The following is a 45,357-nucleotide window of genomic DNA, read 5'->3' as shown; positions in this document are numbered from 1 at the left end:
TACCTCCTATCCCCCACCTCGTGGGGGCCCCCCGCCCTGGCCTGCGCGCCGAGGGGGGGCCGCCCCCCGGGGGGCGGCCCCGGTGGCCCGGCCGGGCCCGGCCGGACCACGGCCTGCGACGATGGGCCCGTCGAACCATCGAGCAGGGGGACCGCATGGAGCTACGGCAGCTGCGCTGCTTCGTCGCCGTCGCCGAGGAACTGCACTTCGGCCGGGCCGCCGAGCGGCTGCTGCTCGGGCAACCGGCGGTGAGCCAGCAGGTCCGGCGGCTGGAGCGGGAGTTGAAGGTCGAGCTGTTCGACCGCTCGCCCCGGTACGTCCGGCTGACCCCGGCCGGGGAGCGCTTCCTGCCCGCCGCCCGCAACGTCCTGGCGGCCGAGGACGCGGCCCGCGCGCTCGCCGCCGACCTGGCCGCTCCCGCCGTACTGCGACTGGGCACCGTCACCGGGCTCGCCGAGCGGCTCGACCTGATCCTGGAGACCTACCAGCAACGGGCTCCCGGCGTACGCGTCGAACTGCACTCCGCCCCGGTGCGGGAGCGGCTGGCCCGACTCTCGGACGGCCGCCTGGACGCCGCCTTCGTCCGCGGTGCGATCGCCGAGCACAGCCCGGACCTGCGCTTCCTGCCGGTCTGGGAGGACGAGTTGGTGCTCGCCCTGCCCGCCCGGCACCCGCTGGCCACCCGGCCCGAGCTCGATCTCGCCGAACTCGCCGACCTGCCGCTGCGGTTGACCGAACACGGCAACCACCCGGCGCTGGTGGACCTGGTACTGGACGCCTGCGCGCAGGCCGGCTTCCGGCCCGTCCTCGGCCCGCCGCACGGCGCCCTGCAGGACACCCTGGCGTCGATCGGCACCGGCACCCCGATGTGGACGGTGGTGTACGCCGCCAACGCCCGGCTGGTGAACACCCACCGGGTGGCCTTCCGCCGCTGCCGCACCCCGCTGGCCCTGGCCACCTCGGTCGCCGTACGGCGCTCCACCCCACCGCCCCGACTGCTCCTGGAGGCCTGCCGCACCCCCCTGGCCCGGGACGATCAGGATTCGTGATCGCTGCCAGAGCGATTCGGGTCTGGGTGCGGGCGGGCCCGATCCGGTGGACTGTTCCCAGCCGGAGAACCCGGCGGAGGAGCCCGGCGGACCAGCCGGGCAGGACACCCGGTCAGGAGCCGAAGATGCCGATCGTCACCATCCAGCAGGGCCCGCGCAGCGTCGAGCAGAAGCGCGAGCTGGTCGAGAAGGTCACCCAGGCCTTCGTGGACACCCTCGGCGTCCCCGCCGAGAGCGTGTTCGTGTTCGTCAACGAGTACCAGCCGGACAACTGGGGCACGGCCGGCAAGCTCACCGCGGACCGCTAGCCCCAACAGGACCGATGGGCCCGGCGATCCGCCGGGCCCGCCGGCCCCGACGAGTGCTGGGGGCCGCTCAGCGAGCTGGTCCTTCGTCTACCGACGATGTTCTGACCGGGCATGGCCAAAACTCGCCGGTAGGGAACGGGGGGTGGAGTTAGCCTGGCGACATGGTTGCAAACTACAAGGACGCAGTCGCCATGAGTGACCAGGAGTTCGTCAGCGCACCCGCCCTGATCCTCCGTTCGCTCGCCTCCCACCCGCACCGGCGTGCCATCACCACCGCCGACCGGGTCGAGATCACCGCCGGCGACTTCGCCGCCGCCACCTACCGCCTCGCCCACGAGCTGCTCGCCCGCGGCATCACCCGCGGCTCGACCGTCACCCTGCTCACCGGCAACACCGCCGAGGCCCTCAGCGCCCGCTACGCCGCGGGCCTGGCCGGCGCCCGGGTGGTCAGCCTCTACGACGGGATGAGCGCCCCGGTCCTGGCCGAGATCGTCGCCAGCGTGGACACCACCGTGCTCCTCGTCGACGCCGAACGCCACGCCGACGCACCCGCGTTGCTGCCGCTGATCGACGTCCCCGCCGTCCTCACCCTCGGCCCCGGCCCCGACGGAACCGGCAGCGCCCACACCATCGGCGAGGACGTCATCGCCGCCTCCGCCACCCGCCCCGCCGCGGAACCCGCCGTCCCCGTCGGCCCCGAGGACGACCTCGGCATCCGCCACACCGGCGGCACCACCGGCATCCCCAAGGGCATCCTCAGCCTCCACGGGCCCCTCCGCCGGATGTTCGACACCCCCCTCCACGACCGCCCGGGCGCCGAACCGCCCCGTCTGCTCGCCGCCACCTCGATCGCCCACCTCGCCGGTGTGCTCGCCGACCTGACGCTCCACGAGGGCGGATCCGTCGTCCTCCAGCGCTCCTTCGAGCCCGGCGACGTCCTCGCCGCGATCGAACGCGAACGCATCACCGACCTGTGGGTGCTGCCCCCGCTGCTCTACCGGCTGCTCGACCACCCGGCGATCGGCCGCACCGACGTGTCCAGCCTGCAGCGGATCGACTACGGCGGCTGCGCCTCCTCCCCGACCCGGATCCGGGAGGCCCTCAAGGTCTTCGGCCCCGTCCTGGTCAGCCTGTACGGCATGTCGGAGGCGCAGAAGATCGCCGTCCTCACCCCGGGCGAGCACGCGCGGTTCGGCGAGGACGGTCCGCTCCCGGTCGGCAGGCCCTTCCCCGAGGTGGAGGTGGAGATCCGCGCCGCCGACGGCACCGTGCTGCCGCCCGGTGAGCAGGGCGAGGTGCACGTCCGCTCGGCGATGCTGATGGCCGGGTACTGGAAGCTGCCCGACCTCACCGCCCGGGTCCTGCGCGACGGCTGGCTGGACACCGGCGACATCGGGTACTTCGACACCGACGGCTACCTCTACCTGGCCGACCGCCTCAAGGACCTCATCATCGTCGTCGGCGGCCACGTCTACCCGACCGAGGTCGAGGAGCTCCTGCTCACCCACCCGACCATCGCCCAGTGCGCCGTCTTCGGCGTGCGCGACGACCAGGAGGCCGAGCACGTCCACGCCGCCGTCGTCCCCGCCGCCGGGCAGCGGCCGACCCTGGACGAGGTCCACGCCTTCGTCACCGCCCACAAGGGCCGCATCTACGCCCCGGAAGCCCTCCACGTCCTCGACGCCATCCCGCTGACCTCCGTCGGCAAGCCCGACAAGAAGCGCCTCCGCGAGTCCCTCCCCCGCTGAGCCCGCCGGGGGACGCGCACCGAAACCCCACCGAACCCCGCACGGATCCCCACCCGCTTTCACCCCCAGGCGGGGTTTGGCTCAATGAACCACCGCCCCGGTGCCGAGAAGCCAACGGGGGGTGGCGGCGCTGAGGGCCGCCACCCCTCCCCCGGCCCGAGGGCCACCGCCGCGCGCTCACTCCTCGTCGGCGGCCGCCTCCAGGCAGCAGTCCACGAACGCCCGCACCACCGGGTCACGGTCGTCCGCCGGGGACCACGCGACCGCGATCCGGCTCGGGCTCACCCCGCCGACCGGCCGGTAGGCGATCCCCGGGCGGGCGTAGAAGCGGGCGGTGGAAGCGGGGGCGAGCGCGACCCCGTAGCCGTTGGCGATCGCGCTCAGCCAGTCGTCCGGGTGCTCCACCACCGCGCCGAAGCGCACCGGACGGCCCTCCCGCTCGTCGGCGGCCACCCAGTAGTCCCGCCAGCGGCCGGTCTCGGCCGGGGCCGCCACGAACGGCTCGTCCCACAGCTCGCGGAACGGCACCACCTCCAGCGCGGCCAGCCGGTGCCCGGCCGGCAGCGCGACCCAGCGCGGCTCGGTGAACAACTCGGCCACCCGCAGCCGCTCCTGACCGGGGAACGGCAACCGCAGCAGCGCCGCGTCCACCTCGCCCGCCGCCAGGCCCGCCGTCGGATCCGACCAGGCGGCGTGCCGCATCTCGACCCGCCAGCCCGGCTGCCGGGCGGAGAACCCGGCGACGATGCCCGGGGTCGCCTCGTTCGCCGCGCTCGCCAGGAAGCCGACCCGCAGCACCCGCACCGCCCGGCTCGCCGCGCCCCTGGTCTCCCGCAGCGCCGCGTCCCAGTCCGCCAGCAGTCCCGGGACCCGAGCCGCCAGGCTCCGGCCGGCCACCGTCAGCGCCATCCCGGCCCGGGACCGGACGAACAGCGGCACCCCGAGCAGCTTCTCCAACTGCCGGACCTGCTTGGTCAACGCGGGCTGGGAGACGTACAGCCGCTCCGCCGCGCGGGTCAGGCTGCCCTCCTCCGCAACGGCGGCGAAGGTGCGCAGCAGCCGGGTGTCCACATCCATTCCACCAGGTTATGGAAGCGGGTATTGGACGCGACGGGAGCACCCTGACGAGGCTGGAGCCATGTCCATCGCCTGTCTGATCGTCACCGTCCTCGCCATCGCCGCCAATGCCGGGATCGCCGCCGCCGACTTCGCCGGGGCCCCGTTCGTCCTGGCCAACTCCGCCGAGGTGCGGGTGAAACCGGAGTGGGTCCCCTGGCTGGCCGCCCTCAAGGCGGCCGGGGCCGCCGGGCTGCTGATCGGCCTGGTCGGCTACCCGCCACTGGGTGTCGCGGCCGCGATCGGACTGGTGCTCTTCTACCTCGGCGCGGTGGCCACCCACGTCCGCACCGGCGTGCTGCACAACCTGTACTTCCCGGCCGGCTACCTCGCCCTGGCCGTGGCCACCCTGGCGCTCGTCCTCACCCGCTGAGGCCGCGCCGGCCGGCATCCGCGCGAGCGGCTCCGCCCGGGGACCGGCCCCGAACCGGGCCCGTTCAGCCGGACGGCGTCCCGCCCACCGCCCGCACGGCGAAGGGCAGCAGCCGGTCGGCGGTCTGCCGGGCGCTGGCCTCGTCGACGTCCTCGGGCAGCCGGGGGGTGAGCAGGAAGTGGGTCATCACCGGGCCGACCACCACCTCGCCGACCAGTTCCACGCCGTCGAGCGGCGGGATCTCGCCCCGCTCGACCGCCCGCCGGACGACCTCCGCGACCCTTCCGTACAGCGGCCGGAGGAAGGCCGTGACCAGCGCCTCGGCCAGCGCGGTGTTGTGGGCGGCCTCGCCGATCAGGGCACGGATCACCCGGCCGGGCTCGCCGGTCATGCTGGCGGCCTTGTCCCGCAGGACGACCCGCAGGTCAGTCTCCAGGCCGCCGGTGTCGGGCTGCTCGTACGAGCTCTCGCCGTGGAGTGCGGCGGCGGCGATCACCAGGTCCTCCTTGGATGACCAGCGGCGGTAGAGGGTCGCCGTGGAGACTCCGGCCCGGGCGGCCACGGCGGCGGTGGTCAGCCCGCCGTAGCCGTTCTCCGCGAGGACGGCGAGGGTGGCGTCCAGCAGTGCCCGGTCCCGGGCGGCGTCGCGCGGGCGGCCCCGGCGCGGCGGCGGGGCGGACGGGGACGGGGTGGTGCTGGGGATCATGCCGGAAGTCTACCGAAAACCAGAAACGAAATCGTTTCGTTTCGTTTATGCTCGACGGCATGAGCCTCTCCGCCGAAGCCACGTCCACCGGCAGCGACGAAGCCGCCGCCACCGTCTCCCGCCTGCACGCCGCCTTCGCCGCCGGCCGCACCAAGCCGCTCGCCTGGCGCAAGGCCCAACTCCGGGCCCTGCGCCGCCTGCTGGTCGAGCAGGAGGCCATCTTCACCGCCGCCCTGCACGCCGACCTCGGCAAGAACGCCGCCGAGGCCTACACCACCGAGATCGGCTTCACCCTCAACGAGATCGACCACACCCTGCGCCACCTCGACGGCTGGCTGCGCCCGCGCCGCATCCCGGTGCCGCTCGCCCTGCAGCCCGCCCGGGCCCGTACGGTCCGCGAACCGCTGGGCACCGTGCTGATCATCAGCCCGTGGAACTACCCGCTACAGCTCGCCCTCTCCCCGCTGGTCGGCGCGCTCGCCGCCGGAAACTGCGCGGTGGTCAAGCCCAGCGAACTCGCCCCCGCCACCGCCACCGCCATCGCCCACTGGCTGCCCCGCACCCTGGACCGGCAGGCCGTCGCCGTCGTCGAGGGCGGCGTGCCGGAGACCACCGCCCTGCTGGACCAGCGCTTCGACCACGTCTTCTACACCGGCAACGGCACCGTCGCCCGCATCGTCATGACCGCCGCCGCCCGTCATCTCACCCCCGTCACCCTGGAGTTGGGCGGCAAGAGCCCGGTCGTCGTCGAGCCCGGCACCGACCTCGCCACGGCCGCCCGCCGGATCGCCTGGGGCAAGTTCATGAACGCCGGCCAGACCTGCGTCGCCCCCGACTACGTCCTGGCGATCGGCGACACCGCGCCCACCCTCGAAACGGAACTGACCGCCGCGATCCGGGAGATGTACGGCGCCGAGCCGGCGCACAGCCCCGACTACGGCCGGATCGTCAACGAGCGGCACTTCGACCGCCTCACCGCCCTGCTCGCCGACGGCCGGCTGGTCACCGGCGGCGACCACCGCCGCGCCGACCGCTACCTCGCCCCCACCGTCCTCGCCGACGTCGACCCGGACGCCCCGGTGATGCGAGAGGAGATCTTCGGCCCCGTCCTGCCGATCCTCCGCGTCCCCGACCTGGACGCAGCGATCGCCTTCATCACCGCCCGCGACAAGCCGCTCGCCCTCTACGCCTTCACCGCCTCGGCCGCCACCAAGCGCCGCCTGACCACCGAAACCTCCTCCGGCGCCCTGGCGTTCGGCGTCCCCAACGCCCACATCGCCGTCCCCGGCCTGCCGTTCGGCGGCGTCGGCGAGAGCGGCCTCGGCCGCTACCACGGCAGCCACTCCATCGACACCTTCAGCCACACCAAGTCCGTGCTCGACAAGCCCCTCCTCGCCGACCCGCTCCGCCCCGCCTACCCGCCCTTCACCCCGCTCAAGTCCCGCCTCCTGCGCCGCCTGCTCTGAGATCCTCCGACACCCTCCGACACCCTCCGAGTCCTCCGAGTCCTCCGACCCGCCGGACCGGCCGCCCTACGCCCGGAACAGCGGCTCGTACGCGTTCCCCTCCACCGCGTTGAGCAGCACGTACGACGGCCCGAGGCCGAAGGCGACCTCCCGCAGCCGCGCCAGGGCCTCGGCCACGGTGGGCACGTGGAGCCCGATCGCGGCGGCGGCCGCGTCCCGGTCGGCGAGCAGTTCGGGCTCGTCCGCCAGGTAGTCCTCGGCCGCCGCCGCGCTCTCCTCCTCGGTCAGCCGCCGGCAGTCCCGCCACCACGGCACCGCCAGCAGCAGCCGGACCATCTCCTCCAGCCCGACGGCCAGCAGCGCCGCGCCGCCCTCGGAGTCGGCGTAGAGGACGGGCCGCTCGTCGCCGCCGTCACCGCACAGGAAGAAGGTGCCGCCCCCGCTGCACTTGGCGACCTCCTCCAGGGCCTCCCCCGAGGCGAGCACGACCTCCTCCACGTGCGAGTAGGCGTCGAGGGAGAAGTCCCCGGGCCAGAGCAGGTAGTCGACGGTGGCGGGGGTGGCCCGGAGGCGCGTGAGGAACGACATGGCGGCCACCCTACGAGGCCCCCACGACAACTCCGCCCGCCGGGAGTTGATCTCCGCGCCGCCCCGCTGTTGGCTGGCTTCCGCTGCCCTGACCCGAGACCGGCCCCGAGGCCGACCCGAGGCGACGAAGGAAGTTGACACGGTGGACGACAGATCTGCCCGGACCGCGCTCTTCGAGGAGCACCGCCCGCACCTGCGCGCGGTCGCGTACCGGATGCTCGGCTCGATCAGCGAGGCCGACGACGCGCTCCAGGAGGCCTGGCTGCGGTACGACCGCGCCGACACCGCCGAGGTGGCCAACCTCGGCGGCTGGCTGACCACGGTGGTCTCCCGGGTCTGCCTGAACCTGCTGCGCGACCGCGCCGCCCGCCGCGAGGAGCCGCTGCAGCCGACCGGTCCTGGCGGCGAGGACGGCCCCGAGCGCATTCCGGACCCGCTGCTGCGCCGTGAGGGGGTGGTCGACCCGGAGCAGGAGGTGATGCTCGCGGACTCGGTCGGCCTGGCGCTGATGGTGGTGCTGGAGTCGCTGTCGCCCGCCGAGCGGGTCGCCTTCGTGCTGCACGACCTGTTCGCGGTGCCCTTCGAGGAGATCGCCCCGCTGATCGAGAAGACCTCGGCCGCCACCCGCCAACTGGCCAGCCGGGCCCGCCGCAAGGTGCAGGGACGGCCCGTGCCGGATCCGGACCTGGGCCGCCAGCGGGTGGCCGTGGACGCCTTCTTCGCCGCCGCCCGCTCCGGCGACCTGGCGGCGCTGCTCGCCGTGCTCGACCCGGACGTGGTGCTGCGCTCGGACGGCGGGGCCGGGCAGGCCCGGCACACCGTGGTGCTCGCCGGCGCCGCGACGGTGGCCGGGCAGGCCGTGCTGTGGGGCAGGCTGTCGCCGTTCGCCCGTCCCGCGCTGGTCAACGGCACCGTTGGCGCGGTGGTCATCGGCGACAACGGACGGGCGCTGTCGATCATGGCGTTCACCGTGGTGGCCGGCGCGATCGCGGAGATCGAGGTGCTCCTCGACCAGGAACGGCTGGCGGCCTTCGACCTGTCGGCGTTCCGGGACTGACGACCGGCCCGCTGTGGGCGGGGGGCGGGCCGCCCACAGCGGCCCACCCCCGCCCACGGGCGTCAGCGCCCGCAGGCCTCAGCGCCCGGGGAGCACGCTCAGCGCCCGACGGCCCCGTCCAGCTGCTCGCGGATGATGTCCGCGTGCCCGGCGTGCCGTCCGGTCTCCTCGATCATGTGCACCAGCACCCAGCGCAGCGACGGCCCTTCGGCGGCGTCGGGCCGCAGCGAGCGCGCGCCCGGCCGGTCCAGGTCGGGGGCGGCCGCGGCCACCGCGTTGGCCCGGGCGATCGCCTCCCGGTAGTCGGCGACCGCCGCCTCCACCGTCAGTTCGGCCGACCGGAAGTCGTCGCTGTCCAGCGGCGCGTCCCCCTGCCCGCCGTACGCGTACTCGAGCCAGTTGAGCTCGACCACGGTCAGGTGCCGGACCAGCCAGAGCAGGCTGGTGCCGGAGGCGACGCCGGGGCGCCGGGCGTCCTCGTCGCCGAGGCCGTCCAGCTTGCCGATCACGCCCTCCCGCAGATAGTCGAGGAAGGCCAGCAGGGTGGTCCGCTCGTCGGCGTTGAGCGTCGGCGGGCGGTTGTCGGAGAGCTTGCTCGGCGCGGCGCCCCGGGGCGCGGTGTTGTCGGTCACCGCGCCACCGTAACCAGCGGAACCGGCCGGACGCACCCGACTAAGGCCCGTCACCAGCCCTGTGCGCGCACCCAGTCCGCGAGGTGCCGGGCGCAGTCGTCCACCGACTCCCGCCAGCTGTGGGCCGCGCCGTCCCCGGCCTCGTCGCTGACGTACTTGACCAGCCGCACCGGCACCCCGGCCCGGTGGGCGACGGCGGCGACGGCGTAGCCCTCCATGTCGACCAGGTCGGCGTGCTCGGCCAGCCGGGCCTTGGCGGACGGGTCCTCGACGAACAGGTCGCCGGTGGCCAGCACCGGGCCGTCTCCCCGGCCGACCACCAGCGGGGCACCGTAGCTGCGGCCGGTGAGCTGCTGCAGGGCCGTGGTGTTCAGGTCGTGCTGGATCACCTGGACGACGTGGTGCATGCCCTCCCAGCCGGGGCGCAGCGCGCCGGCCGTGCCGAGGTTGATCACCTCGGAGGGCCGCTCGCCCCGGGCGAGCACGGTGGCCAGGGCCGCCGTGGCGTTGACCTTCCCTATCCCGGTGAGCAGCACGGGCAGCCGGTCGTCGAGGTGGGCGGCCTCCTCGCGGACCGCGACGACGAGCAGCGGGCGGTCGGGCGAGATCGTTCCAAGCAGTCGCATGGGGCCCATGGTACGGAGCGCAGGGGTGCCGGGCCCGGGATCAGCGCGGCGCGGAACCGCTCGGGGCGCCGCCGGCGTCGCACGGATCGCCACCTCTCCGTCGGCCCGGCAGGACCGGTACAAGCCGTACGAGAGCGTGCGGAAACCGTGCACGACATGCTCAAGATCGGCGCAAGTCAGGTGTGGCCGGAGGAAGTCACGGCCATACTGCTGCCATCGGTCGGGCCCCGGGTGTCGGGCCGGCCCCAGGGGAGGATGAGGCGGGTGGCAACACCAGTAGGCAACGGCGCACCGGGCGCACCGGTCCCGGCCCGGCCGGGCACGCCGCCGGCCGGGCCGGCGGCAGCGCCGTACGGGGGTGCGGCGGCACCGTACGGCGTTCCGCCGGCCCCGGGGGCGCCGCCCCGCGGGGTGCCCGCGGCGAGGCCCGGCTCCGGACCGCCCGCGCGGCGCCCCCGGGCCGGGGCGCCGGAGCGGGGCGTGCGCGCCCGGCTGGCGCAGGCCACCCGTACGCCCCCGGGCCGGCTGCGGCTGGCCGGGGTGGTGCTCGCGGTGCTCACCGTGGCCTTCGGCGGGCTCACCGCCTGGCAGTTGGAGACCAGGGCGCAGGCCGCCGACCGGGTGGTCTCGTACAGCCAGCCGCTCAGCCGGGACGCCGCCGAGATCCACCGCTCGCTGGCCGACGCCGCCACCACCGCGGCCTCCGGCTTCCTGCTGGCCGGCGCCGAGCCCAAGGACGTCCGGGCCCGCTACGAGCAGGACCTCGCCCAGGCCGCCAAGCTGATCTCCCAGGCCGCCGCCCGCACCACCGCGACCTCCCCGGCGCAGGACTCACTCAGCCGACTGAACCAGCAACTCCCGGTGTACGCCGGTCTGGTGGAATCCGCGCGGGCCGACAACCGGCAGGGCGTCCCGCTCGGCGGCGCCTACCTGCGGTACGCCTCCGAGCAGATGCAGACCGTGCTGCTGCCGGCCGCCGCCGAGCTGAACACCATCGAGAACCACGAGCTGGTGAACGACTACGCCGCGGCGCGGTCGACGCCCTGGGGCGCGTACGGCCTGGCGGTGCTCACCCTGGCCGCGCTGGGCTGGGTGCAGCTGACCCTGTTCCGCCGCACCAACCGGGTGTTCAACATCGGTCTGGTGGGCGCCACCGCCGCCGTCCTGGCCGGCACGCTCTGGCTCACCGTGGCCGGGCTGACCACCGGCTCGGCACTGGAGAAGAGCGACCGCGAAGGGGCCAACCCGCTGCGGGCGCTCAACTCGGCCCGGGTGGACGTGCTGACGGCCCGGCTGGCGGAGAACCTGAACCTGGTCGCGCGCGGTTCCACCGCCACCTACGCCACCCAGTACACGGACCTCACCAAGCGGCTGGCCGGAACGGCCGAGAAGAGCACCCCGATGCGCGACCGCGCCGGCACGCTCTCCAACGCCCTGATCCTCGCCCCCGCCGCCGCGAGCCGGTCGCTGGCCACCGCCGCCGACCAGTACGACGTCTGGCAGGACCGGTACCGCGCCGCGCGCACCGCCGAGGTCGACAACGCCGACTACCAGGGCGCCCTGAACGCGACGGTGTCGGCCACCGACACCACCAACACCGCCGACGCCGCCTTCAACGCCACCGACCGGGCGCTCGCCCAGGCCGCCGACGCCGAGCAGGCCCGGTTCGACGCCGCCGCCGACGGCACCGCCGGGGACCTCCGCCTCGCGGCCGGCGCGGCCGCGGTGCTGGGCCTGGTGGCCGCGGCGGCCGCGCTGCGGGGCCTGGGCCGACGACTCGCCGAGTACCGGTAGAGGGGGAACACGACGATGCGCACGAGGACCGTACCGACCAGGAGCGCCGCGGCGCTGGCAGTGCTGGCGGCCTGCGCGGCCGTGCTCGGCGGGGGCGGACCGTCCGGCGCCGCGCCGGCCGCCGCGACCGCCGCGCCGCAGAACGCGCCGCAGGCCGTCCAGCAGACCCAGGACCAGTCCGACACCTGCGACATCTACAGCAGCGTGCCGCCGAGTTCGGCCGACGGCCCGGCGGTGAAGGCCATCAAGGCCAAGCGCAGCCTGGTGATCGGCGTGGACCAGAACAGCTACCGCTGGGGCGCACGCAACCCGAACACCGGCCAGATCGAGGGCTTCGACATCGATCTCGCCCGGGCCATCGGCACCGCCATCATGGGCGACCCGGACAAGGTGGTGCTCAAGCCGGTCGCCACCGCCGACCGGGTCGACGCGGTGCAGAAGGGCCGGGTCGACCTGATCGTCCGCACCATGACCGTCAACTGCAAGCGGATGCAGGACGTCGCCTTCTCCAAGCCGTACTTCAGCATCTCCCAGCGGGTGCTGGTGCCGAAGACCTCCCAGGCGAAGAACCTGGACGAGGCGATCGCCGGCAGGAACGTCTGCGTCGCCAAGGGGTCCACGGCCGCCGATGTGATGGACCCGGCCAAGGGCGCCAAGAAGGACGCCAAGGCGCAACTGACGGTCGTCGAGAACCAGTTGGACTGCCTGGTCCTGATGCAGCTCGGCAAGGTCGACGCCACCATGACCGACGACGGTCTGGCGGCCGGCCAGGCCGCCCAGGACCAGACCGTGCGGATCGTGGACGGCGACGTGCAGCCGGAGGTGATCGGCGTCGCCATGCTCAAGAGCAGCCCGGACCTCACCGCCCGGGTCAACCAGGTGCTGGCCGACTACCACGGCAGCGGCGACTGGGGCCGCAGCTACGACCGCTGGCTGAAGCCGTACATGCTGAACGACGCCGAGCACTACTGGCCCGTTCCGCACTGAGCGCCGCATCGCGCACGGAGCACCACGGACGCGGGGCGTTGACGCCGTCTTGACGCCCCGCGCCCGCACCGCCCGGACGGCCACCGGCTAGGGTTCGGGACGATCACCACGGGGAGACCGGTGGTGGGCACGGGGGTTGTCGTGGGCCGCACGTCGTACGCGACGGCGTCGCACGCGAGGGAAGGAAGGACACCGCGGTGGCGGCATCGGCTGGCCCGGTACTGAGCCGGGAGGAGGTGGACCGCGCGCTCGCGCGCCTCGGCGCGGAGCGGGACGCGGTCGAGTCGGCGCTGCTCGCCCTGCAGGACCACCCGGGCCTGCGGCTGCTGGAGGGCGCCGGGCTGTCCGGCCGCACCCTGGAGCGCTGGTCGGTCGCCGGCAAGGGCCTGCCGCTGCTCTGGGCGCTGTTCGACCGCTACTCCGAGGCGCTCGCCTCGGCCCGCGCCGTCCGGGCCCGCAAGGCCAAGCCCGGCGGTCCCGAACTCGCCGAGCTGAGCGAGCTGCTGACCGGCGACGCGGTGACCGTCCCCGGCGGCGCGCTGCCGGACGGGCCGCAACTGCTGGGCGCGCCCGCCAAGCTGGTCGAGCGGATCAGCCTGGACGCGCTGATGGCCCGGATGAACTCCTGGTACGCCACCGTGCTGGAGGTGGTCAGCGCCGCCGACGCGGTCTGGTCGGCGCTGCCGGCCCGGATCGACCTGCTGCTCGCCGAACTGCACCGGGTGCAGACCCTGGCCGCCTCGCTCGGCGTGCGCACCGGCAGCCACCCGCTGGGCGACGACCTGACCGGGCTCGGACGCGACCTCACCGAGCTGCGCACCGAGGTCCGGGAGGACCCGCTGGCGCTGTGGCGCCCGGCCCGGGTGCCCGCCCAACGCGGCACCGTGCCCGACGGCGAGGCCTTCGCCTCGGCCGCCGGGGTGGTCGACACCGAGCGCTTCGACCGGGCCGGGCGGGCGCTGGACGGCGTCCGGCTGGAGCTGGAGAACCTGCTGCGGCTGCGCGACGACGCCGAGGAGCGCCTCCAGGGCGTCGGCGACCTGCTCCAGCGGGCCGACGCCACCCTGGCCGAGGCCCGCCGGGCCCGCGGCGAGGTGCTGGCGAAGATAGCGGCCAGCGACGTCCCCGCGGTGCCCGGCCCGGCCTCGGCGCTGCGCGAACGGATCGTCACCGCCCTGGACCTGCGCCAGGCCGGGCAGTGGGGCCGGCTGGCTCCGCTGCTGGACGCCCTGGAGGACGCCGCCGCCAAGGAGCTGGCCCGGGCCCGGCACTCGCTCACCGAGGTCACCCAGCCACTGGCCGTCCGGGCCGAACTGCGCGGCCGGCTGGACGCCTACAAGGCGATGGCGGCCCGGATGCGGGTCGCCGAGGACCCGGAAGTGATCGAACGGTACGAGAAGGCGCGCTGGCTGCTGTGGAGCGCGCCCTGCGACCTGCGGGCGGCGGCCACCGCGGTGGCCCGCTTCCAGCAGTCGCTGCGCCCGGCCCAGAGCGAGGCCGCGGAGGGCGCACCGGCACACGGGACGACCGGACAGACGCCGGTCGACGGACAGGTACAGGGGGGCTGAGGTTGATGGGCGAGACGTGCGTACGGCCGGGGTGCTCCGGCAGCGGCAGGATCGACGCGGACGGCTACTGCGACGAGTGCGGGCTGACCCCGGTGGGGGCCGCGGCGGTCGCCCCGGCGTCCTCGGGCGCGGCGGCCCCGCCGCCGACCGCCGCCGGTCCCGGCTCGCCCTGCCCGCGGGACTGCTCCGGCAGCATCGACGCGGACGGCTACTGCGACGAGTGCGGGCTCACCCCGCCCGGCGCGGACACCGGCATCACCCAGCCCCACGTGCCGTCCGCGCGGGTCGCCCCGGACTCCGCCCGCAGCGGCTCGATCCGCTCGCTGTCGGCCCGCACCGGCTCCTCCCGCTCGATGTCCGGCCGCTCCCGCTCGCACCGCTCGACCCGCACCGGCAGCAGCCGCTCGGTCTCGGTGCGCTCCACCCGGGGCAGCGTCAGCGCCGGCACCCGCAACCGGCTGGGCGCCGGGCTGGTCACCGTGCCGACCGTGGCGACGGCCGACCCGGCGCAGGCGGTGCTGGCCAACCCGGAGGTGCCCGAGCGCAAGCGGTACTGCTCCAAGTGCGAGGCCCCGGTGGGCCGGGAGAAGAACGGCCAGCCGGGCCGCCCGGACGGCTTCTGCACCAAGTGCGGCACGCCGTACTCCTTCACGCCCAAGCTGCGCCGCGGTGACCTGGTCGGCGGGCAGTACGAGGTGGTGGGCTGCCTGGCGCACGGCGGGCTCGGCTGGATCTACCTGGCCATAGACCGCCGGGTCAACGACAAGTGGGTCGTCCTCAAGGGCCTGTTGAACACCGGGGACGAGGACGCGCTCGCCGCGGCCGTCGCCGAGCGGCGCTTCCTGGCCGAGGTGGACCACCCGAACATCGTCCGGATCATCAACTTCGCCGAGCACCTGGACATCGGCTCCGGCTCCACCGACGGCTACATCGTCATGGAGTACGTCGGCGGCAAGTCGCTCAAGGACATCGCCAACGACCGCCGCACCCCGGACGGGCGGCGCGAGCCGCTGCCGGTGGAGGTGGCGATCGCGTACGCGCTGGAGGCGCTGCCCGCGCTCGGGTACCTGCACAGCCGGGGCCTGATCTACTGCGACTTCAAGATCGACAACGTGATCCAGAGCGGCGACGCGCTCAAGATCATCGACATGGGCGCGGTCTGCCGCCTCGACCACGACGGCGCGATCTACGGCACCGTCGGCTACCAGGCCCCGGAGATCGCCACCCACGGCCCCTCCCCCGCCTCCGACCTCTACACCGTGGCCCGCACCCTCGCGGTGCTCACCTTCGACTTCCAGGGCTACAGCACCACCTACCGCGAAACCCTGCCCGGGCCCGAGGACGTCGAGGTCTTCGCGAAGTACGAGTCGTACTACCGCTTCCTGGTCCGCGCCACCGACCCGGACCCGGCCCGCCGGTTCTCCTCCGCCGAGGAGATGGCCGACCAGCTCACCGGCGTGCTGCGGGAGATCCTGGCCCTCCAGGACGAGCGGCCCCGGCCCGCGCCGTCCACCCTGTTCGGCCCCGAACTGCGCGTCGTGGACACCGACTTGGTGCTGCCCACCGACCACCCCGGACAGCTCCGGGTGGCCGCCCTGTCCCCCTCCGCCGCCGCCCTGGCGCTGCCCGTCCCCCGGGTCGACCCGGGCGACCCCAACGCCGGCTTCCTCGCCACCCTGCTCGCCACCGACCCCGAGGAGGCGCTCGCCGCCCTCGGCGGCGCCCCCGCCGTCTCGGTCGAGAGCCGGCTGCGCGAACTGCGCGCCCTGCTCGAACTCGGCCGCCACGACACGGCCGTGAACGCGCTCGCCGCGCTGGAACAGGACCACCCGGACGACTGGCGGGTGGTCTGGTACCGCGGGCTGGTCGCCCTGGTCGCGGCCGCCGACGACTCCGGCACGCCCCGAGCACCGGGTCAGGAGCACCCGGAGGCGAGCGGGCGAATCACAGCCCTTCGAGCGGCTGCCGAGGCCTTCGACGCGGTCTACGACGCCTTCCCCGGCGAGGCCGCGCCCAAGCTCGCCCTCGCCATCTGCGCCGAACTGCTCGACGACGGCGGCGACGCGGCCGAGTTCTACCGGCTCGTCTGGACCACCGACCACTCCTACCTGAGCGCCGCCTTCGGCCTGGCCCGGGTCCGCCTCGCCGGGGACGACCGGCCCGGCGCCGTGCGGGTGCTGGAGTCCGTCCCGGCCACCTCCAGCCAGTACACCGCCGCCCGGATCGCCGCCGTCCGCGCCCGGCTGCGCGAACGGGCCGCCACCGAGCCGCTCGCCGCCGACCTCGCCGCCGGCTCCGACCAGCTGACCGCGCTGCGGCTGGACGACCGCCGCCGCGAGGAGCTCTCCGTGGAGGTGCTCGGCGCGGCCCTCGGCTGGGTCGGCGCCGGCTCGGCCGGTGCCCCGCAGGGCGCCGACCTGGTGGTACTGGGACGTCCCGCCGTCGAGCGGGAACTGCGCTTCGCCCTGGAACAGTCCTACCGGGTACTCGCCCGGTTGGCCGACCGGGCCGAGACCAGGATCGAGATGGTGGAACGGGCCAACCGGGCCCGCCCCAGGACGTGGGTGTAACCGATGCCGCAGCAGACCGAGTGCCCGAGCTGTTCCGAGCCGATGGACCGTGAGGACGCCTACTGCGGGCGCTGCGGGGCCGGCCGGGACGGTCGGGCGGCCCCGGGCGCGATGCCCGCCAGCTGGGCCGCCGCCCGTGGTGAGGCCGTCCCGCCGCAGCGCGGGCCGGTCTGCGTGCACTGCGGGCAGCCGCAGGTCACCGAGGACGGCTACTGCGAGGGCTGCGGCAGCGCCCAGCCGCGCCCGCGCGACCACATGGAGAAGGCCCTCGGGGGCGTCGCCGGGGTCAGCGACCGCGGCGTGCGCCACCACCGCAACGAGGACTCCTTCACCGTCGCCGCCACCTCGCTGCCCGGCGGGGAGCCCGTCGTGGTCGCCGTGGTGTGCGACGGCGTCTCCTCCTCCGACCGCCCCGACGAGGCTTCCGAGACCGCCGTCGACGCCGCCTCGGAGTCCCTGCTCACCTCCCTGGAGGCCGGACGGGACCCGGAGGAGGCGATGCGCGCGGCGATCGCCGACGCCGCCAAGGCCGTCGCCGACCTCGCCACCGACGGCGCCGGCCCGACCCGCCCCGACCTCAACGCACCCGCCTGCACCTACGTCAGCGCCATAGCGGCGGGCGGCCGGGTCACCATCGGCTGGGTGGGCGACACCCGGGCGTACTGGATCCCGGACGACCGCACCGGCGCCGAACCCTTCCGGCTCACCCAGGACGACTCCTGGGCGGCCCGGATGGTCGAGGCCGGGCTGATGGGCGAGGCCGAGGCCTACTCCGACCCGCGTGCCCACGCCATCACCGGCTGGCTCGGCGCCGACGCCGAGGAGGTCGTGCCGCACACCCTCGACTTCACCCCGCACGTCCCCGGAGTGCTGCTGATCTGCACCGACGGGCTGTGGAACTACGCCGAGGCGGCCACCGACCTGGCCTACTACGTCCGGCCGGACGCCCGCACCGAACCGCTCGCCACGGCGCAGACCCTGGTGAAGTTCGCGGTCGCGGCCGGCGGGCACGACAACATCACCGTCGCGGTGCTGCCGATCGAGCCGTCCGCCGCCGCGCTGGCGGAGATCGAGGAGACGCCCACCGCGCTGGACCTCAGGGTGATCACCCCGGCGGAGGCCCAGGCCGTCCGGACAGGCGCCCCGGCCGGTACCCCCACCGGTATCCCGGCCACTGCCCCCGGGGACGACGAGGACCACGACCCGACCCTGCCGGACCTCCCGGTGATCGGCTCCCCCGCCGCCCCGCTGCCCCCGGCCCCGCCGGTCCCGGCCACCGCGCCGCCCGCCCCGCCGGCCCCACCCGCACCCCCGGCCGTCCCGCCCGCACCGCCCGTGGCGCCGCCCGTCCCGCCGCAGCCGCCGCACCCGCCGACGGCCTGACCGGCCCGACGCGAACGGCCCGACGGCCCCCGTCCGCCGGACCGCCCCGAGACCCGATCGCATCCACCCCTGACCCGACGGGAGCCACCGCCCCATGGCAACACTGGCGAAGCCGAACCTGCCCAGGTTCGACGTGGAGATCTTCCAGAACGAGTACCTGGCCGACGGCGCCCGCGAGGTCAACGCCATCGTCACCGTCACCTCCACCGGCGGCGGCACGTCCGGCGGCCGTCCGCTCGGGATCGCCGACGCCGGCCGGCCGGGCGGCGACGCCAATGCCGCCGTGGTGATCCTGGTCGACTGCTCGGGCTCGATGGACTACCCCAAGACCAAGATCAACGGCGCCCGCGAGGCCACCGCCGCCGCCATCGACGCCCTGCGCGACGGCACCGCCTTCGCGGTGGTGGCCGGCACCCACGAGGCCCGCGACATCTACCCCGGCGACGGCACCCTGGCGACCGCCTCGGCGAGCACCCGGGAGCAGGCCAAGGAGTCGCTGCGCCGCCTCACCGCGGCCGGCGGCACCGCGATGGGCACCTGGCTGGCCAAGGCCGACAAGCTCTTCCTCACCCGCCGCGACATCGCCATCCGGCACGCCATCCTGCTCACCGACGGCAACAACGAGCACGAGTCGGCGGAGGACCTCGCCCGCAACATCGAGCGGGTCACCGGCCACTTCACCGCCGACTGCCGCGGCGTCGGCACCGACTGGCGGATCGACGAGCTGCGCAAGATCTCCTCCGCGCTGCTCGGCACCACCGACATCGTCGCCGAGCCCTCCGGCCTGGCCGAGGACTTCCGCTCGATGATGACCGGCGCGATGGGCAAGCAGGTCGCCGACGTCGCCCTGCGGATCTGGACCCCGGCCAACGCCGCGGTCAAGTTCGTCAAGCAGGTCGCCCCCGCGGTCGAGGACCTCACCGGCCGCCGCACCGAGTCCGGCCCCCGGGCCGGCGACTACCCGACCGGCTCCTGGGGCGACGAGAGCCGCGACTACCACGTCTGCGTCGAGGTCCCGGCCGCCTCGGTCGGCAACGAGATGCTCGCCGCCCGGATCAGCCTGGTGCTGCCCCCGCAGGTCGGCGGCGGCACCCCCGAGGTGCTCGGCCAGGGCCTGGTCAAGGCCGTCTGGACGGACGACCTGGCCTCCTCCACCCGGATCAGCCCGCAGGTCGCCCATTACACCGGGCAGGCCGAACTCGCCTCCTCCATCCAGGAGGGCCTGGAGGCCCACCGCGCCGGGGACGTCGACACCGCCACCGCCAAGCTGGGCGCCGCCGTCCGGATCGCCCACGCGACCGGCAACGACGGCACCTTCAAGCTGCTGCAGAAGGTGGTGGACGTGGTGGACCCGAAGGAGGGTACGGTTCGGTTCCGTAAGAACGTGAGCGAGGCCGACTCGATGACCCTTGAGACCCGGTCGACCAAGACGGTACGTGTGAAGAAGTGACCGCTGAAAACGTGATCGGGCCGGCCGCCCGGCGCCACGCCGCACCGCACCGGCCCGAAACGAGGGGGACCTGATGCCGATCTGCCCGAGGGGCCACGAGTCGCAGGCCGAGGACTGGTGCGACTTCTGCGGCTTCCCGATGACTCCACCGGTCCCGGCACCCGGCGCCCACGGGGGGTACCCGGGCACGCCCGGGGCCGACCCCGCGCCCGGCGCACCCGCCGGGTACCCGCAGCACGGCGGTGCCGCCTTCGGCGCGCAGCCCGGGCCGCCGACCCACCCGGGGGCCGTCCCACCGCCTCCGCCCGGAGCGTTCCCCCCGCCCGGCGGCTACCCGCCGCCCGGGGCGCCGCACGGCCTCACCGAGGGCCTGGCCGTCTGCCCGATCTGCCGCAGCCCGCAGACCGGCCGGTTCTGCGAGGAGTGCGGCTACGACTACGAGCTGTCCACCCCCTCGCGCCGCCAGGTGCCGGCCGGCGGCGGCGCCGCGCCCGCGCCCGGCCCGGCCCAGCCCCCGCCGCTGAACATCCCGGCGGCCTACGGCGGCCCGGCGCAGCCGCCGCAGGCCCCGCCCGGTCCGCCCGGGGCGCCGCAGCCCCACCACCCGCAGCAGCCGCAGCAGCCGCAGCAGCCGGGGTACCCGCAGCAGCCGGAGTACCCCCACACCTACGGCTACCCGCCGCCGGAGGGCGCCTTCCCGGAGGCCCCGGTCCGCGAGGACTCCGGCCCGGTGTACGCCCAGCCGGCCGGCCCCGGCCCGAACAACCGGGGCGGCGACTTCGGCACCTCCTTCCACCTGGCCCCGCCGCAGCCCCAGCCGGGTGCCCAGCCGGAGGGCGTCCCGGCCGAGCCGGTCCGGGCCAACTGGATCGCGGTGGTCTCGGCCGACCGCGACTACTTCACCGACATGATGGCCCGCAGCGGCCCCGAGGCGGCCGGCCTGTTCTTCCCGCCGTACTGCCCCGAGCGCCGCATCCCGCTGACCGGCCGCGGCCAGCTGCGGATCGGCCGGCGTAGCCAGCACCGGGGCACCGTCCCGGAGATCGACCTGTCGGTGCCGCCGGAGGATCCGGGCGCCTCGCACCAGCACGCGCTGCTCGCCGAACAGGCGGACGGCAGCTGGGTCCTGGTCGACCAGGACTCGACCAACGGAACCACCGTGAACGGCGGCGCGGACCCGATCTCCCCGCACACCGCCGTACCGCTGAACGACGGCGACCGGATCCACATCGGCGCCTGGACCACCATCACGATGCACCGCGCCTGAACCGCTTCTGATCGCGCGTCAGCGACAACTCCGGCCGGGCCGGGCGGAATTCGGATATTCCGCCCGGCCCGGCTTTCCGTGACTTCCTCAGGGATTCCACAAATCCCCGTCGCCGACATGCACAAGACGCTCCGAAACCCCTATTCTCTGGCCTCATGACTGCTGCAATATCCGCCGACGGCATCCGTCAGCGGTACGGGGATGTGCAGGCCGTCGACGGGGTTTCGCTCACCGTCGAGGCCGGCGAGTTCTACGGGATCCTGGGCCCGAACGGCGCCGGGAAGACCACCACCATGGAGATCCTGGAAGGCGTCCGGAAGCCCGACGAGGGCCGGGTCGAGCTGCTGGGGATGGCGCCCTGGCCGCGCAATCCGAAACTGCTGCCGCGGATCGGCGTGCAGTTCCAGGCCTCCGCCTTCTTCCGGAAACTGACCGCCCGGGAGACCATCCGCACCTTCGCGTCGTTCTACGGGGTCGGCCCCAAGCGGGCCGACGCGATGCTGGAGCGGGTCGGCCTCGCCGACAAGACCGAGACCCTCACCGACCAGATGTCCGGCGGCCAGGCCCAGCGCCTGTCGATCGCCTGCGCACTGGCCCACGACCCGGAGCTCGTCTTCCTGGACGAGCCCACCACCGGCCTCGACCCGCAGGCCCGCCGCAACCTCTGGGACCTGCTGCGGGACATCAACGCCGAGGGCCGCACCGTCGTCCTGACCACCCACTACCTGGACGAGGCCGAGGTCCTCTGCGACCGGGTCTCGATCATGGACCACGGCAGGATCCTCCACACCGGCGCCCCGGCGGCACTGATCCGCGAGATCGACGACACCGTCCGGATCAGCGTGGCCTCCGGCCAGCTGCCGCTGGAGCGGGCCCGCGAACTGCTGGCCGCCGCCGGCGCCGACGTCGCCACCCTGGAGGACGACACCGTCTCGCTCTCCGTCTCCACCCGCCTGCCCGCCCCGGTCCTCAGCGTCCTCGCCGAGCAGAACGCGCTGCGCGGCCTCGAAGTGCGCGGCGCCACCCTGGAGGACGTCTTCCTCCAGCTGACCGGACGGGAGTTCCGCGCATGACCGTCACCACCTCCTCCGAGCCGCAGGCCCCCGCACCGCGCGGTGGTTCGGCCGGCGCCGCCGAGGGGCGGGAGCGGGTCAGCGCCTTCTGGAGCCTGTCCCGCGCGATGCTGCTCGGCATGAAGCGCGACCGCACCGCGACCTTCTTCATCCTGCTGTTCCCGCTGGTCTTCCTGGTCTTCTTCGGCTCCGTGACCAAGGGCTCCGGCAGCCCGCACGCCAAGGTCGCCCAGGTCGGCGCGGTGAAGCTGTTCGACTCGATCCAGGGCGACCAGCGGGCCGGCCTGGACAAGGTCCTCACCATCACCAGGACCGACGACGAGGCCGGCACGCTGGAGAAGGTCCGCAAGGGCGACTTCGACGCGATGATCAAGCAGGGCCCGGACGGCACGGTGGAGCTGCGCTACACCGCCGCCGACCAGGTCAGGGCCGGCGCGCTCCAGGGCATCCTCAACTCGGTCGTCCAGGAGGCCAACCAGCAGGCCACCCACCAGCCGGCCGCCTACGTGCTGGACTCCCAGCAGGTCGAGGACAAGTCGCTCAAGCCGATCCAGTTCCTCACCCCGGGCCTGCTCGGCTGGGCCGTCGCCACCGGCGCGGTCTTCGGCGCCGCGCTGACCCTGGTCAACTGGCGCAGGTCCAAGGTGCTGCGCCGGCTGCGGCTGGCGCCGATCAGCGCCGGCACGGTGGTCAGCTCCCGGATCCTGGTCTCGCTGCTCACCGCGTTCCTGCAGACCAGCGTCTTCCTGGTGGTCGCCACCAGCTTCTTCGGGCTCAAGCTCACCGGCAACTGGTGGCTGGTCCTCCCGCTGGTGGCCTGTGCGACGCTCGCCTTCATGTCGATCGGCCTGCTGGCCGGTTCGGTCGCCAAGACCGAGGAGGCGGCCAACGGCATCTCGCAGATCATCGTGCTGCCGATGTCGTTCCTGTCCGGCTCGTTCTTCCCGATGGACGGCGCCCCCGGCTGGCTGCAGACCGTCTCCAAGGTCATGCCGCTGCACTACCTGGTCGACACCGCCCAGACCGTGCTGACCCGCGGCGGCGGCATCACCGACGCCCTGCCGACCATGGGCGGGCTGCTGCTCTTCGCCGCCGTGCTGACCGGCATCGCCTGGAAGCTGTTCAAGTGGGAAGACGCCTGATCCTCCCCTCCTGACACCTCCGGCCCGACGGGGTCGTACGCCATTGGTCCCGGTGTACGACCCCGTCGGCGTCTGCGACCATGGTCGGGTGACAGAGATCGGGCGAGGCACGTTCAGCGAGGAGACCTTCTTCGAGCAGGTCGGCGGTGAGCCGACCTTCCGGCTGCTGACCCGCCGCTTCTACGAGGGCATCGCCCAGGACGAGTTGCTGCGACCGATGTACCCCGAGGAGGACCTCGGCCCGGCCGAGGAGCGGATGGCGCTGTTCCTCATGCAGTACTGGGGCGGCCCGCGCACCTACAGCGAGCAGCGCGGCCACCCCCGGCTGCGGATGCGGCACGCCCCGTTCAAGGTCGACAAGGCCGCGCACGACGCCTGGCTCACCCACATGCGCGCCGCCGTGGCCGGCCTGGAGCTGCCCGCCGAGCACGAGCGGCAGCTGCTTGACTACCTGACCTACGCCGCCGCCTCGATGATCAACACCCCGGGCTGAGCGGGCGGTTCACCGCAGCGCGCCGAACGGGCGGTTCACCGCAGCTGGCTGAGCTCGCGGTTCACCGCAGGGGGCTGAGCCCCAGCCCCGCGCCCGGCGCGGCCGCCGTCCGCACCACCACCGAACCCGCCGGGGCGCTCAGCCGCAGCCAGCCGCCCGCCCGGTGCACCGAGAGCGGGGCCCCGGGCTTCAGGAAGCCGATCACGTACGCGGCGTGCACCGCGCGCAGCGGCAACTCCGGCAGCACGCCGACCGGCCGGGACCAGATCTCGTCCGCCAGCCGGTCCAGCACCGCGCGGCTGCGGTGGTGCTCCGGGACGGCCTCGGTGCGCTCCCGGAACTCCCGCACCCCGGCCATCAGTTCGGGGTACACCTCGGCCACCGGCGGGGCCCCGACCGGTCGCCAGCCGGCCCGCGGCGGCAGCAGCCCGGCCCAGGCCGGACCGGTCACCGGCGCGGGCAGCGCGACGGCGCCCGCCTCGGCGTCCACGCCGTCCAGCAGCTGGCCCGCCGAGACGGTCAGGTCCACCGGCTCGTCCAGGCCGCTCAGCCGGGCCGTACGGATCGCCAGCGCGCCGGAACCGCCCAGCGGCAGCCGCCCGAAGACCGCCAGCACGCCGTCCGCCCCGGCCGGGTCGACCGCCTGCAGCCGCACGGCCGCCGCCCGGTCGAAGCGCAGCAGGCGCAGCAGGAAGGCGGAGAGGTCGGTGGCCTCACCGGTGTCGGTCAGGGCGAGGCGGGCGGTGACGGTCAACGCGGCTCAGCTCGAATCGGTTCGGGGATCCTGGTGCTCGGGGATCCGGGCACTCAAGGTCCGGGGACTTTCAGACTGCCGCGCCGACCGGGGCCTCGTCCATGAAACGGGAGAGGAACTCCCGCTCCACCGGCGAGATCCGGCGCGGCCGGCCCTCGGCCAGGTCGTACGGCACGACCACGGTGGAGGCGCGGACGTACACCGTCTCGGAGCCGTCCTCGTGGACGTCCTTGATGTCGTAGGAGACGGTCAGCGAGGCGCTGCCGATGCGCGTCACCCGGGTCTCGACGGTGACCGGCTCCGGCCGGTGCACCAGCGGACGCTTGTAGTCGATCTCGTGGCGGGCCACCACCGAACCGCCCGCGAACTCCCCGGCGCCGGCCTCGGCGGCCTGGGTGAACATGAAGTCGATCCGGGCCTCCTCCAGGTAGCGCAGGAAGACCACGTTGTTGACGTGCCCGAAGGCGTCCATGTCGGACCAGCGCAGCGGGCAGGCGTAGATGTGGCGAGCCACGGGTGTTCTCCTCGGTGTCCGGTCGCCCGCCGCCGAACCTCGGCGACGGGCCGCGGCCCGGCAGGCCGCCCCGGGGGGCAGTCTGCCGGGCCGTTGTGACAGCTGGGTGTCAGCCTCGGGTCAGCTTCTTGTACGTGGCCCGGTGCGGACGGGCGGCGTCGGCGCCCAGTCGCTCGATCTTGTTCTTCTCGTACGACTCGAAGTTGCCCTCGAACCAGAACCACTTGCTCTCGCCCTCGTAGGCGAGGATGTGGGTGGCCACTCGGTCCAGGAACCAGCGGTCGTGGGAGATGACCACGGCGCAGCCGGGGAACTCCAGCAGGGCGTTCTCCAGCGAGGAGAGCGTCTCGACGTCGAGGTCGTTGGTGGGCTCGTCGAGGAGCAGCAGGTTGCCGCCCTGCTTGAGGGTGAGCGCCAGGTTCAGCCGGTTGCGCTCACCACCGGAGAGCACGCCGGCCGGCTTCTGCTGGTCCGGGCCCTTGAAGCCGAACGCCGACACGTAGGCGCGGGACGGCATCTCGACCTGGCCGACGTTGATCCAGTCCATACCGTCGGAGACGACCTCCCAGAGGGTCTTCTTCGGGTCGATGTTGGAGCGGGTCTGGTCGACGTAGCTGATCTTGACGGTCTCGCCGACCTTGACCGTGCCGCTGTCCGGGGTCTCCAGGTCCTGGAGCATCTTGAACAGGGTGGTCTTGCCGGCGCCGTTCGGGCCGATGATGCCGACGATGCCGTTGCGCGGCAGGGTGAAGCTCAGGTCGTCGATCAGGATCTTCTCGCCGAAGGCCTTGTTGAGGTTCTCGACCTCGATGACGACGCTGCCCAGGCGCGGGCCCGGCGGGATCTGGATCTCCTCGAAGTCCAGCTTCCGCATCTTGTCGGCCTCGGCCGCCATCTCCTCGTAACGGGCGAGGCGGGCCTTGGACTTGGCCTGACGGCCCTTGGCGTTGGAGCGGACCCACTCCAGCTCTTCCTTGAGCCGCTTGGCGCGCTTGGCGTCCTTCTGGCCCTCGACCTTGAGACGGGACTGCTTGGTCTCCAGGTAGGTGGAGTAGTTGCCCTCGTACGGGTAGGCGCGGCCGCGGTCGAGCTCCAGGATCCACTCGGCCACGTTGTCCAGGAAGTACCGGTCGTGGGTGACGGCCACGACGGTGCCCTTGTACTTCTCCAGGTGCTGCTCCAGCCAGTTCACCGACTCGGCGTCCAGGTGGTTGGTGGGCTCGTCGAGCAGCAGCAGGTCGGGGGCCTCCAGCAGCAGCTTGCAGAGCGCGACGCGGCGCTTCTCGCCACCGGAGAGCTTGGTGACCGCCCAGTCGCCGGGCGGGCAGCCCAGGGCGTCCATGGCCTGCTCCAGCTGGGCGTCCAGGTCCCAGGCCTCGGCGTGGTCCAGCTCCTCCTGGAGCTTGCCCATCTCGTCGAGCAGCGCGTCCGAGTAGTCGGTCGCCATCAGCTCGGCGATCTCGTTGAAGCGGTCGAGCTTGCCCTTGATCTCCTTGACGCCGTCCTGGACGTTCTCCAGGACCGTCTTGGTCTCGTCGAGCGGCGGCTCCTGGAGCAGCATGCCGACGGTGAAGCCGGGCGAGAGGAAGGCGTCGCCGTTGGAGGGCTGCTCCAGGCCGGCCATCATCTTCAGCACGGTGGACTTACCGGCACCGTTGGGGCCAACGACGCCGATCTTCGCTCCGGGGAGGAAGCTGAGCGTCACGTCGTCAAGGATGACCTTGTCTCCGTGAGCCTTGCGCACCTTGCGCATCGTGTAGATGTATTCCGCCACGTGAGATCGCTCCGGCGTCGTCGGGAGTATTCGTCTTGCAGCGTTCCATTGTGCCGCACCGGCCGGGAGCCCCGAACCGCCCGGGTGACCCCACCGGGGTATCCGGCCCCTCCCCCGTACGGCGATCGCCCCCGAGCTCCCCGCGCCGGGTCCTTTTCACCCCTCCGCCGGGACGCTCAGCCGGGACGCTCAGCGGGACATGCGGACCGGACATGCGGACGGCCCGGCCCCCGCAGGTGCGGGAAACCGGGCCGGTTCGACTGCTCAGGCCCTCAGGAGGTCATCGCCTCCCGTGACCCGCTCAGGCGGTTCAGGCGGTGGTGCGACCGTGACGGCCACGGCGGCGCAGGACGAAGACCGCGGCGCCACCGGCCACGACCAGGCCACCGGCGACGGCGGCGAGGATCGGGGTGGAGTCATTGGCACCGGTCTGGGCCAGGCCACCGGTGCCCGGGGCGGCGCTGGTGGTGGACGGAGCCGGCTGGGCGCCACCGGCGCTCGGGGTGCCCGAGGGGGTGGCGGTACCGGTGCTGGTGCCGGCCGGGGTGGTCGGGGCGGAGGACGGGTTGCCGGTGCCGGTCTTGCAGTCCAGGACGCCCTGGAAGTCGCGGCTGTAGCCGTTCGGGCCGGTGACGGTGATCTTGTAAGCGGTCTTCTCGGCGACCGGGACGAGCACGCTCTCGGTCTTGCCCGGCTGGACGGTCAGCGACTGCTTGCCGACCGTGACGGTGCCGGCTTCGTCACCACCGTTGGTGACGGAGACCCGCACGCCGTTGTTGGCGCACTCGACCTTGGCGGTGCTGTCGATCAGCGCGCCCTTGCCCTGCTTCCAGGTGGCCTTGGCGGCGGCGGAGACGCTGACCTTGCTGGAGCCGGCCAGGATCATGGTCTGGCTGTGGTCCGTGGCGGTGTAGCCCTTGCTCAGGAACACGCGGCCACTGGGCACCTCGGTGGAGACGTCGGCCTTGAGGGCGAGCGAGCCGTCCGGGGTGCCGGCCGGGACGTCCAGGAACAGTTGGGTGTCCTTGGCGATCGGCCCGGTCAGGGTGGCGCCGACCGGCTTGCCGTCCTTGTCCACCAGCTTGGCCTTGTCGGCGGCGTCGCCGGTGACCGCGAGCTTCACCGCGCTGGCGCTGGAGTTGAGGACGAACGGGCCGAGCTTGCTGCCGGACTTGCCTGACACCGAGTCCGGGGTGAGGCTCAGCGACGGCTTGGGCTCGGCGGCGATGCCCTTGTTGGCGCCACTGACCAGGTAGTCGCGCAGCTTGGTGGCCGCCTCGCTGTGCGGGGTGGCGTTCTTGCCGTCCGAGAACTTCCAGATCGCGGCCTGGGTGCCGGCCGCGGCGTCCTCGGCCGTCAGGCCCGGGATCTTGAGGGAGGCGGCGAGCGAGCTCTCCGACACCTTCGGGTAGGAGTTCTCCAGGATCCAGCGGATCTTGGAGGCGGGCTCCGCGCGCTTCGGGTCGCCGAGGGAGCTGCTCGACCAGTCCGACTCCTGGTACTGGATCTTCTTCCTGATGTCCACCGGGAAGCCGAAGTCGATGCAGTAGGTCTTCAGCTCGCCGTCGGCGGTCTTGAGCGTGAACAGACCGGCGTCGTAGGTGTCGCCGTCGACGTCGACCTTCTCGCCGAAGATCGAGTTCTGGACGACCGCGGACACACCCGACGCCGGAGTGTCGGCCGCAGCCGCCGCACCGGCCGCGAACAGGCCTCCGCCCAGCGCAACGCTGGTCGTGAGCATGACAGTGGCTATGCGGGACAGACCCCGCCCCTGCCTCTTGAACATCTGGGATCCCTCCGGAGCGGGCCGCGCCGATTGGGCAGCCCGCCGACTTGCCGTGCCGCGCGTGCCCCCTGTGGCACTGCTGCGGGGTGTGAACCAACCGAATCCTATTGAGCCTCAGGGGCCTCGAAACCCCCATGCGAAATCAGGACGATTCCGTATCTGGATCGTTATCAACCCCCTCAGGTTCCACACAAGCTGACGCTCCGCCAGAATCGGTCCCCGACTTTCCGTTATCCCGACGAGATTGCGCGTGCGGGCGCAACGACTGTCTCGATCAACATATTTGTCGACAGGGAAGGGTCACCGCCCCGTCAGCTCGACATCGCCCGGTCTTCACCTCCCCGTTCCCCCTCGGACACTCCCTCCTGCTGCTCCGTCACCGCTCCGGCCCCCGGGGGCAACTCGGGCAAACGGGGCGCCGCGGCCACCGCCGAGGCCCGGCGCGACTCCAGTGCGCTGACGATCCACCCGGGCACCGGCTCGTTCGCGGCCTCCGCGCCGGCCGCCCCCACCGGGCCCGGCGGCTGCCCGCGCACACCCGCCGCCCAGCGGAACGCCGAGGTGCCGCGGGTGAGATCGTGCCCGACCGACCGGGCGTCGATCTCGGCCCGACTGCGTTTCGCCTCCCCGTCCCGCCACTCCCGGACCCGCAGCCGGCCCGTCACCAGCACCGGATCGCCCTTGGCCAGCGAGCCGATCAGGTTCACCGCGAGCGCCCGCCAGGCCGTCACCCTCAGCCACTGCGTCTCGCCGTCCACCCAGCAGGCCCGCTCGCGGTCGTACCGCCGCTCGGTGCAGCCGAGCTGGAAGTTCGCCATCGGCACCCCACCGCTGGTTTCCCCGTAGCTCACCTCGGTCCCGACATTGCCGAGCACCGTCACATGCATCTCGTTCACAGCACACTCTCCGTTCTCGCCGACGCACCGTACGGAATCGAGCGGTGCGAGTTGAGAGTGCGCCCCGGAAGAAATCCCGGCCATCGGGTTCCGAAATCCTGTGGACAACTCCTAGGCCGATCGGCAGGGTGAAAAACGGTAGTCACTCACAGGGGTGAATTTCGGCCTTCGTACACCGCCGGGCCGCCCTCTCTTCGCGCTCATGACAACAAACCGGCTGATCGCAGCCGCCCCCGGAGCGCGCCGGATGAGCCGCCGGCGGCCGTCCGCCCACGTCATCCGACCGGAGCAAGCCGAATAGGAACCCCCACCCGTGCCGACGGCGCGACATTCTCCGTGTCGAATCCATAACGGGTGGGGAGGCAGCCCCGTAACGAGTGCACAACGTCCGGCCCGGAACTGTCCCAGACCGCTGCACGCACGGTCTTCACCTGCGATTATCGGACCGCTCCACCGAACCGACACACCAACGACGGTGTCGTCACACCCGGCCGAGGATCTGAACACCCTTATCCTGTCCCCGACAGGGCGAGGGCCTGCCAACCCCCACCCCCACCCTCCGGCACGGGGCCGGACTACGCGCGTCCCCAACGCTCGTCGCCCGATCCCGGCCACGGTCACGCCCGCCAGGGCGCCGTCCGTCCCGCCCCCATAGCTCAGCGGATAGAGCACCCGCCTTCTAAGCGGTAGGTCGCAGGTTCGAATCCTGCTGGGGGCACCAACCCACAATTCCCGCAGGCCATCGCGCATGCGAACACTTTCCGTGGCCGCACCGGACCTCCGGGTAATCCGGCACCCACCGCACATAACCCGTGACAATGCGTGTCATGACCGCCACGAAAGCCGGCCGGGCGGGACACCGGAATTCCGGGCGAATCCCCCACCCCTGAACGAAACAACCCGCCCCGGCCGGTCAGGCGGCGAAATCCGACAAAAGCCGGACAGAAGCGCCCGGTACGCGTCCGGGCGCATCGGGGCGCCTCATCGGGGCACCGCGGGAGACTGTGCCGCCAGCCCCGCCAGATAGCCGTCGAGCAGTGCGATCTGCCGCTCCGCGGGAAACTCCGCCGGGGCGAACAGCGACTGCACCACCAGCCCCAGCACGAAGGCCTGCGCCGCCGCCGCGAGCCCGGCGGGATCGGCCCCGGCCGGGAGCTCGCCGAGCCGCTGGGCGTCCGTCACGTGCGCAGTGAGCGCCACCCGCGAGCGGGCGTAGCGCCCCGCGTGCGCGGCCGCCAGCTCCGGGTCCGCGAGGGCGACGTCCCAGGAGCTGACCCAGATCCGGTTGCCGGACTCGGTCGCCTCGTCCAGCGGCAGCACGTCGAGCAGCGCGGCCCGCAGCCGGGCCAGCCCGGCGGGCGGCGGCGGGGCGCCGTCGGCGGGGGCCATCCGCCGGGGCCGGGCGGCGGAGCGGCGGTCGAGCTCCTCCAGGGCGTGGCTCAGCAGCGCCCGCTTGTTCGGGAAGTAGTGCGTCAACAAACCGGTGGAGGCGCCCAGTTCGGCGGCCACCGCGCGCAGGGTGAGCCCTTCGAAGCCCTTGCTGGAGAGCACCCGCCACACCCCCTCGGAGACTTCCGAGCGGCGGGCGTCATGGTCTCCACGGGCTGGCGTCATGGGGGCTATCGTACATACCAAACGTTTGTTATGAATGACCCTGACCGCTCCGGCACCACCTCCGAAAGGCCCGCCCGTGTTTTCCGTCCCGCTCGCCGAGAACGCCGAACTGCGCCCGCTGGAGCCCTGGCAGGCCCCCGAGTTCCTGGCCCACATCGACCGCGGCCGCGCCCACATCGATCCGTGGATCCCGTGGGCCTCCTTCTCCACCGACCTGGACTCGGCCCGCGCCACCCTGCAGCGCTACGCCGACCGCCAGAACACCGACTCCGGCCGGATCTACGGCATCTGGCGGGACGGCACGCTGGTCGGCGGCGTGATGTTCGTGCACTTCGACGCCAAGAGCGGCACCTGCGAGGTCGGTGCGTGGACCGAACCGGCCGGCGAGGGCGGCGGGCTGATCACCGCCGGCGTCCGGGTTCTGCTCGAGTACGCCTTCACCACCCGGGGCCTGCACCGCGCCGAGTGGTGGTGCTCGGCCACCAACGCCCGCAGCCGGGCGGTGGCGGAGCGGGTCGGCATGCGCCGGGACGGCGTGCTGCGCGAGTGGTACCTGCACAACGGCGTCCGCCACGACAAGGAGATCTGGGCGATCCTGGCCCGGGAGTGGGCTGCCGCCCGGGGCTGACGGCCCGCAGGAAGGCCGTCGGGACCGGACGCGACGGATCCAGGGCGCGACGGAGCGGGGCGTGACGGACCAGGATGCGACGGAGCGGGGCCCGGTGGACACCCCATCGTCCACCGGGCCCCGCTCCGTCGAACTCCCCCGCCGATCCCGCCGACCCCGCTCAGGCCGCCGGCGCCGGCTCCTCCGCCCCCGCCGCCGACTCCGAAGGCTCCACCGAACGCAGCCGCAGGGCCAGCAGCAGCACCAGCACCATCACCCCGCCCGCCGACAGGAAGACCACGTCCACGGCGTCCGTGAAGCTCCGCACCGCGTGCTCCCGGGCCGCGCCGGTCAGCGTCCGCACCACGCCCAGCGACCGCCCGGGCTCGCCGGCCTCGAACACCCGGGCCAGAACGGTGCCGAGGAGCGCCGCGCCGAGCGCGTTGCCGAGGGTCTGGAAGAACCGGATTCCCGTGGTGGCGACGCCGAGTTGGTGGCGCGGGGCGGTGTCCTGCACCAGGGTGATCAGCTGCCCGATCAGCTGCCCGAACCCGGCGCCCAGCAGGGCGAGTTCGGCGCCCACCTGCCAGAGCGGGGTGTCCGGGCCGCTGAGTCCGAGCAGCGCCAGGGCGAGCACCGAGCAGCCCGCGCCGGCGATCAGGAAGGTGCGCGGCCGGTGGCCGCGGGCGATCAGCCGGGTGGCCAGCAGGCCGACCCCGGTCATCCCGGCGGCCATCGGCATCAGGTAGAGGCTGGCCGTGGTCGGGGCGACCCCCCGGGCGATCTGCAGGTAGATCATCACGTAGACGATCGCGCCCATCATGCCCATCCCGACCAGGCCCTGGATGGCGAAACCGATCCGCACCACCGGAATCCGGAACAGCGAGAGCGGCAGCACCGGCTCGGCGGCGGTGGCCTGGCGCCACAGGAAGAGCCCGAGCGCGGCCAGGGTGGCGGCGGAGAGCCCGAGGATCACCGGGGAGGTCCAGCCGTAGTCCTTGCCGCCCCACTCGGTGACCAGCAGCAGCCCGGTGGCGAAGGCCGCGGCCAGGGTGGCGCCGAGGAAGTCCAGACCGCGCCGGCCGAGGGTGCGCGGCAGCTTGATCACCAGGGCGACGCCGACCAGGACGAGCAGGCCCAGCGGCAGGTTGATGTAGAAGATCCAGCGCCAGCCGAGGTGGTCGGTGAACAGCGCGCCGATCAGCGGGCCGATCGCCATGCCGAGCCCGGCGACGATCCCGCCCACTGCGCCGCCCTTGCCACGGCCGCGCTCCTGCGGGTCCTGGAGCTGGGCCATCACCACCATGGTCACGCTCATCAGCCCGCCGCCGCCGATGCCCTGGACGGCCCGGAAGGCGATCAGCTCGCCCATCGACTGCGCGGCGCCGCACAGTGCCGAGCCGAACAGGAAGGTGCCCACCGCGCCGAGCAGCACCCGCTTGGCGCCGTAGACGTCGCAGAGCTTGCCGTAGAGCGGGAGCAGTGCGGTGGCGGCCAGCGAGAAGGCGCTGACCAGCCAGGGCAGCCGGTCGATGCCGTGCACCGGGTCGAGGTCGCGGACGATCGGCACGGTGGCCGCCGAGACGATGTTGGAGTCGAGCACGGCCAGCACGATCGTCACCAGGCAGAGCAGCATGCCGAATTGGCGCTGGGCGGTGGTCATCAGGCCGGATCCGGCCCGGTCGGGCAAGGCCTGGTCGGACGAGGTCCGGCCCGGCGAGGCCTGGCGCTGCGTCGTCCGGCCCGGCGAGGTCTGGTCGGACACGGCCTGGTCGGGCGCGGTCCTGGCGGCGGATGCCATAGGGAAGTCCCCCCGGAGTCAGTGGAGTCGGCCCCGACCGGTGCGGTCCGGCGGGCTCGTCACCACCATGTCAGGACTTTTGGACCGGGTCAATTCTTCATCCGCGCCAATCTTTCTTCCCGGTCAACCTTTGATCCTGGTACAGTCTTCTCATGGCGACCCACCACGGCTTGGACCTCGGCCCCGACCGCGACCTCGACGCACTTCCGCTGCGCGAGCGCAAGAAGATCCAGACCGGCATCCGGATCTTCCGCACGGCCATCGGCCTGTTCGCCGAACGGGGCTTCGACCAGGTCTCGGTGGCCCAGATCGCGGCCGCCGCGGACGTCTCCAAGATGACCGTCTTCAACTACTTCCCGACCAAGGAAGACCTGGTCATGGGCCCGATGGAGCAGCACCTCGACGAGCCTGCCCGGGTGGTGCGCGAACGTGCCCCGGGCACCTCGGCGGTCGCGGCGCTGCGCGAGCACTTCCTGGCCGCGCTGGAGCGGCGGGACCCCGCCACCGGCCTGAACGACGACCGGGTGGTGCTGGACGTGATCCGGCTCGTCCACGACACCCCGGCGCTGGCCCTGCGGGCCACCGCGGCCTTCGACCCCCGCGCGCGAACCCTGCTGGCCGCCGAGCTGCTCGCCCAGGACCCGGCCCACGACGAGCTGCTCGCCCGGGTCGCCGCGGCCCAGCTGCTCGCCGTCCGGCTGACCCTGATCGGCGACAACCACCGCCGGATGCTCAGCGGCGAACGCGCCGAGGACGCCCTGCCCGCCGCCCTCGAGGCGGCCCGCCGGGCCTTCGCCTCGGTCGAACACGGGCTCGGGGCGTACTGCGCCGGCCCGGCCTGAGAGAGTGGCCGCACCACGCCGACCGGAGGTGCGCATGGACCAGCCGCTGCTCACGCGGGACCGCTCCGCCCTGCCCGCCCAGGCCGAGGGCCTGAACGCCTACGTGGGCGAGGACGGCGTCGCCGTCCTGGAGTTCGCCCGCCCGCACCGGCGCAACGCGGTGACCCTCGCGATCTGGCAGGCGCTGCCCGAGGTCCTGGAGCAGCTCGCCGAGCAGCCGGGCGTGCGCGTCCTGCTGCTGACCGGCGCCGGGAACACCTTCAGCGCGGGTGCGGACATCACCGAACTCGCCGAGGTGTACGGCGATCCGCGGCGCGCGGACGCCTACCACGCGGTCAACGTGGCCGCCGAGGAGGCGCTCGCGGCGTTCCCCCACCCGACCCTCGCGGTGGTGCACGGCGCCTGCGTGGGCGGTGGCTGCCAGCTGGCCGTCGCCTGTGACCTGCGCTTCGTCTCCGAGGACGCCCGGCTGGGGATCACCCCGGCCAAGCTCGGCGTGGTCTACCCGGCGGTGCCGACCCTGCGGCTGGCCCGGCTGGTCGGCCCGGCCCGGGCCAAGTACCTGCTGTTCTCCGGCGAGTTGGTGCGCGGCCGGGACGCGCTGCCGCTGGGCCTGGCGGAGCGGGTCCTGCCGGGCGTCGAACTGGACGCCGCCGCGCTGGAGTTCGCCCGGCTGCTGACCAGCCGCTCGACCCAGACCATCGGCGCGGTGAAGGCCGCGCTGGCCGTTCCGGCGGAGCGGGCGGGCGAGGCCCTGGATCCCTGGGAGCGGCGCTCCCGGGAGGCCTCGGACGTGCACGAGGGGCTGGCCGCCTTCCTGGCGGGCCGCCCGCCGAGGTTCTGACCGGCGAGGTTCTGACCGGCCCGGTTCCACGCGCTACGGCCGACCCGGTGGCGACCGGCGCCGAGGCGCGGTGGCACAGGCGGCTCACGTACGATCATCCGACCGGCGACGAGCCGCCCGCCGCCCTTCCGACCCGGAGTACGCACCCCGATGACCGCCGAGGCCACGACCGCCCCCACCAGCCGGACGACCTGGGCCCGCCGGGTCACCGACGGCGTCGAGCCGAAGAACGTGATCATCGCGGTCTGCCTGCTGATCGGCGCCCTGCGCTACGGCTGGGCCGGCCTCGGCTGGGCCGCCTTCGCCGCGCTGTTCGCGGCCGTCATCCCGACCCTGTTCATCCAGCGCGGCATCCGCAAGGGCACCCTGGAGGACCGCCACGTCGGCCACCGGCAGCGCCGGCTGACCGTCATCCCGTTCATCATGGGCTCGGTCGCGGTCAGCTTCGCGGTGATGATCCTGGCCGACGCCCCGCACGACCTCACCGCGATGGTGGCGGCGATGTTCGCCTCGCTGATCCCGATCCTGGTGATCACCGTCTGGTGGAAGGTCTCCGTGCACACCGCCGTGGCGGCCGGCGCGGTGACCTGCCTCGGCATCGCGCTCGGCCCGCTGTGGCTGCTGCTCTACCCGCTGGTCGCGGTGATCGGCTGGTCCCGGGTGGTGCTGCGGGACCACACCACCGCGCAGACGATCGTCGGCGCGGTGGTCGGCGCCCTCAGCTCCGGGCTCGCCTTCTGGGCCACCAGGTGAGTCAGCGGATCGGCATCCCCGAGATCGCCCGGGCGATGACCAGCCGCTGGATCTCGCTGGTCCCCTCGAAGATCGAGTAGATCGCGCTGTCCCGGTGCATCCGCTCCACCGGGTACTCCCGGGTGAAGCCGTTGCCGCCGAGGATCTGCATCGCCTGCGCCGTCACGGACTTGGCCGTCTCGCCCGCGTACAGCTTGGACATCGAGCCCTCGGCCGCGGTGAACGGCTGGTTGTTGGCGGCCATCCAGGAGGCCCGCCAGACCAGCAGCCGCGCCGCGTCGATCCGGGTCTTCATGTCGGCGAGCTGGAAGGCCACGCCCTGGTTGTCGATGATCGGGCGGCCGAACTGTTCCCGGGTCTTCGCGTAGTCCAGCGCCACCTCGTACGCGGCCCGGGCGATGCCGATCGCCTGCGCCCCGACGGCCGGGCGGGAGGCCTCGAAGGTGGCCATGGCCGCGTTGCCCTTGCCGCCCGCCCGTTTGGCGCCCTCGCGGGCCCGGGCCAGCCGCTGGTCCAGCTTCTCCTTGCCGCCGAGCAGGCAGCTGCCGGGCACCCGGACGCCGTCGAGCACCACCTCGGCGGTGTGCGAGGCGCGGATGCCGTGCTTCTTGAACTTCTGGCCCTGGCTCAGCCCCGGGGTGCCCGGCGGGACGACGAAGGAGGCGTGCCCGCGGGTGCCCAACTCCGGGTCGACGGTGGCCACCACGACGTGCACGGCGGCGATCCCGCCGTTGGTCGCCCAGGTCTTGGTGCCGTTGAGCACCCACTCGTCCTTGGCCTGGTCGTAGACGGCCCGGGTGCGCAGCGCGCCGACGTCGGAGCCGGCGTCCGGCTCGGAGGAGCAGAAGGCGGCCACCTTGACGTCGTCGGGGGTGCCGAACATCTGCGGGGTCCAGGTGCCGATCTGCTCGTCGGTGCCGTTGGCGAGCACCGCGACGGCGGCCAGCGTGGTGCCGACGATGGACAGCCCGATGCCCGCGTCACCCCAGAACAGCTCCTCCATGGCGATCGGGATGCCGACGCCGGAGGGGTCGAAGTACTGCTGGGCGTAGAAGTCCAGCGAGTAGATGCCCAGCTTGGCGGCCTCCTGGATGATCGGCCAGGGGGTCTCCTCCCGCTCGTCCCACTCGGCCGCGGCGGGGCGGATCACGTCCGCGGCGAAGCCGTGCAGCCAGTCGCGTACGGCGAGCTGGTCCGCGCCCGGGTCCAGCGAGAACGTGCTGCTCATGGTGGAGCCTCCGCAGAAGGGATACGACGCAGGGATTGCGGCCGCCGGATGCGACCCACCGGGGTGTTACCCCGGGTAACATCGTCGGAGTCTGCTACTGATTGGTAACCGGTGTCAACGCCCAGGCAACCCAGAAACCGAGGAGCAGCGCATGTCCCGAGAGCCCCGCCGCGAGCAGTTGCTCAACGCCGCCGACCGGGTCATCCAGCGCGAGGGGCCGAGCGCCAGCATGAACGCCATCGCCGCTGAGGCGGGCATCACCAAGCCCATCCTCTACCGGCACTTCGGCGACCGGAACGGCCTGATCGGCGCCCTGACCGAACGCCACACCAGCGGCCTGCTGGCCGCCGTCCGGGCCGCCCTGGCCGAACCGCTGGAACGCCGCGACCGGGTCGAACACGTCCTGGACACCTACCTGGCCGGGATCGAGGCCCGCCCCCAGGTCTACCGGCTGCTCACCCACCCCGAACCCGGCGACCCGAGCGGCGCCGGCAACGCCCTCGCCCCCGCGCTCCGGCAGATCGCCGAGGAGATCACCCGGGCCGTGCAGCACCAGGTCGACCTCGGCGCCGACCGCGAACTGCTCGCCGAGGCCTGGGGCCGAGGCATCACCGGCATGGTGCTGGCCGCCGGGGACTGGTGGCTGGAGACCAGACCCTGCTCGCGCACCCGCATGGTGCAGGCCCTGGCCGACCTGCTCTGGGGCCGCCTGGCCGCCGCCGCCGACCTGCCGCAGGCCGTACTGCCGCCCACCCCCGCCGAACCGAACGGCGACTGAACTCCCCGTCCGCGCACGACCCTTGTGCCGGCCCGGGGGCCACGGGCATCATCGGGCCCCCACCCCCCGCCGTGCGAGGTCCCGATGCGCCTGCGCCGCACCGCCGTTGCCCTGCTGCTCGCCGCCACCGCCCTCGGCGGCACCACCCCGGCCACCGCCCAAGACGCCATCGGCGCCGACGGCGCCCACGACGGCCACGCCGACCACCCGTCCCGCTTCCCCGCCGGGACGGCCACCGGCCCGGACGGCCGCACCGCCCTCACCGACGACCAGGGCCGCCGGCTCCAACTGCGCGGCTTCAACCTCGACAAGTACGCCGAGGCCACCGGCGCCGACCTCGACTCCATCGCCGCCCAGGGCTTCACGCTGGTCCGGCTGCCGGTCTCCTGGACCAGGCTGGAGCCCGAGCGCGGCCACCTCGACCCCGCCGAACTCCACCGGATCCGGCAGCTCCTCGACCGGGCCGACCGGCTGGGCCTGCTCGTCCTGGTCGACTTCCACCAGGACGTCTACGGGCCGAAGTTCGGCGGCGGCACCAACGGCATCCCGGTCTGGGCCACCCGCGACGACGGACTGCCGTTCACCCCCGACCCGAAGGACTGGTTCGCCGGCTACTTCCAGCCCGCCGTCCAGGCCGCCTTCCGCCACCTCTACGACGACCCCGACCTGCGCGCCTGGCAGGCCGACTTCTACACCCGGCTGGCCCGCGAACTGCGCGGCCACCGCTCCCTGTTGGGCTACGACCTGTTCAACGAGCCGTTCGGTCCGGTGGACGGCGACCCCACCGACCCGGCCGTGCTCGCCGCCGCCTCCACCGCCCTGGAACAGGGCCGGCTCGCCGACATGTACCGCCGGCTGATCACCGCCGTACGCCGAGTGGACTCCCGCGCCTGGCTGTTCGTCGAACCGACCGTCCTGGTCGGCCAGGGCGTGCCCACCGCCCTCCCCGGCTTCGCCGACCCCCGCCCCGGCGCACCCCGGCTCGGCTACGCCCCGCACTTCTACGACACCGCGGTCGAGAACGGCGCCGACTGGGACCCTTCCGACGGCTTCGTCGAGCAGTACACCGCCGCGATCACCGGCTACCCGGCCGCCCACCGGCTGCCCGTGCTGGTCGGCGAGTGGGGCCCGCCCGACTCCCGCTCCCCGGGCAACACCCTGCTGGTGCGCCGCCAGGTCGCCGCGATGGACGGCTTCGCCGAGGGCTGGACCATGTGGTACTGGTGCCGCGGCACCGGCGGCTACTGCACCCTCGACCCCACCGGGCACCCCGCCCCCGGCGACGGCCCGGCCTTCGGCCCGTACCCGGCGGCCGTCGCCGGCAGCGGCGTCCGGACCGCCGACGGCGCCGTCCGCTGGGCCGCCGACGGCACCGGCCGCAGCAGCGAACTCGTCCTGCCGCCCGCCGCGTTCCCCCACGGCGCCCGGGTCACCGTCTCCCCCGCCGGCGCCCGGGTCGAGGTCGAGCAGCCCACGGCCGGGCGCGCGGGAACCGTACGGATCCGGCTCCCGCGCGTCCGCCCGGGCACACCCGTGACGGTGACCCTCACCCCGCGCTGATCAGGCCAGCCCCCGGCGGGCCAGCAGCGGCGCGGTGTCCGGCGCCCGGCCGACCACCGCGCGGAAGGACTCCAGCGGGTCCCGGCTGAACCCGCGGGCCAGCAGCTCGCGCCGGAACAGCTCGCCGCTGTCCCGCACCGACCGCCCGTTGGTCTCGAACCACCGCACGGTGTCCGCGTCCAGCACCTCCGACCAGATGTACGCGTAGTACCCGGCGCTGTAGCCGCTGGAGAAGATGTGCTGGAAGTACGGCGTGCGGTAGCGCGGCGGGATCGCCGGCACCGCGATGCCGGCCTCCACCAGTGCCCGCGCCTCGAACTCCTCGGCGTCCGCGACCCGGTGGCCCTGCGGCAGGGTGTGCCAGGCCCAGTCCAGCAGGGTCGCCGCCAGGTACTCCACCGTCCGGAAGCCCTGCCCGAAGCCCTCGGCCGCGGTCATCCGCTCGACCAGCTCGGCCGGCAGCGGCTCCCCGGTGGCGTGGTGGCGGGCGTAGTTGGCCAGCACCTCCGGCCGCACCATCCACATCTCGTTGACCTGCGAGGGGAACTCCACGAAGTCCCGCGGCACCGCGGTGCCCGCGAACAACGGGTACCGCACGTCCGAGAACAGCCCGTGCAGCGCGTGCCCGAACTCGTGGAACAGGGTGCGCACCTCGTCCCAGCTCAGCAGCACCGGCTCACCCGGCGCCGGGCGCGGGACGTTGAGGTTGTTCAGCACCACCGGCCGCCGCCCGGTCAGCCCGGACTGGGCCACCAGCTCGTCCATCCAGGCCCCGCCGCGCTTGGACGCCCGGGCGTGGAAGTCCCCGATGAACAGGCCCAGCGGGGTGCCGTCCTCCTCGAACACCTCGAAGACCCGGGCGTCCGGGTGGTGGGCCGTCAGCTCCGGCCGCTCGGTGAAGCTCAGCCCGTAGGCGAGCTTCGCGGCGAAGAACACGCCGTCCTTCAGCACCCGCTCCAGCTCGAAGTACGGACGCAGCGCCGCGGTGTCCACCTGGAAGGAGGCCTGCCGGACCTTCTCCGAGTAGTACGCCCAGTCGTGCGCGGCGATCTCCGCGACGCCGTCCTCGGCCGCCACCCGGGCCAGCTCGGCGGCCTCCCGGCGGGCGTTCGCCACGGCCGGCTCCACCAGCCGGGCCAGCAGCCCGGACACCGCCTCCACGGTGCCGGCCGTCTCGTCCGCCACCACGTACGCGGCGTGGCTCGGGTAGCCCAGCAGCACGGCCCGCTCGGCGCGCAGCGCGGCCATCCGGATCGCCAGCGGGCCGTTGTCCCCGGCGCCCCGGGCGAGCGAGGCGGCCAGCAGCCGCTCGCGCACCGAGCGGTCGGCGAGCTGGGCCAGCTCGGGCTGGTTCGAGGGGCTCTTCAGGCTGAGCACGTACTTGCCCTCGTGGCCGAGCACCCGGGCGTTCTCCGCCGCACCGGCGATCGCGCCCGCGGACAGCCCCGCCAGTTCCTCGGCGGAGTCCACCACCAGCGCGGCGGCGCGGGTCGCGGCGTTCACGTTCTGCTGGAACGTGGTGCCCAGCGCGGCGAGTTCGGAGTTCAGCTCGCGCAGCCGGGCCTGCTCGGCCGCGCCGAGCCGGGCGCCGGAGCGGACGAACGCGGTGTACCAGCGCTCCAACAGCCGCAGGGACTCCGGGTCCAGGCCCAGCCCGGCGCGGTCCGCGTGCAGCGCCTCGATCCGGGCGAACAGCTCCCGGTCCAGGTGGATCGCGTCGTGGTGGGCCGCGAGCAGCGGGCTGACCTTCGCCTCCACCTCGTCCAGCAGGTCGGTGGTGTCGGAGGAGGACTGGTTGCGGAACACCGCGTCCACCCGGCGCAGCAGCCCGCCGGAACGCTCCAGGGCGACCAGGGTGTTCTCGAAGGTCGGCACGGCCGGGCTGCCGGTGATCGCCGCGATCTCGGCCAGCTGCTCGGCCATCCCGCGCTCGTAGGCGGGAAAATAGTGCTCCTCCCGGATCTCGGCGTAGGGAGGCAGTTCGTAGACCAGCGTGCTGGCTGCGAAGAACGGGTTCTCGGTCATTTCGCCGACCCTACGCGGTGTCATCCCGCGTGCCCATACACCCCAGGTCATCGTTGTCAGACCCACCCGTTAACGTCGACGGCGCGGACCCCCACCCGCACACCCGCACGCCCCACCGCCCAGCCGTACGACCAACCACCACACGAGAGGAGACGCCCGCCGTGGCCCCCAGAACCGCCCTCGCACCCGCCCCGCACGGCCCCGGCGGCCGCCTCCAGCCGCTCGACGACGCCGGCCGGCCGCTCGGCCCGCCGGAGGCCGTCCCCGACCTCGCCGCGGCCGTCGCCGCCCGGGAGGCCGCCGATCACCCGCGCTGGGTCTGGGCCGCCGCCGACTCCGGGTACGCCCCGCTGCTGCCCCGGCTGCCCGACCGGCTCGCCCGCTGCCACGACCTCCGGCTGGTCGAGGCGCTGCTGCTGGGCCACGAGGGCCGCTTCGGCGCGCCGCGCTCGCTCGGCGCCGCGTGGGCCCGGCTGCACGGCCTGCCCGTTCCGGACGACCTGCCCGAGCCGGGCCTCGCCGACGCGGACGACGGACAGGACACCCTGTTCGCCCCGGACCGGCTGCAACTACCGCCCGGCGTCGACCCGTTGACGGCCGTGGTGGCCGTGCACGCCGAACAGCAGCGGCGGATCGCCGCCATCGCCGACCCGGTCGAACGACAGCGCTTCCGGCTGCTGGTGGCCGCCGAGTCGGCCGGCGCCCTGGTGGCCGCCGAGATCGCCCACGACGGCCTGCCCTGGCGCTCCGACGTCCACGACCGGCTGCTCACCGAACTGCTCGGCCCCCGCCCCACCGTCCCCGGCACCCAGCCCCGGGTGCTCGCCGACCTCGCCGTCGAACTCCACCAGGCCCTCGGCGCCAAGCCGTTCAACCCCGACTCGCACACCCAGGTGCTGCGCGCCTTCGCCGAGGCCGGCATCCAGCTCGGCTCCACCCGCTCCTGGGAGCTCAAGGAGATCGACCACCCGGCCGCCCGGCTGCTGGTCCGCTACAAGGAGCTGGCCCGGATCCACGTCGCCCACGGCTGGGCCTGGCAGGACGCCTGGGCCCGCGGCGGCCGGTTCCGGCCCGAGTACGTGGTCGGCGGCGTGGTCTCCGGCCGCTGGGCCAGCCGCGGCGGCGGCGCCCTGCAGATCCCGCGCATCCTGCGCCGCGCCGTGGTCGCCGACCCGGGCTGGCTGCTGGTGGTCGCCGACGCCGCCCAACTGGAGCCGCGGGTGCTCGCCGCACTCTCCCAGGACACCGGCCTGGCCCGCACCGCGGCCGGCGGCGACCTCTACGAGGCGCTCGCCGCCCAGGCCTTCCAGGGCGACCGCGACAAGGCCAAGCTCGGCCTGCTCGGCGCCATGTACGGGCAGACCAGCGGCGACATCGGCCCGCTGCTGAACACCCTGCGCCGCCGCTACCCCGCCGCGATGGGCTACGTCGAGGCCGCCGCCCGCACCGGCGAGGACGGCGGCGTGGTCGCCTCCCGGCTCGGCCGGGTCTGCCCACCCGCCTCCGCCGCCTTCCTCGACCTCACCGAGGCCGACACCGCCGGCGAGACCGGCGGCCGCACCGCCCGCGCCCGCGGCCGGTTCACCCGCAACTTCGTCATCCAGGCCAGCGCCGCGGACTGGGCGCTGGCCCTGCTGGCGGCGCTGCGCCGGCGGCTGAACGAACTGCCGGTGGCCGTCCCGGCGGACCGCCCGCACCTGGTGTTCTTCCAGCACGACGAAGTGATCGTGCACACCCCGGCCAACCTGGCCGAGGAGGTGGCCGCCGCCGTCACCGAGGCGGCCGACGAGGCCCGGCGGCTGGTCTTCGGCGACACCCCGGTGCGCTTCCCGCTCAGCACCGCCGTCGTGGACTGCTACGCCGACGCCAAGTGACCGCTACAACTTGCGGAAGGAGCGCGCCTCCTCGGCCGCCGCGACCACCTCGTCCAGCCCCGCCCCGGCCGAGGCGGTGACCGCGGCGGCCACCGCGCCCTCCACGAACGGCGCGTCCACCAGCCGTACGCCCGGCCGCGGTTCGTCCTCCAGCACGGTCACCGCGGTGAGCACCGAGCTGCCGAGGTCCGGCAGCACCACGACGCCGGCCCCGCCGTCCGCCGCCGCGACCGCCGCGGCGATCAGCTCGTAGCTGGTGCCCAGCCCGCCGTCCTCCGTCCCCGCCGCGACCACCACCCGCACGCCGTCCGAGGCCAGTTCGCCGAGCAGCTCGCGCAGCCCCTCCGCGAGCCGAGCGCTGTGCGAAACCAGAACAATGCCCACGCGTTCGCTCATGCGCCCGACCCTACGGCCCGTCCCACTGCTCCGGAAGAGCGAACGGAACGCGCGTGTCGGACCCCGTGCCCACGGCCCCCGTCTGGCGTAGCGTCGGCGACAGCAGCGTCCTGATCTCGTGGCCACCTAGGGAGCGAAGAGCGTTGAAGAAGCTGATCAACACCCCGGAGAGCGTCCTGGAGGACGCCCTGGCCGGAGTCGCCGCCGCCCACCCCGAACTGACGGTCGACATCCCCAACCGGGTGATCACCCGAGCCTCCCGCCCGGCCGGCCCCAAGGTCGCGCTGATCTCCGGCGGCGGCTCCGGCCACGAGCCGCTGCACGGCGGCTTCGTCGGCCCCGGCATGCTCGACGCCGCCTGCCCCGGCGAGGTGTTCACCTCCCCCGTCCCGGACCAGATGCTCGCCGCGGCCAAGGCGGTGGAGTGCGGCGCCGGCGTCGTCTTCATCGTCAAGAACTACACCGGCGACGTGATGAACTTCGAGCTCGCCGCCGAACTCGCCGCCGAGGAGGGCCTGGAGGTCCGTACCGTCCTGGTCAACGACGACGTCGCGGTCGAGGACTCCACCTGGACGGCCGGCCGCCGCGGCACCGGCGCGACCGTCCTGGTCGAGAAGACGGCCGGCGCGCTGGCCGAACGCGGCGCCGGCCTGGACGAGGTCGCCGCCCTGGGCGAGCGGGTCAACGCCGCCTCCCGCTCCTTCGCGATCGCGCTCACCGCGGCCACCGTCCCGGCCGCCGGCAAGCCCGGCTTCGACCTGCCCGAGGACGAGATCGAGGTCGGCGTCGGCATCCACGGCGAGCCCGGCCGCCGCCGCGAGAAGCTCCGCCCGGCCCGCGACCTGGCCGCCGAGGTGGTCGGGACCATCCTGGCCGACCACCACCTGACCGCGGGCGACGAGGTGATCGCCCTGCTCAACGGCCTCGGCGCGACCCCGCTGCTGGAGCTGTACGTGGTCTACGGCGAGGTCGCCGCCCAGCTCGCCGAGCGCGGCATCACGGTGGCCCGCAGCCTGGTCGGCAACTACGTCACCAGCCTCGACATGGCGGGCTTCTCGCTCACCCTCACCAAGGCCGACGCCCAACTGCTGGACCTCTGGGACGCCCCGGTCGACACCCCCGCCCTCAAGCGGGCCTGAAGGGAGACGGCATGGACTTCGACACCGCCCTCGCCGCGGCCTGGATCCGCGCGATCGCCGCAGCCGTCGAGCGGGAGCGAACCCAGCTCACCGAACTGGACTCCGCGATCGGCGACGGCGACCACGGCAGCAACCTCCAGCGCGGCTTCAGCGCCGCCCTCACCGCCCTGGACGGCCTCCGACCCACCAGCCCCGGCGCCGTCCTCACCAAGACCGGCACCACCCTCATCTCCAAGGTCGGCGGCGCCTCCGGCCCCCTCTACGGCAAGGCCTTCCGCGCCATCGGCGCCGCCCTGCCCGAACCCGCCGGCCCGACCGCCGTCGCCGAGGCCCTCTCCGCCGGCCTGGACGCGCTCCGCATCCTCGGCAAGGCCGAACCCGGCGACAAGACCATCGTGGACGCCTGGACCCCGGCCGTCGCCGCCTTCCGCACCGCGGCCGCCGCCGGTGCCACCCTTCCCGAAGCCGCCGCAGCCGCCGCCGAAGCCGCCGAACGGGGCGCCCACGACACCGTCCCCCTCCAGGCCCGCAAGGGCCGCGCCTCCTACCTCGGCGAACGCAGCATCGGCCACCAGGACCCAGGTGCCACCTCCACCGCCCTCATCTTCCGCACCCTCGCCGCCACCACCGCTGACTGACGCCCCCACCCGCACGAGCACGCGGGGTAGAACCCCCACGCCCCTCTCCGCCCCCACCCCTCCCACCCACCCCCGCCACCCACCTCCCCCTCCCACCCGCCCCAGGCGAGAGGGACGCGCTGCGGGAGGGGGCGGTGG

General features: G+C 73.8%; 40 protein-coding genes and 1 tRNA gene. 26 read left to right on the top strand and 15 right to left on the bottom strand.

The features are described from left to right. The first annotated feature begins 155 nt into the window (after positions 1 to 155). From ACFWIS_RS32640 to ACFWIS_RS32630, 3 genes are all read left to right on the top strand, one after another. Positions 156 to 1,049 (top strand): LysR family transcriptional regulator, encoded by an 894-nt coding sequence (locus tag ACFWIS_RS32640; RefSeq protein ID WP_380462399.1) that lies wholly within the window; start codon positions 156 to 158, stop codon positions 1,047 to 1,049. Positions 1,050 to 1,174: 125 nt separating this feature from the next. Further along, positions 1,175 to 1,357, top strand: coding sequence for a 4-oxalocrotonate tautomerase DmpI (gene dmpI, locus ACFWIS_RS32635; RefSeq protein ID WP_380462400.1), 183 nt, complete (start codon positions 1,175 to 1,177; stop codon positions 1,355 to 1,357). Between the two features lie 161 nt (positions 1,358 to 1,518). Continuing rightward, positions 1,519 to 3,105, top strand: a complete 1,587-nt coding sequence (locus ACFWIS_RS32630) for an AMP-binding protein (RefSeq protein ID WP_380524162.1) — start codon at positions 1,519 to 1,521, stop codon at positions 3,103 to 3,105. Between the two features lie 177 nt (positions 3,106 to 3,282). Here the strand turns inward: ACFWIS_RS32630 and ACFWIS_RS32625 are convergent, their stop codons facing one another. Further along, positions 3,283 to 4,182: a LysR family transcriptional regulator gene (locus ACFWIS_RS32625; RefSeq protein WP_380463767.1), complete on the bottom strand. Its 900-nt coding sequence runs from the start codon at positions 4,180 to 4,182 to the stop codon at positions 3,283 to 3,285. A 61-nt stretch (positions 4,183 to 4,243) separates the two neighbouring features. Between ACFWIS_RS32625 and ACFWIS_RS32620 the strand changes: the two genes are divergently transcribed. Then, on the top strand, positions 4,244 to 4,594 hold the full coding sequence (locus tag ACFWIS_RS32620; RefSeq protein ID WP_380463765.1) for a DoxX family protein: 351 nt from the start codon (positions 4,244 to 4,246) through the stop codon (positions 4,592 to 4,594). 64 nt (positions 4,595 to 4,658) lie between these two features. Here the strand turns inward: ACFWIS_RS32620 and ACFWIS_RS32615 are convergent, their stop codons facing one another. Then, positions 4,659 to 5,300 (bottom strand): TetR/AcrR family transcriptional regulator, encoded by a 642-nt coding sequence (locus ACFWIS_RS32615; RefSeq protein WP_380463764.1) that lies wholly within the window; start codon positions 5,298 to 5,300, stop codon positions 4,659 to 4,661. 59 nt (positions 5,301 to 5,359) lie between these two features. Between ACFWIS_RS32615 and ACFWIS_RS32610 the strand changes: the two genes are divergently transcribed. After that, the gene (locus tag ACFWIS_RS32610) at positions 5,360 to 6,766 is read left to right on the top strand and encodes an aldehyde dehydrogenase family protein (RefSeq protein ID WP_380463762.1); all 1,407 of its coding nucleotides are present in this window, start codon (positions 5,360 to 5,362) and stop codon (positions 6,764 to 6,766) included. Positions 6,767 to 6,832: 66 nt separating this feature from the next. Here the strand turns inward: ACFWIS_RS32610 and ACFWIS_RS32605 are convergent, their stop codons facing one another. Further along, entirely contained in the window at positions 6,833 to 7,354 is a 522-nt protein-coding gene (locus ACFWIS_RS32605) for a hypothetical protein (protein ID WP_380463760.1), read from the bottom strand. Between the two features lie 142 nt (positions 7,355 to 7,496). Between ACFWIS_RS32605 and ACFWIS_RS32600 the strand changes: the two genes are divergently transcribed. Next, positions 7,497 to 8,411, top strand: a complete 915-nt coding sequence (locus ACFWIS_RS32600) for a sigma-70 family RNA polymerase sigma factor (protein ID WP_380463758.1) — start codon at positions 7,497 to 7,499, stop codon at positions 8,409 to 8,411. Between the two features lie 98 nt (positions 8,412 to 8,509). On the opposite strand, the gene ACFWIS_RS32595 is transcribed toward ACFWIS_RS32600, so the two are convergent. Together ACFWIS_RS32595 and ACFWIS_RS32590 are read right to left on the bottom strand one after the other, a co-directional pair. Further along, positions 8,510 to 9,043, bottom strand: coding sequence for a DinB family protein (locus ACFWIS_RS32595; RefSeq protein WP_380463756.1), 534 nt, complete (start codon positions 9,041 to 9,043; stop codon positions 8,510 to 8,512). A 50-nt stretch (positions 9,044 to 9,093) separates the two neighbouring features. After that, the gene (locus ACFWIS_RS32590; RefSeq protein WP_380463754.1) at positions 9,094 to 9,669 is read right to left on the bottom strand and encodes a nucleosidase; all 576 of its coding nucleotides are present in this window, start codon (positions 9,667 to 9,669) and stop codon (positions 9,094 to 9,096) included. Positions 9,670 to 10,149: 480 nt separating this feature from the next. Here ACFWIS_RS32590 and ACFWIS_RS32585 point away from each other — a divergent pair, with 480 nt between their 5' ends. The 10 genes from ACFWIS_RS32585 (at position 10,150) to ACFWIS_RS32540 (ending at position 23,396) form a co-directional block, all read left to right on the top strand. Next, complete coding sequence (locus ACFWIS_RS32585) at positions 10,150 to 11,463, top strand: hypothetical protein (RefSeq protein ID WP_380524160.1); 1,314 nt, start codon at positions 10,150 to 10,152, stop codon at positions 11,461 to 11,463. Positions 11,464 to 11,478: 15 nt separating this feature from the next. After that, positions 11,479 to 12,450 carry a glutamate ABC transporter substrate-binding protein gene (locus ACFWIS_RS32580; protein ID WP_380463558.1) on the top strand — a complete coding sequence of 324 codons (972 nt, stop codon included), beginning with the start codon at positions 11,479 to 11,481 and terminating at the stop codon, positions 12,448 to 12,450. A gap of 197 nt (positions 12,451 to 12,647) precedes the next feature. After that, the gene (locus ACFWIS_RS32575) at positions 12,648 to 14,018 is read left to right on the top strand and encodes a hypothetical protein (RefSeq protein WP_380463556.1); all 1,371 of its coding nucleotides are present in this window, start codon (positions 12,648 to 12,650) and stop codon (positions 14,016 to 14,018) included. Between the two features lie 5 nt (positions 14,019 to 14,023). Then, positions 14,024 to 16,588: a tetratricopeptide repeat protein gene (locus ACFWIS_RS32570; RefSeq protein ID WP_380463554.1), complete on the top strand. Its 2,565-nt coding sequence runs from the start codon at positions 14,024 to 14,026 to the stop codon at positions 16,586 to 16,588. 3 nt (positions 16,589 to 16,591) lie between these two features. Then, a complete protein-coding gene (locus tag ACFWIS_RS32565) occupies positions 16,592 to 17,971 on the top strand; it encodes a protein phosphatase 2C domain-containing protein (RefSeq protein WP_380463552.1) in 1,380 nt (459 codons plus the stop codon). Between the two features lie 94 nt (positions 17,972 to 18,065). Continuing rightward, the gene (locus tag ACFWIS_RS32560) at positions 18,066 to 19,421 is read left to right on the top strand and encodes a VWA domain-containing protein (RefSeq protein WP_380463550.1); all 1,356 of its coding nucleotides are present in this window, start codon (positions 18,066 to 18,068) and stop codon (positions 19,419 to 19,421) included. Between the two features lie 73 nt (positions 19,422 to 19,494). After that, positions 19,495 to 20,688: an FHA domain-containing protein gene (locus ACFWIS_RS32555; RefSeq protein ID WP_380463548.1), complete on the top strand. Its 1,194-nt coding sequence runs from the start codon at positions 19,495 to 19,497 to the stop codon at positions 20,686 to 20,688. 155 nt (positions 20,689 to 20,843) lie between these two features. Continuing rightward, positions 20,844 to 21,761 carry an ABC transporter ATP-binding protein gene (locus tag ACFWIS_RS32550; protein WP_380463514.1) on the top strand — a complete coding sequence of 306 codons (918 nt, stop codon included), beginning with the start codon at positions 20,844 to 20,846 and terminating at the stop codon, positions 21,759 to 21,761. Beyond that, positions 21,758 to 22,903 carry an ABC transporter permease gene (locus ACFWIS_RS32545; protein ID WP_380463516.1) on the top strand — a complete coding sequence of 382 codons (1,146 nt, stop codon included), beginning with the start codon at positions 21,758 to 21,760 and terminating at the stop codon, positions 22,901 to 22,903. Before ACFWIS_RS32550 ends, ACFWIS_RS32545 begins: the two co-directional genes overlap by 4 nt. A gap of 88 nt (positions 22,904 to 22,991) precedes the next feature. Continuing rightward, the gene (locus ACFWIS_RS32540; protein ID WP_380463518.1) at positions 22,992 to 23,396 is read left to right on the top strand and encodes a globin; all 405 of its coding nucleotides are present in this window, start codon (positions 22,992 to 22,994) and stop codon (positions 23,394 to 23,396) included. A 61-nt stretch (positions 23,397 to 23,457) separates the two neighbouring features. Here ACFWIS_RS32540 and ACFWIS_RS32535 read toward each other — a convergent pair whose 3' ends face one another. The 5 genes from ACFWIS_RS32535 to ACFWIS_RS32515 all read right to left on the bottom strand — a co-directional run bounded on the left by ACFWIS_RS32535 (position 23,458) and on the right by ACFWIS_RS32515 (position 29,111). Then, a complete protein-coding gene (locus ACFWIS_RS32535; RefSeq protein ID WP_380463520.1) occupies positions 23,458 to 24,150 on the bottom strand; it encodes a hypothetical protein in 693 nt (230 codons plus the stop codon). 70 nt (positions 24,151 to 24,220) lie between these two features. After that, complete coding sequence (locus ACFWIS_RS32530) at positions 24,221 to 24,664, bottom strand: thioesterase family protein (protein ID WP_188303386.1); 444 nt, start codon at positions 24,662 to 24,664, stop codon at positions 24,221 to 24,223. Between the two features lie 109 nt (positions 24,665 to 24,773). Next, the gene (gene ettA, locus ACFWIS_RS32525) at positions 24,774 to 26,438 is read right to left on the bottom strand and encodes an energy-dependent translational throttle protein EttA (RefSeq protein ID WP_380463522.1); all 1,665 of its coding nucleotides are present in this window, start codon (positions 26,436 to 26,438) and stop codon (positions 24,774 to 24,776) included. A gap of 310 nt (positions 26,439 to 26,748) precedes the next feature. Beyond that, entirely contained in the window at positions 26,749 to 28,179 is a 1,431-nt protein-coding gene (locus ACFWIS_RS32520) for a Cys-Gln thioester bond-forming surface protein (protein WP_380463524.1), read from the bottom strand. 356 nt (positions 28,180 to 28,535) lie between these two features. Next, a complete protein-coding gene (locus ACFWIS_RS32515; protein ID WP_380463530.1) occupies positions 28,536 to 29,111 on the bottom strand; it encodes a single-stranded DNA-binding protein in 576 nt (191 codons plus the stop codon). A 654-nt stretch (positions 29,112 to 29,765) separates the two neighbouring features. On the opposite strand from ACFWIS_RS32515, the gene ACFWIS_RS32510 reads away from it, so the two are divergent. Beyond that, positions 29,766 to 29,841: transfer RNA gene (locus tag ACFWIS_RS32510), tRNA-Arg, on the top strand. 260 nt (positions 29,842 to 30,101) lie between these two features. On the opposite strand, the gene ACFWIS_RS32505 is transcribed toward ACFWIS_RS32510, so the two are convergent. Then, on the bottom strand, positions 30,102 to 30,734 hold the full coding sequence (locus ACFWIS_RS32505) for a TetR/AcrR family transcriptional regulator (RefSeq protein WP_380463526.1): 633 nt from the start codon (positions 30,732 to 30,734) through the stop codon (positions 30,102 to 30,104). A gap of 76 nt (positions 30,735 to 30,810) precedes the next feature. Here ACFWIS_RS32505 and ACFWIS_RS32500 point away from each other — a divergent pair, with 76 nt between their 5' ends. Continuing rightward, complete coding sequence (locus tag ACFWIS_RS32500) at positions 30,811 to 31,362, top strand: GNAT family N-acetyltransferase (protein WP_380463528.1); 552 nt, start codon at positions 30,811 to 30,813, stop codon at positions 31,360 to 31,362. Between the two features lie 160 nt (positions 31,363 to 31,522). On the opposite strand, the gene ACFWIS_RS32495 is transcribed toward ACFWIS_RS32500, so the two are convergent. Beyond that, a complete protein-coding gene (locus ACFWIS_RS32495; protein WP_380463068.1) occupies positions 31,523 to 33,004 on the bottom strand; it encodes an MFS transporter in 1,482 nt (493 codons plus the stop codon). Positions 33,005 to 33,294: 290 nt separating this feature from the next. On the opposite strand from ACFWIS_RS32495, the gene ACFWIS_RS32490 reads away from it, so the two are divergent. The 3 genes from ACFWIS_RS32490 (at position 33,295) to ACFWIS_RS32480 (ending at position 35,581) form a co-directional block, all read left to right on the top strand. Then, positions 33,295 to 33,984, top strand: coding sequence for a TetR family transcriptional regulator (locus tag ACFWIS_RS32490; protein WP_380463037.1), 690 nt, complete (start codon positions 33,295 to 33,297; stop codon positions 33,982 to 33,984). Positions 33,985 to 34,018: 34 nt separating this feature from the next. Next, on the top strand, positions 34,019 to 34,828 hold the full coding sequence (locus tag ACFWIS_RS32485; RefSeq protein ID WP_380463040.1) for an enoyl-CoA hydratase/isomerase family protein: 810 nt from the start codon (positions 34,019 to 34,021) through the stop codon (positions 34,826 to 34,828). A 150-nt stretch (positions 34,829 to 34,978) separates the two neighbouring features. Then, positions 34,979 to 35,581 carry a phosphatase PAP2 family protein gene (locus ACFWIS_RS32480; RefSeq protein WP_380463042.1) on the top strand — a complete coding sequence of 201 codons (603 nt, stop codon included), beginning with the start codon at positions 34,979 to 34,981 and terminating at the stop codon, positions 35,579 to 35,581. 1 nt (position 35,582) lies between these two features. Here the strand turns inward: ACFWIS_RS32480 and ACFWIS_RS32475 are convergent, their stop codons facing one another. Further along, entirely contained in the window at positions 35,583 to 36,809 is a 1,227-nt protein-coding gene (locus tag ACFWIS_RS32475; RefSeq protein ID WP_380463045.1) for an acyl-CoA dehydrogenase family protein, read from the bottom strand. Between the two features lie 151 nt (positions 36,810 to 36,960). Here ACFWIS_RS32475 and ACFWIS_RS32470 point away from each other — a divergent pair, with 151 nt between their 5' ends. Further along, positions 36,961 to 37,587: a TetR family transcriptional regulator gene (locus ACFWIS_RS32470; RefSeq protein WP_380463048.1), complete on the top strand. Its 627-nt coding sequence runs from the start codon at positions 36,961 to 36,963 to the stop codon at positions 37,585 to 37,587. A gap of 84 nt (positions 37,588 to 37,671) precedes the next feature. Then, positions 37,672 to 39,147, top strand: a complete 1,476-nt coding sequence (locus ACFWIS_RS32465; protein WP_380463051.1) for a cellulase family glycosylhydrolase — start codon at positions 37,672 to 37,674, stop codon at positions 39,145 to 39,147. On the opposite strand, the gene ACFWIS_RS32460 is transcribed toward ACFWIS_RS32465, so the two are convergent. After that, entirely contained in the window at positions 39,148 to 41,172 is a 2,025-nt protein-coding gene (locus ACFWIS_RS32460; protein WP_380463054.1) for a M3 family metallopeptidase, read from the bottom strand. A gap of 161 nt (positions 41,173 to 41,333) precedes the next feature. On the opposite strand from ACFWIS_RS32460, the gene ACFWIS_RS32455 reads away from it, so the two are divergent. Further along, positions 41,334 to 43,046, top strand: a complete 1,713-nt coding sequence (locus ACFWIS_RS32455) for a bifunctional 3'-5' exonuclease/DNA polymerase (RefSeq protein ID WP_380463056.1) — start codon at positions 41,334 to 41,336, stop codon at positions 43,044 to 43,046. 3 nt (positions 43,047 to 43,049) lie between these two features. Here ACFWIS_RS32455 and dhaM read toward each other — a convergent pair whose 3' ends face one another. Beyond that, complete coding sequence (dhaM, locus tag ACFWIS_RS32450) at positions 43,050 to 43,442, bottom strand: dihydroxyacetone kinase phosphoryl donor subunit DhaM (protein ID WP_380463059.1); 393 nt, start codon at positions 43,440 to 43,442, stop codon at positions 43,050 to 43,052. Positions 43,443 to 43,585: 143 nt separating this feature from the next. Here dhaM and dhaK point away from each other — a divergent pair, with 143 nt between their 5' ends. Continuing rightward, positions 43,586 to 44,581: a dihydroxyacetone kinase subunit DhaK gene (gene dhaK, locus ACFWIS_RS32445; RefSeq protein ID WP_380463062.1), complete on the top strand. Its 996-nt coding sequence runs from the start codon at positions 43,586 to 43,588 to the stop codon at positions 44,579 to 44,581. An 11-nt stretch (positions 44,582 to 44,592) separates the two neighbouring features. Next, the gene (gene dhaL, locus ACFWIS_RS32440; protein ID WP_380463065.1) at positions 44,593 to 45,219 is read left to right on the top strand and encodes a dihydroxyacetone kinase subunit DhaL; all 627 of its coding nucleotides are present in this window, start codon (positions 44,593 to 44,595) and stop codon (positions 45,217 to 45,219) included. The last annotated feature ends 138 nt before the right edge of the window (positions 45,220 to 45,357 follow it).

It is taken from the genome of Kitasatospora sp. NPDC127060, assembly GCF_042724935.1.
In the GTDB taxonomy this organism is placed as follows: Bacteria; Actinomycetota; Actinomycetes; order Streptomycetales; family Streptomycetaceae; genus Kitasatospora.
Note: the sequence above shows the minus strand (reverse complement) of the source record. Positions and strands in the feature narration are given on the sequence as shown.

Coding starts and splice junctions, on each gene's coding strand:
- ACFWIS_RS32625 (WP_380463767.1), bottom strand. CDS start 4,182: ATGGATGTGGACACCCGGCTGCTGCGCACCTTCGCCGCCGTTGCGGAG.
- ACFWIS_RS32555 (WP_380463548.1), top strand. CDS start 19,495: ATGCCGATCTGCCCGAGGGGCCACGAGTCGCAGGCCGAGGACTGGTGC.
- ACFWIS_RS32490 (WP_380463037.1), top strand. CDS start 33,295: ATGGCGACCCACCACGGCTTGGACCTCGGCCCCGACCGCGACCTCGAC.
- ACFWIS_RS32470 (WP_380463048.1), top strand. CDS start 36,961: ATGTCCCGAGAGCCCCGCCGCGAGCAGTTGCTCAACGCCGCCGACCGG.
- ACFWIS_RS32515 (WP_380463530.1), bottom strand. CDS start 29,111: ATGCATGTGACGGTGCTCGGCAATGTCGGGACCGAGGTGAGCTACGGG.
- ACFWIS_RS32640 (WP_380462399.1), top strand. CDS start 156: ATGGAGCTACGGCAGCTGCGCTGCTTCGTCGCCGTCGCCGAGGAACTG.
- ACFWIS_RS32605 (WP_380463760.1), bottom strand. CDS start 7,354: ATGTCGTTCCTCACGCGCCTCCGGGCCACCCCCGCCACCGTCGACTAC.
- dhaM (WP_380463059.1), bottom strand. CDS start 43,442: ATGAGCGAACGCGTGGGCATTGTTCTGGTTTCGCACAGCGCTCGGCTC.
- ACFWIS_RS32465 (WP_380463051.1), top strand. CDS start 37,672: ATGCGCCTGCGCCGCACCGCCGTTGCCCTGCTGCTCGCCGCCACCGCC.
- ACFWIS_RS32590 (WP_380463754.1), bottom strand. CDS start 9,669: ATGCGACTGCTTGGAACGATCTCGCCCGACCGCCCGCTGCTCGTCGTC.
- ACFWIS_RS32630 (WP_380524162.1), top strand. CDS start 1,519: ATGGTTGCAAACTACAAGGACGCAGTCGCCATGAGTGACCAGGAGTTC.
- ACFWIS_RS32505 (WP_380463526.1), bottom strand. CDS start 30,734: ATGACGCCAGCCCGTGGAGACCATGACGCCCGCCGCTCGGAAGTCTCC.
- ACFWIS_RS32550 (WP_380463514.1), top strand. CDS start 20,844: ATGACTGCTGCAATATCCGCCGACGGCATCCGTCAGCGGTACGGGGAT.
- ACFWIS_RS32610 (WP_380463762.1), top strand. CDS start 5,360: ATGAGCCTCTCCGCCGAAGCCACGTCCACCGGCAGCGACGAAGCCGCC.
- ACFWIS_RS32615 (WP_380463764.1), bottom strand. CDS start 5,300: ATGATCCCCAGCACCACCCCGTCCCCGTCCGCCCCGCCGCCGCGCCGG.
- ACFWIS_RS32620 (WP_380463765.1), top strand. CDS start 4,244: ATGTCCATCGCCTGTCTGATCGTCACCGTCCTCGCCATCGCCGCCAAT.
- ACFWIS_RS32520 (WP_380463524.1), bottom strand. CDS start 28,179: ATGCTCACGACCAGCGTTGCGCTGGGCGGAGGCCTGTTCGCGGCCGGT.
- ACFWIS_RS32560 (WP_380463550.1), top strand. CDS start 18,066: ATGGCAACACTGGCGAAGCCGAACCTGCCCAGGTTCGACGTGGAGATC.
- ACFWIS_RS32480 (WP_380463042.1), top strand. CDS start 34,979: ATGACCGCCGAGGCCACGACCGCCCCCACCAGCCGGACGACCTGGGCC.
- ACFWIS_RS32565 (WP_380463552.1), top strand. CDS start 16,592: ATGCCGCAGCAGACCGAGTGCCCGAGCTGTTCCGAGCCGATGGACCGT.
- ACFWIS_RS32460 (WP_380463054.1), bottom strand. CDS start 41,172: ATGACCGAGAACCCGTTCTTCGCAGCCAGCACGCTGGTCTACGAACTG.
- ACFWIS_RS32580 (WP_380463558.1), top strand. CDS start 11,479: ATGCGCACGAGGACCGTACCGACCAGGAGCGCCGCGGCGCTGGCAGTG.
- ACFWIS_RS32570 (WP_380463554.1), top strand. CDS start 14,024: ATGGGCGAGACGTGCGTACGGCCGGGGTGCTCCGGCAGCGGCAGGATC.
- dhaL (WP_380463065.1), top strand. CDS start 44,593: ATGGACTTCGACACCGCCCTCGCCGCGGCCTGGATCCGCGCGATCGCC.
- ACFWIS_RS32495 (WP_380463068.1), bottom strand. CDS start 33,004: ATGACCACCGCCCAGCGCCAATTCGGCATGCTGCTCTGCCTGGTGACG.
- dmpI (WP_380462400.1), top strand. CDS start 1,175: ATGCCGATCGTCACCATCCAGCAGGGCCCGCGCAGCGTCGAGCAGAAG.
- ACFWIS_RS32545 (WP_380463516.1), top strand. CDS start 21,758: ATGACCGTCACCACCTCCTCCGAGCCGCAGGCCCCCGCACCGCGCGGT.
- ACFWIS_RS32475 (WP_380463045.1), bottom strand. CDS start 36,809: ATGAGCAGCACGTTCTCGCTGGACCCGGGCGCGGACCAGCTCGCCGTA.
- ACFWIS_RS32485 (WP_380463040.1), top strand. CDS start 34,019: ATGGACCAGCCGCTGCTCACGCGGGACCGCTCCGCCCTGCCCGCCCAG.